This is a genomic window from Rubellimicrobium sp. CFH 75288, assembly GCF_009904055.1.
Classification (GTDB): domain Bacteria; phylum Pseudomonadota; class Alphaproteobacteria; order Rhodobacterales; family Rhodobacteraceae; genus Rubellimicrobium.
Genome location: NZ_WYDP01000006.1, coordinates 1 through 56102, shown reverse-complemented (window position 1 = coordinate 56102; position 56102 = coordinate 1). Strand labels below are relative to the sequence as shown.

The 56102-nt window shown below is 73.0% G+C and carries 52 protein-coding genes and 1 tRNA gene (1 of these 53 running past the window's edge); 23 read left to right on the top strand and 30 right to left on the bottom strand.

Going from position 1 to position 56102, the window contains the following annotated elements; genetic code table 11:
- On the bottom strand, window positions 1-552 hold the 5' end (the start) of the coding sequence (locus GT358_RS08040; protein ID WP_166582094.1) for an aspartate kinase. It extends 684 nt beyond the left edge of the window; 552 of the gene's 1236 nt are visible here — the first part of the coding sequence; its start codon is at window positions 550-552; its stop codon lies off the left edge, out of view.
- A 63-nt stretch (window positions 553-615) separates the two neighbouring features.
- The gene (locus GT358_RS16825) at window positions 616-897 is read right to left on the bottom strand and encodes an ester cyclase (protein WP_256371808.1); all 282 of its coding nucleotides are present in this window, start codon (window positions 895-897) and stop codon (window positions 616-618) included.
- A gap of 186 nt (window positions 898-1083) precedes the next feature.
- On the opposite strand from GT358_RS16825, the gene polA reads away from it, so the two are divergent.
- Entirely contained in the window at window positions 1084-3891 is a 2808-nt protein-coding gene (polA, locus tag GT358_RS08030; RefSeq protein ID WP_166582092.1) for a DNA polymerase I, read from the top strand.
- Between the two features lie 78 nt (window positions 3892-3969).
- Here polA and GT358_RS08025 read toward each other — a convergent pair whose 3' ends face one another.
- From GT358_RS08025 to GT358_RS08005, 5 genes are all read right to left on the bottom strand, one after another.
- On the bottom strand, window positions 3970-4437 hold the full coding sequence (locus tag GT358_RS08025) for an Hsp20 family protein (protein WP_166582091.1): 468 nt from the start codon (window positions 4435-4437) through the stop codon (window positions 3970-3972).
- A gap of 281 nt (window positions 4438-4718) precedes the next feature.
- The gene (locus GT358_RS08020; RefSeq protein ID WP_166582090.1) at window positions 4719-5552 is read right to left on the bottom strand and encodes a serine protease; all 834 of its coding nucleotides are present in this window, start codon (window positions 5550-5552) and stop codon (window positions 4719-4721) included.
- 33 nt (window positions 5553-5585) lie between these two features.
- Entirely contained in the window at window positions 5586-6938 is a 1353-nt protein-coding gene (gene glcF, locus GT358_RS08015; protein ID WP_166582089.1) for a glycolate oxidase subunit GlcF, read from the bottom strand.
- A gap of 18 nt (window positions 6939-6956) precedes the next feature.
- On the bottom strand, window positions 6957-8063 hold the full coding sequence (locus tag GT358_RS08010; protein ID WP_166582088.1) for an FAD-binding protein: 1107 nt from the start codon (window positions 8061-8063) through the stop codon (window positions 6957-6959).
- Window positions 8060-9493, bottom strand: a complete 1434-nt coding sequence (locus tag GT358_RS08005; protein ID WP_166582087.1) for an FAD-linked oxidase C-terminal domain-containing protein — start codon at window positions 9491-9493, stop codon at window positions 8060-8062. The genes GT358_RS08010 and GT358_RS08005 overlap by 4 nt, the downstream gene beginning before the upstream one ends.
- A 133-nt stretch (window positions 9494-9626) precedes the next feature.
- Between GT358_RS08005 and GT358_RS08000 the strand changes: the two genes are divergently transcribed.
- On the top strand, window positions 9627-10346 hold the full coding sequence (locus GT358_RS08000) for a DUF599 domain-containing protein (RefSeq protein WP_166582086.1): 720 nt from the start codon (window positions 9627-9629) through the stop codon (window positions 10344-10346).
- Window positions 10347-10351: 5 nt separating this feature from the next.
- Here GT358_RS08000 and GT358_RS07995 read toward each other — a convergent pair whose 3' ends face one another.
- The 4 genes from GT358_RS07995 to GT358_RS07980 form a co-directional block, all read right to left on the bottom strand.
- Complete coding sequence (locus GT358_RS07995; protein ID WP_166582085.1) at window positions 10352-12433, bottom strand: hypothetical protein; 2082 nt, start codon at window positions 12431-12433, stop codon at window positions 10352-10354.
- An 85-nt stretch (window positions 12434-12518) separates the two neighbouring features.
- On the bottom strand, window positions 12519-15317 hold the full coding sequence (locus GT358_RS07990) for a DUF4159 domain-containing protein (RefSeq protein ID WP_166582084.1): 2799 nt from the start codon (window positions 15315-15317) through the stop codon (window positions 12519-12521).
- On the bottom strand, window positions 15314-16222 hold the full coding sequence (locus GT358_RS07985) for a DUF58 domain-containing protein (protein ID WP_166582083.1): 909 nt from the start codon (window positions 16220-16222) through the stop codon (window positions 15314-15316). The genes GT358_RS07990 and GT358_RS07985 overlap by 4 nt, the downstream gene beginning before the upstream one ends.
- Window positions 16219-17223, bottom strand: a complete 1005-nt coding sequence (locus tag GT358_RS07980) for a MoxR family ATPase (RefSeq protein ID WP_166582082.1) — start codon at window positions 17221-17223, stop codon at window positions 16219-16221. The genes GT358_RS07985 and GT358_RS07980 overlap by 4 nt, the downstream gene beginning before the upstream one ends.
- 59 nt (window positions 17224-17282) lie before the next feature.
- Between GT358_RS07980 and GT358_RS07975 the strand changes: the two genes are divergently transcribed.
- Entirely contained in the window at window positions 17283-17945 is a 663-nt protein-coding gene (locus tag GT358_RS07975) for a DUF1285 domain-containing protein (protein WP_166582081.1), read from the top strand.
- Between the two features lie 4 nt (window positions 17946-17949).
- On the opposite strand, the gene GT358_RS07970 is transcribed toward GT358_RS07975, so the two are convergent.
- Entirely contained in the window at window positions 17950-18864 is a 915-nt protein-coding gene (locus tag GT358_RS07970) for a DMT family transporter (protein ID WP_166582080.1), read from the bottom strand.
- Window positions 18865-18978: 114 nt separating this feature from the next.
- A complete protein-coding gene (locus GT358_RS07965; RefSeq protein WP_166582079.1) occupies window positions 18979-20256 on the bottom strand; it encodes a hemolysin family protein in 1278 nt (425 codons plus the stop codon).
- Window positions 20257-20588: 332 nt separating this feature from the next.
- Here GT358_RS07965 and recO point away from each other — a divergent pair, with 332 nt between their 5' ends.
- Both recO and GT358_RS07955 read left to right on the top strand, forming a co-directional pair.
- Window positions 20589-21314, top strand: a complete 726-nt coding sequence (gene recO / locus GT358_RS07960; protein WP_166582106.1) for a DNA repair protein RecO — start codon at window positions 20589-20591, stop codon at window positions 21312-21314.
- A 118-nt stretch (window positions 21315-21432) separates the two neighbouring features.
- Window positions 21433-22653: an MFS transporter gene (locus GT358_RS07955; protein WP_166582078.1), complete on the top strand. Its 1221-nt coding sequence runs from the start codon at window positions 21433-21435 to the stop codon at window positions 22651-22653.
- Between the two features lie 4 nt (window positions 22654-22657).
- On the opposite strand, the gene GT358_RS07950 is transcribed toward GT358_RS07955, so the two are convergent.
- The 5 genes from GT358_RS07950 to GT358_RS07930 all read right to left on the bottom strand — a co-directional run bounded on the left by GT358_RS07950 (window position 22658) and on the right by GT358_RS07930 (window position 26218).
- Window positions 22658-23665: an aldehyde reductase gene (locus GT358_RS07950; protein WP_166582077.1), complete on the bottom strand. Its 1008-nt coding sequence runs from the start codon at window positions 23663-23665 to the stop codon at window positions 22658-22660.
- 11 nt (window positions 23666-23676) lie between these two features.
- Window positions 23677-24231: a cob(I)yrinic acid a,c-diamide adenosyltransferase gene (locus GT358_RS07945; protein ID WP_166582076.1), complete on the bottom strand. Its 555-nt coding sequence runs from the start codon at window positions 24229-24231 to the stop codon at window positions 23677-23679.
- A gap of 25 nt (window positions 24232-24256) precedes the next feature.
- Window positions 24257-24469 carry a twin transmembrane helix small protein gene (locus GT358_RS07940; protein ID WP_166582075.1) on the bottom strand — a complete coding sequence of 71 codons (213 nt, stop codon included), beginning with the start codon at window positions 24467-24469 and terminating at the stop codon, window positions 24257-24259.
- A gap of 84 nt (window positions 24470-24553) precedes the next feature.
- Window positions 24554-25483, bottom strand: a complete 930-nt coding sequence (locus GT358_RS07935; RefSeq protein WP_166582074.1) for a tyrosine recombinase XerC — start codon at window positions 25481-25483, stop codon at window positions 24554-24556.
- Between the two features lie 9 nt (window positions 25484-25492).
- Entirely contained in the window at window positions 25493-26218 is a 726-nt protein-coding gene (locus tag GT358_RS07930) for a DUF484 family protein (RefSeq protein WP_166582073.1), read from the bottom strand.
- Window positions 26219-26564: 346 nt separating this feature from the next.
- Between GT358_RS07930 and GT358_RS07925 the strand changes: the two genes are divergently transcribed.
- The 4 genes from GT358_RS07925 to GT358_RS07910 all read left to right on the top strand — a co-directional run bounded on the left by GT358_RS07925 (window position 26565) and on the right by GT358_RS07910 (window position 30848).
- Window positions 26565-28775: a primosomal protein N' gene (locus GT358_RS07925; RefSeq protein ID WP_166582105.1), complete on the top strand. Its 2211-nt coding sequence runs from the start codon at window positions 26565-26567 to the stop codon at window positions 28773-28775.
- 63 nt (window positions 28776-28838) lie between these two features.
- Window positions 28839-29501 (top strand): peptide-methionine (S)-S-oxide reductase MsrA, encoded by a 663-nt coding sequence (gene msrA / locus GT358_RS07920; RefSeq protein WP_166582072.1) that lies wholly within the window; start codon window positions 28839-28841, stop codon window positions 29499-29501.
- 32 nt (window positions 29502-29533) lie between these two features.
- Complete coding sequence (locus GT358_RS07915) at window positions 29534-30424, top strand: 50S ribosomal protein L11 methyltransferase (RefSeq protein ID WP_166582071.1); 891 nt, start codon at window positions 29534-29536, stop codon at window positions 30422-30424.
- 70 nt (window positions 30425-30494) lie between these two features.
- On the top strand, window positions 30495-30848 hold the full coding sequence (locus GT358_RS07910) for a hypothetical protein (protein ID WP_166582070.1): 354 nt from the start codon (window positions 30495-30497) through the stop codon (window positions 30846-30848).
- 64 nt (window positions 30849-30912) lie between these two features.
- Here GT358_RS07910 and GT358_RS07905 read toward each other — a convergent pair whose 3' ends face one another.
- Window positions 30913-31098 carry a DUF1127 domain-containing protein gene (locus GT358_RS07905; RefSeq protein ID WP_166582069.1) on the bottom strand — a complete coding sequence of 62 codons (186 nt, stop codon included), beginning with the start codon at window positions 31096-31098 and terminating at the stop codon, window positions 30913-30915.
- 185 nt (window positions 31099-31283) lie between these two features.
- Between GT358_RS07905 and ruvC the strand changes: the two genes are divergently transcribed.
- From ruvC to ruvB, 3 genes are all read left to right on the top strand, one after another.
- Complete coding sequence (ruvC, locus tag GT358_RS07900) at window positions 31284-31859, top strand: crossover junction endodeoxyribonuclease RuvC (RefSeq protein ID WP_166582068.1); 576 nt, start codon at window positions 31284-31286, stop codon at window positions 31857-31859.
- A complete protein-coding gene (ruvA, locus tag GT358_RS07895) occupies window positions 31856-32548 on the top strand; it encodes a Holliday junction branch migration protein RuvA (protein WP_166582067.1) in 693 nt (230 codons plus the stop codon). The genes ruvC and ruvA overlap by 4 nt, the downstream gene beginning before the upstream one ends.
- Before the next feature lie 116 nt (window positions 32549-32664).
- Window positions 32665-33681 (top strand): Holliday junction branch migration DNA helicase RuvB, encoded by a 1017-nt coding sequence (gene ruvB / locus GT358_RS07890; protein ID WP_166582066.1) that lies wholly within the window; start codon window positions 32665-32667, stop codon window positions 33679-33681.
- Window positions 33682-33719: 38 nt separating this feature from the next.
- Here ruvB and rlmH read toward each other — a convergent pair whose 3' ends face one another.
- Complete coding sequence (rlmH, locus tag GT358_RS07885) at window positions 33720-34190, bottom strand: 23S rRNA (pseudouridine(1915)-N(3))-methyltransferase RlmH (RefSeq protein WP_166582104.1); 471 nt, start codon at window positions 34188-34190, stop codon at window positions 33720-33722.
- 25 nt (window positions 34191-34215) lie between these two features.
- Window positions 34216-34635 carry a ribosome silencing factor gene (gene rsfS / locus GT358_RS07880; RefSeq protein ID WP_166582103.1) on the bottom strand — a complete coding sequence of 140 codons (420 nt, stop codon included), beginning with the start codon at window positions 34633-34635 and terminating at the stop codon, window positions 34216-34218.
- Window positions 34636-35012: 377 nt separating this feature from the next.
- Here rsfS and leuC point away from each other — a divergent pair, with 377 nt between their 5' ends.
- The 7 genes from leuC (at window position 35013) to GT358_RS07850 (ending at window position 41667) form a co-directional block, all read left to right on the top strand.
- Window positions 35013-36452, top strand: coding sequence for a 3-isopropylmalate dehydratase large subunit (gene leuC, locus GT358_RS07875; protein WP_166582065.1), 1440 nt, complete (start codon window positions 35013-35015; stop codon window positions 36450-36452).
- A gap of 9 nt (window positions 36453-36461) precedes the next feature.
- A complete protein-coding gene (gene leuD / locus GT358_RS07870) occupies window positions 36462-37067 on the top strand; it encodes a 3-isopropylmalate dehydratase small subunit (RefSeq protein WP_166582064.1) in 606 nt (201 codons plus the stop codon).
- A gap of 247 nt (window positions 37068-37314) precedes the next feature.
- The gene (locus GT358_RS16655; protein WP_243730779.1) at window positions 37315-38148 is read left to right on the top strand and encodes a hypothetical protein; all 834 of its coding nucleotides are present in this window, start codon (window positions 37315-37317) and stop codon (window positions 38146-38148) included.
- The gene (locus GT358_RS07865; RefSeq protein WP_371416248.1) at window positions 38145-39275 is read left to right on the top strand and encodes an endonuclease/exonuclease/phosphatase family protein; all 1131 of its coding nucleotides are present in this window, start codon (window positions 38145-38147) and stop codon (window positions 39273-39275) included. The genes GT358_RS16655 and GT358_RS07865 overlap by 4 nt, the downstream gene beginning before the upstream one ends.
- Before the next feature lie 72 nt (window positions 39276-39347).
- Window positions 39348-40454, top strand: coding sequence for a 3-isopropylmalate dehydrogenase (gene leuB, locus GT358_RS07860; protein WP_166582062.1), 1107 nt, complete (start codon window positions 39348-39350; stop codon window positions 40452-40454).
- 108 nt (window positions 40455-40562) lie between these two features.
- Complete coding sequence (locus GT358_RS07855; RefSeq protein WP_166582061.1) at window positions 40563-41537, top strand: DMT family transporter; 975 nt, start codon at window positions 40563-40565, stop codon at window positions 41535-41537.
- A 53-nt stretch (window positions 41538-41590) separates the two neighbouring features.
- Window positions 41591-41667 (top strand) — tRNA-Pro (locus tag GT358_RS07850).
- A 43-nt stretch (window positions 41668-41710) separates the two neighbouring features.
- Here GT358_RS07850 and ccoS read toward each other — a convergent pair.
- The 8 genes from ccoS to ccoN form a co-directional block, all read right to left on the bottom strand.
- Entirely contained in the window at window positions 41711-41887 is a 177-nt protein-coding gene (ccoS, locus tag GT358_RS07845) for a cbb3-type cytochrome oxidase assembly protein CcoS (protein ID WP_166582060.1), read from the bottom strand.
- Window positions 41888-41897: 10 nt separating this feature from the next.
- Window positions 41898-44081, bottom strand: a complete 2184-nt coding sequence (locus GT358_RS07840; protein ID WP_166582059.1) for a heavy metal translocating P-type ATPase — start codon at window positions 44079-44081, stop codon at window positions 41898-41900.
- A gap of 1 nt (window position 44082) precedes the next feature.
- Window positions 44083-44547: a FixH family protein gene (locus tag GT358_RS07835; protein WP_166582058.1), complete on the bottom strand. Its 465-nt coding sequence runs from the start codon at window positions 44545-44547 to the stop codon at window positions 44083-44085.
- A gap of 1 nt (window position 44548) precedes the next feature.
- Entirely contained in the window at window positions 44549-45976 is a 1428-nt protein-coding gene (gene ccoG, locus GT358_RS07830) for a cytochrome c oxidase accessory protein CcoG (protein ID WP_166582057.1), read from the bottom strand.
- A gap of 309 nt (window positions 45977-46285) precedes the next feature.
- Window positions 46286-47221 carry a cytochrome-c oxidase, cbb3-type subunit III gene (ccoP, locus tag GT358_RS07825; RefSeq protein ID WP_166582056.1) on the bottom strand — a complete coding sequence of 312 codons (936 nt, stop codon included), beginning with the start codon at window positions 47219-47221 and terminating at the stop codon, window positions 46286-46288.
- A complete protein-coding gene (locus tag GT358_RS07820; RefSeq protein ID WP_166582055.1) occupies window positions 47218-47439 on the bottom strand; it encodes a cbb3-type cytochrome c oxidase subunit 3 in 222 nt (73 codons plus the stop codon). Before GT358_RS07820 ends, ccoP begins: the two co-directional genes overlap by 4 nt.
- A gap of 10 nt (window positions 47440-47449) precedes the next feature.
- Window positions 47450-48175, bottom strand: a complete 726-nt coding sequence (ccoO, locus tag GT358_RS07815; RefSeq protein ID WP_166582054.1) for a cytochrome-c oxidase, cbb3-type subunit II — start codon at window positions 48173-48175, stop codon at window positions 47450-47452.
- Between the two features lie 9 nt (window positions 48176-48184).
- Window positions 48185-49780: a cytochrome-c oxidase, cbb3-type subunit I gene (gene ccoN, locus GT358_RS07810; protein WP_166582053.1), complete on the bottom strand. Its 1596-nt coding sequence runs from the start codon at window positions 49778-49780 to the stop codon at window positions 48185-48187.
- A gap of 210 nt (window positions 49781-49990) precedes the next feature.
- Here ccoN and GT358_RS07805 point away from each other — a divergent pair, with 210 nt between their 5' ends.
- Window positions 49991-50830, top strand: coding sequence for a universal stress protein (locus tag GT358_RS07805; RefSeq protein ID WP_166582052.1), 840 nt, complete (start codon window positions 49991-49993; stop codon window positions 50828-50830).
- 47 nt (window positions 50831-50877) lie between these two features.
- On the opposite strand, the gene fnrL is transcribed toward GT358_RS07805, so the two are convergent.
- The gene (gene fnrL / locus GT358_RS07800) at window positions 50878-51669 is read right to left on the bottom strand and encodes a transcriptional regulator FnrL (RefSeq protein ID WP_166582051.1); all 792 of its coding nucleotides are present in this window, start codon (window positions 51667-51669) and stop codon (window positions 50878-50880) included.
- Window positions 51670-51770: 101 nt separating this feature from the next.
- Here fnrL and hemN point away from each other — a divergent pair, with 101 nt between their 5' ends.
- From hemN to GT358_RS07785, 3 genes are all read left to right on the top strand, one after another.
- Window positions 51771-53126 (top strand): oxygen-independent coproporphyrinogen III oxidase, encoded by a 1356-nt coding sequence (gene hemN, locus GT358_RS07795; RefSeq protein WP_166582050.1) that lies wholly within the window; start codon window positions 51771-51773, stop codon window positions 53124-53126.
- Window positions 53127-53195: 69 nt separating this feature from the next.
- Window positions 53196-54368 carry an MFS transporter gene (locus tag GT358_RS07790; RefSeq protein WP_166582049.1) on the top strand — a complete coding sequence of 391 codons (1173 nt, stop codon included), beginning with the start codon at window positions 53196-53198 and terminating at the stop codon, window positions 54366-54368.
- A gap of 133 nt (window positions 54369-54501) precedes the next feature.
- Window positions 54502-56102, top strand: a 1601-nt coding sequence (locus tag GT358_RS07785) for an ELWxxDGT repeat protein (protein ID WP_371416246.1), incomplete at its 3' end; no start/stop codon positions are given.

Sequence of the window (56102 nt, the reverse complement as noted above, 5' to 3'; positions counted from 1 at the left end):
CGGATCGGCCGTATAGACGCCGTCCACATCGGTGTAGATGTCGCAGCGCACGGCCCCGAAAGCGGCGGCAAAGGCCACGGCGGTCGTGTCCGAGCCGCCCCGGCCCAGGGTGGTAATGCGCCCTTCGGGCGAGACGCCCTGGAAGCCGGCGACGACGGCCACCTTCATGCCCTCGGCGAACTTGCGCCGGATGTTGTCCGTCGGGATCGCTTCGATCCGCGCGTGACCGTGAGCGGATGTGGTCTGGACCGGCACCTGCCAGCCCTGCCAGGAGCGGGCCGGGATGCCCATCTCCTGCAGCCGCAGCGCCATCAGCCCTGCGGTGACGTTCTCGCCCGAGGCGGTCACGGCGTCGTATTCCCGCGCATCGTAGAGAGGGGCCGTCTCCTGCACCCAGCCCACGAGCTTGTTCGTCTCGCCCGCCATGGCCGAGACGATGACGATGACATCATGTCCCCGGCCGACTTCGAGCGCGACGCGCTTGGCTGCCCGCGCGATGCGGTCGAGATTGGCGACGGACGTGCCGCCGAACTTCATCACCAGGATGGACATGGAGAGCCCCCTTCCGGGGCGCCCTCTTAGCCGGGCCCGCAAGGGGGAGCAATGGCGGGACGATCAGCCGTCCCCGCCCTGCGACTGGCCCCGGCCGGCCAGGAGGGCGCGCAGCCGCCCGAACACGTCCACGCACATCTGGCGCAGCAGATCGACAAGGTCGATCGGCAACCAGTTCCCCCGGATCAGCCCCTCGTGGTGGAGATAGAAATCCATCACCCGCATGGTGACAAAGCGCCCGGTCGGCGGCAGGCCAAGAAAGCCGCCGTCGGGGATGGACAGCGCTGATGGCGGCCTCTCGAGAGATGCCTGACCACGGCACGCTGCTCCGGACGCGTGGACCATCATGGTCTTTGGCGACAAGCTGATCGGTACCGACCACGTGCCGCCCAGGCGACACGCCGGGCTTCGACATGGCCCGGCTGGAGGAGGCCTGGGCCGCCTTCGAGCGGGCGCGCACCTGAGAGGGGCCTTGGCCCCGCGCCCGTCCTCTGCCACGAAGCGTCACCGCCCCCGCGAAAGGAGCGCCGCATGACCTTCGGCAAGGGCCACCACCTGCACCTGATCGACGGCTCGGCCTTCATCTTCCGGGCCTATCACGCGCTGCCCCCCCTCACGCGCAAGTCCGACGGGCTGCCGGTGGGCGCGGTGGCGGGGTTCTGCAACATGCTCCTGCGCTACATCGAGAACAACACGGGCGCGGACGCGGCGACCCATGCGGCGGTGATCTTCGACCATTCGTCGCATTCGTTCCGCAACGACCTTTATCCCGACTACAAGGCCCATCGTCCGCCCCCGCCCGAGGATCTCGCCCCGCAATTCCCGCTCACGCGCGAGGCCACACGCGCCTTCGGTCTGGCCTGCCACGAGATCGAGGGGTTCGAGGCCGACGACATCATCGCCACGCTGTCGTGCCGCGCGCGCAAGGCGGGGGGACGGGTGACGATCGTGTCCTCGGACAAGGACCTGATGCAGCTCGTGGGCGGGGGGATCGAGATGCTCGACCCCATGAAGAACAGGCGCATCGACCGCGACGGCGTGCGCGAGAAGTTCGGCGTGGACCCCGAGCGCGTGGTGGACGTGCAGGCGCTCGCGGGCGATTCGGTGGACAACGTGCCGGGCGCGCCGGGCATCGGCCTCAAGACGGCGGCGCAGCTGATCGCGGAGTTCGGCGACCTCGACACGCTCCTGGCGCAGGCCCACACCATTCCCCAGAAGAAGCGGCGCGAGACGCTGATCGAGCATGCCGACCGCATCCGCCTGTCGCGCGACCTGGTCCGGCTGCGCTGCGACATGCCGCTGGAGGTGACGCTCGAGAGCCTCGAGCTGCGCGAGCCCGACCCCGACGCGCTGCTGGACTTCCTCGCCCGGATGGAGTTCCGCACCCTGTCGCGCAAGGTGGCCGAGCGGCTGGGCCGCGCGGCGCCGGCCATCGCCGACGACCCGCCACCCGCCACCGGAGAGGCGCCCGCACCCGAAGCGCCCGTCGATCCGCCGATCGACCGCGCCCTCTACGAGACTGTTCGCACGACCGAGGCGCTGCGCGCCTGGATCGACCGCATCCGCGAGGCGGGCCGCGTCGCCGTGGACACGGAGACGACGGGTCTGGACGAGATGCGCGCGGAGCTTGTCGGGGTGTCGCTCTGCACGGCGCCGGGGGTGGCGTGCTACCTGCCGCTGGCGCACCGCGCGGCCGCCTCGGGCGACCTGTTCGGCTCGGACGCGCTGGCCGAGGGGCAGGTGCCGATGGAGGAGGCGCTGGTGCTGCTGCGTGAGGTGCTGGAGGACGAGGGCATCCTCAAGATCGGCCAGAACATCAAGTACGACTGGAAGATCCTGGCCCGCCACGGCATCCGCGTGCGCCCCTTCGACGACACGATGCTGATGAGCTATGCGCTCCATGGCGGCCTGCACGGGCACGGCATGGACGAGCTGTCCGAGCGTCTGCTGGGCCACATCCCCATTCCCATCAAGGAGGTGATCGGCACGGGCAAGGCGCAGGTCACGTTCGACCGCGTCCCCATCGACCGCGCCACCGCCTATGCTGCCGAGGATGCGGAGATCACGCTGCGCCTGTGGCGGGTGCTGCGTCCCCGCCTGCCGGCCGCGCGCGTCGCGACCGTCTACGAGACGCTCGAGCGGCCGCTGGTCCCCGTGCTCGCGCGGATGGAGATGGCGGGGGTGCTGGTGGACCGCGAGACGCTGTCGCGCATGTCGGCGGCCTTTGCCCAGACGCTCGCGCGGCTGGAGGCCGAGATCCAGGAAATGGCGGGGCGGCCCTTCAACGTCGGCTCGACCAAGCAGCTGGGCGAGCTGCTCTTTGACGAGATGAAGCTGCCCGGCGCGCAGCGCAGCGCCTCGGGCATCTACGTCACCGACGTCAAGGTGCTCGAGGACCTCGCGACCGAGCACCCGCTGCCGGGCAAGGTCCTCGACTGGCGTCAGGTGTCCAAGCTCAAGAGCACCTATACCGACAAGCTCCAGGACGCGATCAACCCCGAAACGGGGCGGGTCCACACCTCCTATTCCATTGCGGGGGCGAATACGGGGCGCCTCGCCTCCTCGGACCCGAACCTCCAGAACATCCCCGTGCGCACGGAGGAGGGACGCCGCATCCGCGAGGCCTTCGTCGCTCCCAAGGGGCGCGTGCTCGTCTCGCTCGACTACAGCCAGATCGAGTTGCGGCTGCTGGCGCACATGGCCGACCTGCCCGAGCTGAAAGCCGCCTTCCGCGAGGGGCAGGACATCCATGCCATCACGGCATCCGAGATGTTCGGCGTGCCTTTGGCCGAAATGACGCCCGAGCTGCGCCGCCGCGCCAAGGCGATCAATTTCGGGATCATCTACGGCATCTCGGGCTTCGGCCTCGCGCGGAACCTGCGCATCCCCAAGGAGGAGGCCACGCGCTTCATCGAGCGCTATTTCGAGAAGTTCCCGGGTATCAAGACCTACATGGATGACGTGGTTCGCCGCGCGCGCGAGGAGGGCTGCGTGCGAACCCTGTTCGGTCGCGTGATCCACACGCCCGGCATCGCAACAAAGGGGCCCGGCGGCGCCTTTGCCCGGCGCGCCGCGATCAACGCGCCGATTCAGGGCACCGCGGCCGACATCATTCGCCGCGCGATGATCCGCATGGAGGCGGCGCTCGTCGGCCTGCCTGCGCGGATGCTGTTGCAGGTCCACGACGAGCTGCTGTTCGAAGTCGACGAGGGAGCCGAGGACGAGGTGATCGCCCGCGCAAGGGTCGTCATGGAGCGTGCACCCGAACCGGTCTTGCGCCTGTCCGTGCCCCTGGTGGTCGAGGCGGGGATCGGACGGAACTGGGCCGAGGCGCACTAGAAACGCGAAGGGCGCGACCGCGAAGCCGCGCCCGGGCAAGCGGAGGGCCGGGCAAAGGCCGCCCGGCCTGCCATCCCCTCAGTTGATGGCCTTGGCCTCCACCAGATTGGCATCCTGCGGCGCCTGGCGGACGATCTCGATCCGGCGGGGCTTGAGCGCCTCGGGCACTTCCTTGACAAGGTCGATGTGCAGCATGCCGTCGGCATGGCTCGCTCCGGTCACACGCACATGGTCGGCGAGGTGGAAGCGGCGCTCGAAAGCCCGGGTGGCGATCCCGCGATGCAGGAAGCGACGCTCGCTCTCATCCTCGGACTTGCGCGCGGTCACGACAAGCGCGTTCTCCCGCACCTCCACGGCCAGATCATCGGCAGAGAACCCGGCCACGGCGATGGAGATGCGCCAGGAGAGCTCGCCGGTCTTCTCGATGTTGTAGGGCGGGTAGTTGGTATTGCCAGGATCGCTGGCCAGCACGCGATCGATGAGGTCGGCCAGGCCATCAAAGCCGACGGTGGCCCGATAAAGGGGTGCAAGATCGAAGGTTCGCATGGTCATCCTCACAAGAGCGACAACGGATCGGACCGTCCCGGCAGGACCGGCCCCTGGGATGCCGGAGCCCGGCTGGCGCCCCGGCGCGGGGGACATGGGAAGGGACGGCGGCTCTTTCAAGCCCTCGCGGGCTCTGCGGGGACTGGCCGCGGCCGGACGCCGGCCGGACCCGGCGCGTTGCGGGCGGAGCGGGTTGGCTGCCGATACCGGACAGGCCCGCCACGCGGTTCCGACCATTGTCGAATCGGGAGGATGCCCTTTGCGCGCGTCAAGCCACTCGCTCAATGCCGGGGCGCGCTGACCCAGCGGGCTCCGGTATCCGTCCGCTCGCCTGCGCTGATGTGCCGGATGCCGGGCAGGGCTCCAACCCTCCCGGCCAAGGCCGGTTCCTGGTTCACGAGCGTCGCCTGCAGCTCCGCAAGCGGGCCCCCAACCGTCGTGCCGAGCGAGACCTGTCGGGGCCCCAGTTCTCCCTTGGCCGAGACGACCGAGACGATTCGTGCCACGTCGCCCTCGATCTGGAAGACGGGCGAACCGGAAGCCCCGAAATCCACGTCGCAGGTCATCACCAGCACCCCTGCCTCCTCGCCGAGGACGGCGCAGCGATCCTCCAGGGCGGGAGCGTCCGCCCGCCCCGCCGCATAGGAGATGACGCTGACCGGATCGCCAGGGCGCAAGGTCTCGGCCGTTTCGAAAGGGCGCACGTCACCGGGCGGGATCGGTCTGTCGAGTTCGAGCAGGGCGAGATCGAACCGGCTCTCGGCAGCCCCCGCCAGCGGGTTGTAGCGGTAGGCGGGATGCACCACCGCCCGGCGCACGGCCCGCTCGGCGGCCGAGCGACCGTGCCGGAAACCCGCCAGAAAGCGGATGCGCCCCGGCTCGACCGGTGCGCCGGTCGCGCGATCAAACAGGCAATGGGCGGCCGTCAGGACCCGATCCGGCGCGATCAGCGCGCCGGTGCAGAACCCCTTGCCGTCGATATCGAGCCGCCCGACCCCCGACCAGGCGGTGGCTTCGGCCCCGGTCGAGAGGGCGTGGAGCGGTCCGGCTCCCGCTGCACCGCACCCGGCGAGCCAGGCGGCCAGAACGCATCCAATGACCGCCGCACGCCGCATCCGCTGTCCCCCCCTGGCCGACCTGTCTCCGGTCTAGCTCTCCCCCGCGGCAGCGATAGGGCGGGGGAGCGGCGGGGCGACGGCAGGATCGGGACCGCTGCGAGCGCGTCCGATGCGGCCCGGCGCCGGGCCGCCATAGGCCCAATCCAGGAGTTGAACGGTGTGGACCACGGGCAGCGCCGTGCGCGTTCCGATCTGGACCAGGCAGCCGAGATTGCCCGCCGCGATCACGTCCGCGCCCAGCGACTCGAGCGCTGCCGCCTTGCGCCGGCCGAGCTCGCCCGCGATGGCGGGCTGGAGGAGGTTGTAGGTCCCGGCCGACCCGCAGCACAGATGGGCGTCGCGCGGCTCGGCCACCTCGAAGCCCGCGCGGCGCAGCAGCATCTTGGGCTCCTCGCGCACGCGCTGGCCGTGCTGGAGAGAGCAGGCGGGGTGATAGGCCACCCGCACCCCCATCGGGCCCTGCTCGGGCGGGGAGAGCGCGGCGAGCACCTCGGTCACGTCGCGCCCGAGCGCGCCCATGGCCTGCGCCGCCTCCTCGTCCGGGGTCCGGGCGAGGAGGTGGCCCCAGTCCTTGACAGTGGTGCCGCAGCCCGAGGCCGTCACCACGATCGCGTCGAGGGTGGCGCGCGCGTGCTCGGCGGCAAAGGCGCGGACCGTGCGCGCGGCGGTGGCCTGCGCCTCGGCCTCGCGGCCCATGTGGTGGGTCAGGGCGCCGCAGCAGCCTTGCGGGGGGATCACCACCTCGGCGCCCAGACGCGTCAGCAGGCGAATCGCGGCCTCGTTGATCGAGGGATCGAGGGCACGCTGGGCGCAGCCCGTCAGCAGGCCCACCCGCATCCGCGCGGGGCCGTGGGGGCGGTGCGTCCCCGGCCGCTCGGCCGCGCCGGAGGGCGGCAGGCGGCGGGGCGCCAGCGCCAGCATCGCGCGCAGCCGCTCGTCCGGCATGAGCCGCGCGAAGGGTCGCCCCACCTGCGCGAGCCACAGCGCGAGGCGGAAGCGCCCCGGATGGGGCAGAAGCCAGGCAAGCAGCCGCCGCAGCGCCCGGTCCCGCCAGGGGCGGCGGTAGCGCGCCTCGATGTAGCTGCGGGCGTGATCGACGAGGTGGCGGTAATGCACGCCCGAAGGGCAGGTCGTCATGCAGGCAAGGCAGGACAGGCAGCGGTCGATGTGCCTGACGGTCGCCGGGTCCGGGTCGCGCCCCGATTCCAGCATCTCCTTGATGAGGTAGATGCGGCCGCGAGGGCTGTCGAGCTCGTCGCCAAGGACCTGATAGGTGGGGCAGGTCGCCGTGCAGAAGCCGCAATGGACGCAGGCGCGCAGGATGCGGTTCGACTCGGCCGTGGCCGGGTCGCGAAGCTGCTCGGGGGTGAAGCGGGTCTGCATGGGATGTCCCTGGGACAGTCAGGCGGCGGCCATCAGGCCCGGGTTGAGGAGGCCGCGCGGATCGAACCGCTCGCGCAGCGCGGCCGAGAGGTGCGCGACGGCCGGCGCCTCGGGTGGAAAGCGGCCCAGGGCGTGCAGGGTGTCGGGCGCGGCGCGCACCAGCACCGCGCGCGCGCCCGCCGCCCCCAGCCAGCCGCGCAGGTCCGTCCCCTCGGGCAGGAGCAGCCAGGCCCGCGCGCCCCCCCAGTCGAGCCGCTGCGCCCCCCCCGCCCGCGCGAGGATCGCCGGCGCCTCGGACGGGCGCAGCGACAGGCGCCACACGTCGCCCGGCCGGCCGGCGAAGTCGCGCACGTCGCGGATCGCGGCCCAGTCGGTGTCCGGGTCCTCCTCGGCCGCGCCCCAAGGGCGCAGCCGCTCGGCCAGGCGCGCCGCCCGCTCCTCGACCGAGGCGGCAAAGCCCTCGAGCCGCAGCCGCGCAATCCCCCCCTCGGCGTCGAAGGCGGCGCCCGACACCTCGAGGGGCGCGCTGAGGGCCGCGGCCAGGGCCGCGCAGGCGGCCGCGGTGTCGAGGCCTGACAGGCGTAGGGTGCGCGCCGTCTCGGGCGCGGGCAGGACCTTGAGCGCGATCTCCGTCAGCACGCCCAGCGTGCCGTGGCTGCCCGCCAGGAGGCGGGCCAGGTCGAGGCCGGTGACGTTCTTCATCACTCGCCCGCCCGAGCGCACGACCATGCCCGTCCCGTCCACGAAGCGCGCGCCGAGGACGAAATCGCGCGCGCCCCCCACCAGCACCCGGCGGGGTCCCGACGCGCCCGTGGCGATCGCGCCGCCCAGCGTCGGCTCTCCGGAGGTGCCGAGCAGCGCACGCAGGTCCAGCGGCTCGAAGGGCAGCCGCTGGCCGGCTTCGGCGAGGGTCCGCTCCACCTCGGCCATCGGGGTGCCCGCGCGGGCCACCAGCGTGAGCGCGCCCGGCTCGTGCAGGGCGATGCCCGACAGGCGCGCCAGGGACAGGCGTGCGCCCCCGTTGGCGAAGCCGCGGGTGAAGCCGCCGCCGATGCAGAGGGGGCCCCGCGCGGAGCGGATCGCCTCGGACAGGTCGGCCTCGTCGCGCGGCTCGGGGGTGGTCACGCGGCCCTCCGCCCGGCGCTGACCTCGAGCGGGAACACCTTGGCCGGGTTGAGCAGCCAGCGCGGGTCGAAGGCGTCCTTGACGCGCATCTGCGCCTCGAGATCGTCGCGCGTGAACTGCGCATCCATCAGGTCGCGCTTTTCCACGCCCACGCCGTGCTCGCCCGTCAGGCAGCCCCCGCGCTCGACGCAGAGGCGCAGGATGTCGGCCCCCAGCGCCTCGGCGCGCGACAGGCCGTCGGCCGAGTTGGCGTCGAACAGGATCAGCGGGTGCATGTTGCCGTCGCCCGCATGGAACACATTGGCCACGCGCAGCCCGTAGCCCTCGGCCAGCTCGGCGATGCGGGCCAGGACCGGCCCCAGTTCCGAGACGGGGATCGTCCCGTCGAGGCAGATGTAGTCGCCGATCTGCCCCATCGCCCCGAAGGCCGACTTGCGCCCCAGCCAGATGCGCGCGGCCTCGGCGGCATCCCTGGCTTCGCGGATCTCGAGGGGCTGGAACGTCTCGGCCACGGCGCGGATGCGCGCGAGCTGGTCGGCGATCTCGGCCTCCGAGCCCTCGGCCTCCACGATCAGCAGCGCCTCGCAGAGCGGATAGTCCGCGCGCGCGAAGGCTTCGCACGCCTCGATGCAGGGGCGGTCCATGAACTCGATGGCCACGGGCACGAGGCCCGCCCGGATGATGGCGGACACGCAGTCGCCGGCCGTCTCGCTGCGGTCAAAGGCGATGAGCACGGGCCGGGCCCCCTCGGGCCTGGGCACGAGGCGCAAGGTGGCTTCGGTCACGATGCCGAGCTGACCCTCGGCCCCGCACACGGCGGCGAGCAGGTCGAGGCCCAGCGCCTCGCCCGAGGGGTGGCCGATCTCGACCACGGTGCCGTCCATCAGCACCATCGTCACGCCGAGCAGGTTGTTGGTCGTCACCCCGTACTTGAGGCAATGCGCCCCGCCCGAATTCATGGCGATGTTGCCCCCGATTGCGCAGGCGAGCTGCGAGGAGGGGTCCGGCGCGTAGAACAGGCCCAGCGGCTCGACCTCCTGGGTGACGCTGAGGTTGGTGCGCCCCGCCTCGACGCGGATGAAGCGGTCCTCGGCCGAGATCTCGAGCGTCCGCGTCATCCGCGCAAGGCCGATGACGACCGAATCGGCCGTGGGCAGCGACCCCCCGGCCAGCGAGGTGCCCGCACCGCGGGGCACGACGGGGACGCATTCACCATGGCAGATGCGCAGCGCGGCCGCGACCTCGGCCGTGCTGCCGGGCAGGACGACGCAGAGCGGCGGGCAGGCATAGGCGGTTAGCGCGTCGCATTCGTAGGCGCGCGTCTCGGCCGGGTCGTCGATGACGGGCACGCCGGGCAGCGCAGCACGCAGCCGCGCGACGATCTCGGCCCGGCGTCCGAGAATGGCGGGATCTGGCGGGGGCATCTGCATGGCGGCGTCCTCCGGGGGCCGGAACGGCAGGTTACGGGCCGAAGGCACCCGGGCGCAAGCGCGACTGCGGGTCGCGCGGGCCTGCTTGCCCCACCTTTCGCGCGCCCGGGACGCGCATTAGGGTCGCGGCGCCATGCCGCCGCTGCCGGACTTCCTGCCGCCCGCCCTCGTTGCGACCCTGCGACCGGGGGATGCAGCCGCGCTGGCCCTCTTGGGTCTGCTCTGGCTCGGGCTTGGACGGCTGGCAGAGCATCCGCCGGTCGGACATCCGTCCGTGACGGTCCTGATGGCCGAGGTGCGCCGCGCCTGGCTGCGCGAGTTCCTGCGCCGCAGCAACCGCATCTTCGACGCCCAGATCGTGGCCTCGCTGCGGCAGGGCACGGCCTTTTTCGCCTCCACCGCGCTTCTGGCCGTGGGGGGCGTGCTCGCACTGATCGGCAACGTCGCGCCGCTCGCGGGATTGGCCGAGGAGATCGCGCGCGAGGAGGTGCCGCCGATCCTGTGGCAGATCCGGCTGGTGCCGGCGGCGTTGCTGCTCACCCATGCCTTTCTGAAGTTCGCCTGGGCCAACCGGGTGTTCGGGCATGCCTCGGTCATGATGGCGGCCGTGCCGGAGGATGCGGGCGACCCCGCCGCCCTTCCCCGTGCCGCGCGCGCGGCCGAGCTGATGAACCGCGCTGCGCTCAACTTCAGCCGGGGGCTGCGCTCGCTCTATTTCGCGCTCGCCTCGCTGGCTTGGGTGGGCGGGCCGCTTGCTCTCGCGCTCGGGGCAGGGCTCGTGACGCTCTTTCTGGCCCGCCGCGAATTCGCCTCGGTCCCGCGGGACGTGCTGGCCCGACGGGACCCGGACTGAGCGGCTCAGCGTCGCCCCTCGCGCAGCCAGGCCCCCACGACCAGAAGCGCCGACAGGAGCAGCCAAGCCCAGGCCGGCAGGAGCGCCGCGGTACGCATGTTGGTGACAGCATGGGCGTCGCGCGGGATCAGGCCGATCCAGCCGCGTCCGGCGGCGGGGCGGCCCTCGCGCACCTCGCGCAGGGCGGGCAGGCCGTCCTCGATGCGGGCGATGCCCCCGCGCGTCGTTTCCGCCAGCGGACGGAGCGCCTCGGCATCGGCGATCGTGTCCTCGAACTCGCGGGGGGCGGCAGGCCCCAGGGCGGCCACGGCCATCCGTTCGCCCTCCTGGAGCCGGTAGAGGCCGTCGCCTGCGCCGTCCGTCAGGGTCTCCCACAGGCCGGGTGCGGTCTGCTCCAGCTCGACAACCGTTTCCGTGCCGTCCGGTGCGGTCACGGTGACGGGGCCGGGACCGTCCGGCGAGAGGGTGCGGCGGCTGATGCGCAGCCGCCCTCCTTCCGCCGTGGCGCCCAGCGCCTCTTCCTCCAGTTCGGGCTCCTTCATGAGCCAGTGGGCCAAGCGGCGCAGCATCTCGAGCTGTGGCCCACCCCCTTCGAAACCCCGGTCCCACAGCCAGGGATGATCCGACGCGATCAGCGCCGCGCGCCCCTCGCCGACCCGCGACAGGAGCAGAAGCGCCCGGCCCTCGGGCCCTTCCATGACAACCTGTGCTTCGGGTGCCGGCTCGACCTCGACGAGGCGGAACCAGCGGCCCCAGCCGGGGGTGCCGTCCTCGGCCATCGGTCTGGGGGCAAAGGCCGGAAGGCCCTCCGTGACCGGATGGCGCTCACCCAGGGGGGACAGCCGGGGCAGGAAAGGCTCCTCCAGGACGCGGGCCGTGGGCATGCCGGGCAGGACCGCACCCAGCGGCGAGCGGTAGACCGATTCGGCGCCCCCGTATTCCGGTCCCGCCGACACCAGCACGGCCCCGCCGCGCGCCACATAATCGGCGACGTTCTGGAGGTATTCGTTGGGCAGGATGCCCCGCCGCCGGTACCGGTCGAAGATCACGAGATCGAAGTCCTCGAGCCGCTCCACGAACAGCTCGTGGGTGGGAAAGGCGATCAGCGACAGCTCCTCGACCGGGACGCCGTCCTGCTTCTCGGGCGGCCGCAGGATGGTGAAATGCACGAGGTCCACCGAGGCATCGGACTTGAGCAGGTTGCGCCAGGTCCGCTCGCCCGGATGGGGCTCGCCCGAAACGAGAAGGACGCGCAGCCGGTCGCGCACGCCGTTGATGGCGACAACGGCGGCGTTGTTGCGGGGCGTCAGTTCCCCCTCGACCTCTGGCGTCTCGAAGCGCAGCACGTTCATGCCCCCGTGCGGCAGCACCAGCGGCAGCTCCATGTCACGGCCCACGGGCACCTCGAAGACCATGGGCTCGCCCCCGTCCACCGCGATGGACAGCGGTGCCGTTTCGGCGCCCGGGGCGGCGCCCAGATCCTCGACCCGGACCGTCAGGCTGATCTCCTCGCCCAGGATCGCGAAGGCCGGAGCGTTGCGGATCACCACGCGCCGGTCCCAGTCTTCCTCGCGCCCCGTGAGCAGCACGTGGAGCGGAGCAGGCAGGCGCGAGGGCGCGGCGGCCAGGTCGTGCACCCGCCCGTCGGTGACAAGGACCACCGCCGCCACCCGGCCGGGCGGTTCCTGGGCCAGAGCCTCGGACAAGGCGCGCATGAGCAGCGTGCCCGCATCCCCCTCGCCGTCGCCCAGCCGCGCGACCCGCAGTTCGGTTCCCGGCCGCGCCTCCACCTCAGCGGCCAGGCGCGCCAGGGCTGCCTCGGTCTGCGCCGGCCGATCGCCCAGCCGCTGGGAGGCGGTCTCGTCCACCACGGCCAGCACGATGTCGCCCAGAGGCTCGCGTTCCTCGCGCTGCCAGGACGGATTGAGCAGCGCCAATCCCAGCGCCGACGCCGCAAGGCCGCGCAGCCACCAGCCGGGCAGCCCCCGCCAGAGCGCGAGCCCCGCGGCGAGAAGCGCAAGCCCCAGCAGCGCCGCGACGGCGGGCACGGGCAGCAGCGGATCGAAAAGGATGCGGTCAGCGGTCACGGGCGGGCCTTTCGGCGGCGGAGCAGGCGGCTGTCACCCCTTTCCCGGCGGATCTGCGGGACCGGACGGAGGAGCGCGCGCACCCTCACTGGCCCAGCCGCTCCAGCAGGGCGGGAACGTGAACCTGGTCGGACTTGTAGTTGCCGGTGAGCACGTGCATCACGAGGTTGACCCCGAAGCGGAAGGCCCATTCGCGCTGCCGCTCGCCGGCCAGGCCGCGACCCACCGGCAGAAGCGGTGTGCCCCATTCGTCGAGCGCCCAGGCCCCCGCCCAGTCGTTGCCGCCGATCACCACGGGCGTCACCCCGTCGTTGAGGGCGCGAAAGGGCATCCCCTCCTCGCGCTCGGCATCAGGCGGGGCCGCCTCGACCCAGACTTCGGGCGAGTTCCAGCGCCCCGGCATCTCGGCAATGAGGTAGAACGTCCGGGTCAGGACATGGTCCGCCGGGACCGGCTCGAGCGGCGGGATGTCGAGGCCGCGCGCGATCGCCTGCAGACGCCGCCCTTCCGGTGTGGCCGAGGACGGCCCGCCGATCCCGGCGATGTCGGCGTCGCGCGTGTCGAACAGGATCATGCCGCCCGTGGCGAGAAAGCGGTTGAGCTTCTCGTAGGCCGCGCGGGAGGGGATCGGGCTGTCCGGCGTGACGGGCCAGTAGAGGAGAGGGAAGAAGGCGATCTCGTCGCGCTCGATGTCCACGCCCATGGGCTCCGCCGGTTCGACGGCCGTGCGCGCCCAGAGGGTACGCGACAGGCCGCGCAGTCCAGCCGCCGCGATGCGATCCACCTCCGCATCACCCGTCAGGACATGGGCGAGCACCACCTCGGTCGTCGCCGCGAGTGCGAAGGCGTCGGCTGCCGGGTCCGCAGCAGGCGCTGCATCCTGTGCGACGGCGGGCGGCGGGGTGGCAGGCAGGAACGCGGCAAGGAGCAGCGCCGCGGCGGCCGCTCGGGGACCCGTCAGGCGCCCGCCCAGCGCCAGCGACGCCAGGGCATCGAGCGCCAGAAGCCCCAGGGCAAGGGCCAGCAGCGCCCCCTTGAGAGGGATCTCGCGCGCGACATCCAGTCCCTCGAGCGCCACGGAAGCAGGCCAGGCGGCTGGCGCAAGCCGCAGGTCCGCACCCGCCGCGTTGACCGCCAGCCGCCGATCCTCGCCCGCATAGAGGCCGGGGGGCAGGTCGGGGCCCACGCGGCCCTCTGCGATCCGCTCGCCGGGCACGCCGGCCTCCGTGTCCACCGGCGCCACGCGACCCCAGGCGTCGATCGCGGCCTCGGGGACCCAGACGGTTCCGGCCAGTTCCGCCGCGTCCGGCGGCGCCGTGCGGGTGGAGACGGCCAGCCGCTCCAGCATCGCCACGAACAGGCCCGAGAGCGGCAGGTTGGACCATTCCGCGTTGGCGGTGACGTGGAACAGCACCACCTGCCCCTCGCCCAGGTCCTTGCGTGTCACGAGGGGGGTTCCGTCGGCCAGTTGCGCCGCGACCCGCCCCGCCAGAAGGGGGTCAGGCTGGGCCACGACCTGCGCCGTCACCGCCACGTCCGCGGGCACGGGCAGGCCGAAGAAGGGGCTGCCCTCCGGGAACGGGGCCAGGCCCTTGGGCTCTCCCCAGGACATCGCGCCCCCCACGGCCCGTCCGCCCGCGCGCAGCCGCACCGGCAGGAGCGGGTCCTCCTGCGTCCGCGCCAGGTCCGAGGCGGCCAGCCGGGGGCCGGCAAAGCGCAGGAGCGTGCCCCCCGCCTCGGTCCACAGGCGCAGCGCCTCGGCCTCGCCCTCGGCCATGGCGGCCACGTCGGCCAGCACGATGACATCCGGGTTGGCCGCGATTACGTCGCCCAGCGCCCCCTCCACCAGGTCCGCGTGCGGCGCCAGCGCCTCGCGCAGGTAGTGGAGGGGCGACAGAAGTTCCACCGCCTCGCGCGCGGGGGGCGCGACCAGGCCCACCTCCCGCCGGCGCAAGCCGTCATCGGTCAGCGCCACTGCCCCGGCCGCGCGCATCCCTGCGATCTCGAATCGCGAGATGCGGTTGCGCAGCTCGGCCGGCAGCGCGAGCAGACCCTCCGCCTCGGCCGCGCCGGGCGCAAAGGACAGCGGCAGGGTGGCCAGCACGCGCTCCACCCCCGCGGGGTCGAGGCCCATGGCGGTCACGCTCACCTCGGCCGCGGGTCCCGTGGGCGTGCGCCGGGCGAGCAGGCGGATCGCGCCGTCCTCCCACACGGGCGGCAGGAGCGCGAAGACCGCGCGCGGCTCCTGCACCACCGTCACGGCACCGCGCGCCTGCAACGCACCGAGCAGTTCGTCGCGACCTTCATGCGCAAGGCCGTCCGACAGCCAGATCGTGTCGAAGCGCTCCTCCGGCAGGGCGGCGGCCCAAGCGGCATGGGCCTCCTCGTCGGGCAGCCAGGGCCGAGGGGCCAGAGCGGGCAGGCGGCGCGCGGCATCGGCCGCCTCGCGGAAGGTCACGGCGCCTTCCGGGGCCTCTGTCACCTGCAGGAGGGCGGCAGGGCGTCCGTCGCGGCCGGCCTCCTCCAGAAGGGCGCGCGCGCGGTCGGTCCGCGCCTCCCAGTCGCGCGCATCCGCCCAGCTGCCGTCGAGGACGACCAGAAGCGGTCCCGTCCCGCGGCCCTCGGCCCGCGGGTTGAGCACGGGGCCGGCAAAGGCCAGGATGGCCGCCGCCACCGCCGCGAGGCGCAGCAGCAGCAGCCACCAGGGCGTGCGGTCCGCCTGCCGGTCGCGATCCTCGAGGCCCAGGAGCAGCGCCACGCCGGGAAAGCGCCGCCGGACCGGCGCGGGCGGCACCGCGCGCAGCAGCAGCCACAGGATCGGCAGCGCCAGGAGCCCCAGCAGCAGCCAGGGCGCCGTGAAGCCCAGGGGGCCCAGCACCGTCATGTCCGACGCCCCCCAATCGCGCCCCAGATCCACAGGAGCGCGCCCGAAGCCGGGGTGTCCGTGTGGTGCAGCCCCACGCTCCAGCCCGTCTGCCGCCCCAAGGCGCGCAGGCGCTCCTTGCGCGCATGCAGCCGGTCGAGATAGCGCGGCCGCAGCTCGGCGGCCTTCAGGGTCTCGTGGCGGAGGCTCCCCCCGATGCTTTCGAAAATCGTGCGGCCGCCGAAGGGAAACGCCTCCTCCTGCGGGTCGAGCACCTGCAGCAGCGCGCCCCCCACGCCACGCGCGGCGGCCTCGGAGACGGCGCGTTCGAGCGGCTCGGGATCGCCCAGGAAGTCCGACACGAACAGCGCGCGGGAGCGCGGGGGCAGGTCATGCGCGTGGGGCGCCGCGTAATCGTCCGGGTTGTCCGTCGTCAGCCGCAGGGCCAGCCGCTCGAGCGCTCCGGGTCCCCGCCGGGCGGGCAGCCCTTCGGCCGGCAGACCGACCCGCTCGCCCCCGCGCACGAGCAGGACCGCCGCGGCCAGCGCCAGCAGGCGCGCGCGCGCGGCCTTGGTCGGCAGCCGGGGCGAGGAGGCGAAGTCCATCGAGCGCGCGCGGTCGGCCCAGACGGTGACGGTCTGGGCCACCTGCCATTCCTTGTCCTGCACGAACGACTCGTCTCCGCGCGCTGAGCGGCGCCAGTCGATCGCACGCGCGTCGTCGCCAGGCTGAGCGGGCCGGTACTGCCAGAAATCCGCCCCGTGACCGGGCCGCCGGCGTCCATGCTCGCCCAGGCTTACCGTCGCGGCGAGTCTCCCGGCCTCGGCCAGAAGGGCCGGAAAGGGCGCGGCCAGCGCCTCGGCCCCCGCGCGCAGCCGCGCCGGCGCGGCCGGATCAACCCCTCGGCCAGACGCCTGCGTCCTCACGCGGCCGCCTCGACCCGCGTGGCCCTTTCGGCCGCGCGCGCGATCAGTCCCTCGAGCGAGGCGCCCTCGGCGCGCGCGGCAAAGGTCAGCGCCATCCGATGCTTGAGCACCGGCTCGGCCAGGCGGCGCACGTCCTCGGGCGAGGGAGCGAGGCGGCCGCCGATCAGCGCCTCGGCCCGCACGGCGAGCATCAGCGCCTGCGCCGCGCGCGGCCCCGGACCCCAGGCGACCTGCGCGTTGACCTCGGCGGCGGCCTCTGGCCCGCCGGGGCGGCAGGCTCGCACGAGGTCCAGGATCATCTCCACCACGCCCTCGCCCACCGGCATCCGCCGCAGGAGGTGTTGCGCCTCGAGCAGCTCTCCGGCGGTCAGGACGGGGCGCGCCTCCTCCTCCTCGGCCCCGGTCGTGGCGAGCAGGATGTCGCGCTCGGTCGCGCGGGTCGGATAGGGGACGTCGATCTGGACCAGGAAGCGGTCGAGCTGCGCCTCGGGCAGGGGATAGGTGCCCTCCTGCTCGATCGGGTTCTGGGTCGCCAGCACGTGGAAGGGGCGACCCAGCGGCATGTGCCGGCCCGCCACCGTCACCTCGCGCTCCTGCATGGCCTGAAGCAGGGCGGACTGGGTGCGGGGGGAGGCGCGGTTGATCTCGTCGGCCATCAGCAGCTGGCAGAAGATCGGCCCCGGAATGAAGCGGAAGGCGCGGCTGCCGTCCGCCCCCGTCTCCAGCACCTCCGAGCCCAGGATATCGGCGGGCATCAGGTCCGGCGTGAACTGCACGCGTCCGGTCTCGAGACCCATCACGGTCCCCAGCGTCCCCACCAGCCGCGTCTTGCCCAAGCCCGGCAGGCCGACAAGGAGCGCGTGCCCCCCGCAGAGGAGCGCCGCCAGCGACAGGTCCACCACGCGTTCCTGCCCGATGAAGCGCCGTGCGATCTCGCCCCGCGCCTCGGCGAGCCGTGCTTCCAGCGCCTCGATGCGGGCCACGAGGTCCCCATCCGTCATGGTCAAGTCTCCCCAGGGCCCCTAGCTTCAGGGAATAGGGTGTAGAGGGGGGGCGCGTCATGGGGAAGACAAACGATGGTGAAACCCCGCGCGAGGCGGCCATCCGCCCGCCCGAGCCGCAGCCGGGATCGGCGCCGCCCGCGTCGCGGGCGGAAGGTCTGGCGGCGGCTGCGGCTGCGGCGGGGCGTCGCGGTCCGCCGCCGGTTCATCTGTGGAATCCGCCCCATTGTGGCGACATCGGTCTCAGGATCGCGCGCGACGGGACGTGGTTCTATGCGGGTACACCTATCGGCCGGCCGGCGATGGTCCGACTCTTCGCTTCCATCCTGCGCCGCGACCCGGAGGAATATGTCCTCGTCACGCCCGTCGAGAAGGTCTCGATCACGGTGGAGGACGCGCCCTTCATTGCCACCGACGCGGAGATGGGCCCGGATGGGCGGCTGCGCTTCGTCACCAATGTGGGCGATGTGGTCGAGGCGGGACCCGAGCATGGCATCCGTGTCGAGCAAGACCCCCTGACCGGTCAGCCGCGCCCCTACCTGCACGTCCGCCGTGGCCTCGAGGCGCGCATCGACCGAAAGACGTTCTACCGTCTGGTCGAGATGGGGACGATCGAGGTCCACGAGGGCACCGAATGGTTCGGCGTCCGCACGGCCGATGCGTTCTTTCCGCTCTGCCCTGCCGACCAGCTGCCGCCGGACGGTTCTGCGCCCGACGAGTAGGCGTTCAGCGTCGCTGCGCGACCGCCACACCCAACGCCACGATGGCAGCCCCGGCGGCCTGCGGCCAGGACCACGTCCCGCCCAGGGCCAGCATCACCAGCATCACGTAGAAGGGCGCACCATTGATGTGCAGGCTCGCCAGGGCCACTCCGATCCGCCGGATTGCCAGGATGAACAGAAGCTGCGAGGCCGCCAGCCCGCCCAGCCCGTAGATGGCAAGCAGCGCAAGGTCGCGACCCTCCATTCCGCCCGCCGGCCACGGGGTGGCCCAGCCGCCCGCTGCCGCGAACCCCCAGGCCATCACGGCTGCAAGCAATCCCCCCAGCATGGTCGCCACGCCTTGCGCCAGCGCCGATTGCCCCGGCAGCGAGCGAACCGTGTGGTAGCTGCCCCAGGAGAACACAAGGCAAGAGCCCGCAGCCAGCAGACCGCCCAGGATCAGGTCGCCTCCGGTCGCAGGCGATCCTGCCGCTGCAACCACCCCCCCTGTCACGCTTGCACCGAGCCCGAGCAGGAAGAAGCCCGACAGGCGCCGACGCTCCTCGGCCCATTCCACGAGGGCGGCCGCGACCGGCGCGATCGAGGCGATGACGGCGACCGTCACGGGATCTGTCGCCCGCTGCGCGAGGATGAGCAGGACCGATCCCCCCGCTAGCCCGACCGCACCGAACAGCGCCGCCCGCCCCCAGGGCATCGCGCGCGGCACGCCCTCGAGCAGGAGCAGAAGGGGCCCGAGCAGCAGCAGCGCCATCACGAAGCGTCCGGCCACGAGCGCAAGCGGGTCCCACCGGTCGAGCAGCGCCTCCACGGCCGGAAACCCCACTGCCCAGACCAGCATGGAGCCCACCGCAAGAAGGTTGCCCGACAGAACCGCATCGCCGGCCTGCCTGCCCGGTCGCAGTTGCGCCCCGGTCACCATCGCGTCCTCCGCCGACCCCTGCGTGCCGATGCTGCGGCGATCTGCTCCCGCCCGCGCGTTCGGGGGCGACAGGGAGAGGTCCGCCCACGCCCCCGCAGCGCGCGGTCCGCGCGCTCAGGCCGCGCGCGCCACCAGCACCTTGTCGATGCGCCGCCCGTCGAGGTCCACCACCTCGAACCGCCAGCCTTCCGCCTCCACCCGGTCGCCAAGCTGGGGCAGGCGGTGGAGCTGGTTCAGGACCAGACCCGCCACCGTCTCGTAATCGCCCGCGATCTCGCGCGGCAGGCCCAGCCGCTCGCAGAACTCGTCGGCGGGCATCCAGCCCGAGACGAGGAGGCTTCCGTCCTCGCGTTCGTGGATGGCGGGCTCCTCGGCGGCCGCCTCGCGGAAGGCGCCGGTGATCGCCTCCAGGATGTCGCCCGTGGTGACGATCCCCTCGAACGAGCCGTATTCGTCATAGACGAGACCCATGTGGTTCTGCGCCTGCCGCAGGATGGCAATCACGTCGAGCGCGTTGGCCGACTCGAAGATCACCGGCACCTCGCGCATCAACGCGCGCAGGTCGAGCGGCTCGCCCCGGCTGAGTGCCGCGAAAGCATCGGTGACGTAGAGCACGCCCAGCACTTCGCCGGTGGCAGGGTCCTGCACCGGCAGGCGTGGCCGGCCCGAGCGGCGGATCGCCTCCAGCGTCTCGGCCTCGGGTGCATCCACGTTGAGAAGGACCACATCGCGCCGCGGCGTCATCAGGCCGCGCGCGGTCCGGTCCGCCAGACGCATGACGCCCGACAGCATCTCGCGCTCGCCCTTCTCGATGACGCCCTCCGACTGGGCCTCCGACAGGATGACGCGAACCTCCTCCTCCGTCACGCCGGATCGCTCCTCGCTGCGCAGGCCCATCAGGCGCAGCACGCCCCGCCCCGTGCGGTCCAGCACCCACACGACCGGTGCAGCCACGCGCGACAACCCGTGCATGACGGGGGCCACCACGCTGGCCACCCGCTCGGGGTCGCGCAGGGCGATGCGCTTGGGCACGAGCTCGCCCAGGATCAGCGACAGGAAGGTGATGGTGACGACCACGCCCCCCACCCCCAGCGTGCCCGCCAGCGCCGGCTCGAGCCCCTGCAGCGAGAGCCAGGCGGCCAGACGCGCCCCCAGCGTCGCCCCCGAGAACGCCCCCGACAGGATGCCCACAAGCGTGATGCCGATCTGGACGGTGGACAGGAAGCGTCCCGGATCGGCCGCCAGGTCCAGTGCCGTCGCGGCCCCCCGCTGCCCGGCTTCGGCCAGGGACTTGAGCCGGGCCGTGCGCGAGGAGACCACCGCAAGCTCCGACATGGCCAGGGTGCCGTTGAGCAGGATCAGCGCCAAGACGATGACGATCTCCGTCAGCACGGCGTGCCGTCCGGCGATGGGGAGGGAGACAGGGTCGGCCTCGACAGGTGGCGCCCGGCGCCGTGCCGGGCAGCGGCCAGAATAGGGCCGAGCCGCGCCGAGGGCAAGCCGCGGAGCCGCCTCGCGAGCAGGCGGCCCGGATGTTGCGATCCTGCTGCCAATCCCGTTTTCCGCATCTCGGTCCGGTGCTTCCGCATGGGGCCCGATCGGGACCGGAATGCCCGCGGCCGCTGCGCCTCGCGCCGTCCGTTCCGTCGGGCTCCACGGCCGGGCCGAGCGCTTGACCGGCCGGACTTGTCGTGCGGCCCGCCCCGATCACCTTTGCATTCATGATCGAGTGGTGCGACGAAGGCATCGTTCTGGACGTGCGGCCGCACGGAGAGACGGCCGTCGTCCTGGATGCCTTCACCGCCGAGCGGGGCCGCCATGCCGGTCTCGTTCCGGGCGGCATCTCGCGGCGGATGCGGCCCTTCCTCCAACCGGGGACGCTGGTCCAGCTTGTCTGGCGCGCCCGCCTCGACGAACAGCTCGGCCGCTTTGCCGCCGAGCCGGTCCGCAACCGCGCCGCGTCGCTTCTGGGCGATCCCCTGGCCCTCGCGGCGCTGTCCGCGGTCACCGCCCTTCTGGCGACTGTCCTGCCGGATCGTGCGCCGCATCCCGGGCTCTATGCGCGGACCGACGCGCTGCTCGACCTGCTCGCCTCGGCCGAGCGGACGCTCTGGCCGCTCGCCTATCTGCGGTGGGAACAGGCCTTGCTCGACGAGCTGGGCTTTGGCCTCGACCTGGGGACCTGCGCGGTGACGGGGCGATCGGATGACCTCGGCTTTGTTTCGCCCCGGACGGGCCGCGCCGTCTCGCGCGAGGCCGCAGTGCCCTGGGCAGCGCGGCTTCTGCCGCTGCCTCCGGTCCTGCGCGGCGAAGGCGAGGCCGACACCGCGGACCTTCTTGCGGCGCTTGCCGTCACCGGCCATTTCGTTGCCGCCCGCCTCGTGCCCGAAGGACGGAGCCTGCCGCCCGCCCGCTCGCGCTTGCTGGACCTTCTCGCCCGCGAAGGCTGATCCCCGCCGAGTCCGCCGCCGCGCACCGAAACCGCCCTGCCCATGTCGCGCGGGGGGCAGACGCCTCGCCTTGCGGGGCGCAGAGCAGGGGCCGGTTCCGTGTCGTTCCGGTGCTCCGATGGCCTCCCTTCCGACCCTGCCGCTTCCGGGCTTGACCGCCCGCGGCACCGTGCGTTCCGCACCCGGCACAAGAGACTTCGCGCTTCTCTTCGGTCTTGAATCCGCCGTCCGCGGCACGCTCCTTTCGGCGGTGCCCCTTCTGATGCTGCGGCTGTGGGAGACGGGAACGGCCGTATCGGCGATCTATCTGGGTGTCGGAATCCTGTCGCTGACGGCGGGGTTCCTGACGCCGGCACTGGCCGCCCGGATCGGGCGGCGCCGAGTCACGCTCGGTGCGGCCGGGGCCTACCTGCTGGGTATGGTCCTTCTGGTCGCGGGTCACCCCATGACCGCCGTGGCCGCATTGCTCGTCAACGCCTGCGCCACGGCGGCGCTCTGGGTCTGCCTCTCGGCCTACGTGCTCGACGGCGTCCCGCGCGAGGCGCTTGGCCGCGCCGAATCCCAGCGGCTGCTCTACTCGGCCGCGGCCTGGACGCTGGGCCCCGTCACGGGGGTGATGCTGCTGGACTGGTGGCAGCCGGCGCCGTTCCTTCTGGCCGGAGCATTCGCGGCCCTTCTTGTGGCGGCATTCCTCCGGCTCGATCCCGGCGAGGGGAGGGGACGTGCCCAGCCGGCCGGTTTCGCGCCCGACTATCTCCGCCGCTTCCTGCGACAGCCGCGGCTGGTGGCGGGATGGACCTTTGCCACCATCCGGTCGGCGGGCTGGTGGATCTACATCGTCTATTTGCCCCTCTTCTGCCGCGAGGCCGGACTGGACGAGCGCCTCGGAGGTGCGGCCGTGTCGCTCTCGAGCCTGCTTCTCTTTGCCACACCCCTGCTGCTGCGCCTCATGCGACGCCTGACCGTCCGGGGGGCGGTGCGGGGTGCCTTCGGCCTCTGCGCTGCGCTGTTCCTGGGCGCCTTCGTGCTTTCGCCCTGGCCGTGGGCCACGCTTCTTTGCCTGGTGCTGGCGTCGGGGGCGCTGGTGATGCTCGATGTCTGCGGCTCGCTGCCCTTCCTGATGGCCGTGCGTCCGGGCGAGCGGACGGAGATGGCCGCCGTCTATGCCAGCTTCCGTGACGTGTCGGGCATCGTCACGCCGGCCATCGGCGGGCTCGTCCTTCTGGCGCTGCCCGTCGCGGCGACGTTCGCGGCGGCCGGCCTCGCCATGGCCGGAGCCTGGGCGCTGGCCGCAACCGTCCATCCCCGGCTGGGCGAGCGGCGCTCCGCTCCGGCCTGAGCGCTCAGGCCAGTCCGCGGGCGATCAGGCTCTCGGCCGAGGCGAGCAGCGCCTCGCGCGGGGGGATCAGGTCGCGCCCCAGAAGGCGCCGGGCCCGCTCGGGCGACAGGTCCTGCGACCAGCCCAGCCGGGGCGCGACCGTCCGCAGGTCCGGCATGATCCGCCCGAGGAGGCGCACGGCCCAGTCGGGCGCCTCGCGCCGGGCGATGCGGCGGCCCGTCGCCTCGCGCAGCACGGCCGCCATCTCGGCAAAGCCGAGCGATCCCGCCACCGCCGGCACACGCTCGCCCCCCGCCTCGGTCAGCGCGCGCCGGTGCAGTGCCGCCACGTCGCGCACGTCCACCGTGTCGAAGCGGATGCGCGGCAGGGCCGGATCGCGCGCCGCCAGCAGCCTCTGAACCACGCCGAGCGAACTGCCCGGATCGTCCCCGAGGAGCGGGCCCAGCACGAAGCCGGGATTGATCGACACGAGATCCCCTCGCCGTCCTGCACGCTCCGCGATCGCCCATGCCTCCCGCTCGGCCAGCGTCTTGGAGCGGTCGTAGGGAGAGGCTGCGGGCGAATCCGGGTCCGTCCAGCTCTCGGGACCGAAGGGGCCGGGGGTGCCGGGCGTCCCCATCGCCACGACGGAGGAGGTCAGGACGACCCGCTCCACCCCGGCCGCGAAGGCCGCCTCCAGCGCGCGGCGCGTCCCCTCCACGGCCGGGCGGATCACCCGGTCGGGGTCGCGCGGCGGCGCGAGCGGAAAGGGCGAGGCGACGTGGATCAGCGCCCGCGCGCCCCGCATCGCCTCGGCCCAGCCCTCGTCGCGCAGCAGGTCGGCCTGGACGAAGTCCAAACGCCCCTCGGCCCCCAGCGGCCCCAGCGCGGCGCGCACCCTCCCCTCGCGCGCGGGGTCGCGCAGCGTGCCGCGCACGGCGTGGCCAGCCTCCAGAAGCTCGCGGATCACGTGCAGCGCGATGAACCCGCTCGCCCCTGTCACGACGATCGGGGAACCGGTCGAGCCCTCCATGGCAGCCTCCCTCAGCGATGGGCGCCTGGAACCCAGAGCACGTCGGCGCGCCCCTCGTCGTTCTCGAGCCGCGCTGCGACGAAGAGCCAGTCGGACAAGCGGTTGAGATACCGCAGCGCAGGACCCCCCACCGGCTCGCGCTCCGCCAGCGCGGCGGCCAGACGCTCGGCCCGTCGCACCACGGTCCGCGCGAGGTGCAGATGCGCCGCCGCCGCGCCGCCCCCCGGCAGCACGAAGCTGCGCAGGGGTTCCAGCCGCGCGGTGGCCGCGTCGATGGCGCGCTCGAGCCGCTCCACCTGCGCCTCGCTCACCCGCAGCGCCTCGCCCCCGGTGCCGGGACGGCACAGGTCCGCGCCGAGGTCGAACAGGTCGTTCTGGATGCGCCCCAGCTCCTCGGCCACCTCTCCTCGGGCGTGCAGGCGCGCGAGGCCGAGGCAGGCATTGGCCTCGTCCACGGTGCCGTAACACTCCACTCGCAGCGCGTGCTTGGCCACGCGCGTGCCGTCGCCCAGCGAGGTCTCGCCCCCGTCGCCGGTGCGGGTGTAGATGCGGCTCAGAACGACCATGCGCGAAGCTCCCCTGCCGGGGAGGTCAGGTGGCACCCCGGCTTCTCAGCCAGACATAGAGCACGATCAGCGCCACAGCGACCCCCTGGGCGTAGATGCGCCAGCGCATCAGGCGGTTCGCATGGCGCCGGTTGAACTCGCCACCCCGTCCGAACGAGCCGATCCCGACCAGCAGGATGGCGGCCACGACCAGCACCGCGAAGACCAGCAGCAGAAAGAAGGGGTCCCGGAAGTCCATGACGGCTCCTTGCATGTCGGCCACGGTGTAGCGGACCGACCCGAAAAGGAAAGGGGTCCTTGCCGCCGCAGCCGCTGTCGCGCCTCAGGCGCGCGGATGGGCGCGGGCGTGAACCTCGACCAGCCGGGCGGCATCCACCGCCGTGTAGCCTTGGGTGGTCGAGAGCGAGGCATGCCCGAGAAGGTCCTGGATCGCCCGGAGATCACCCCCCGCGGCGAGCAGATGGGTCGCGAAGGAGTGACGCAACGCATGGGGTGTCGCCGTCGCCGGCAGGCCGAGACGCGCCCGAACCCGCTCCATGGCGCGCTGGACAATGCGCGCCGACAGGGGACCGCCGCGCGCGCCTCGGAAGAGCGGCGCGTTCCGGTCCAGCGGAAAGGGACAGAGCCGTGCATAGAGGGCCACCGCTGCCCGCGCGGCCGGCAGGACCGGAACCAGCCGCTCCTTGCCGCCCTTGCCCGTGATGCGCAGCGTCTCGGGCAGATCCGCCTCGCGTCCGGTGAGGCTCAGGGCCTCGCCGATCCGCAATCCCAGACCGTAGAGCAGCGTCGCGACCGCCGCATCGCGCGCGGCGATCCAGGGCTCTGCGGCCTGCTCGGCCATCGCGTCGATCGTGCCGCGCGCAGCCTCGGTGTCGAGCGGCCGGGGCAGGCGCGGCTTCGGGCGGGGTCCGCGCGCCGACAAAGCTGCCGTGGCCTCGAACCCCTCGCGTTCGCCCAGCCATCGGCAGAAGCCGCGAACCGCCGAGAGCCGGCGCGACAGCGACCGGGCGCCCAGACCCCGCGCCCGCTCGGCGGCCATGAAGGCGCGCAGGTCCGACATCTCGAGCGCCGCAACCTGCGCGATCCCTCCTGCGCCGCCGCGATGACCCGCCAGAAAGCCCAGAAAGGCGCTCACATCCGCCGCATAGGCCGATCGGGTCCGCACCGACAGGCCGCGCCGGGCCCCTCCCTGCGCCAGCCACTCGGCCAGCGCCTCCTGCAGGGCGGCCGAGGGAAGGGTCCGATCGGTCATCGGCGCGCCTCAGCCGAGCCAGCGGCGAAGCGTCCGCTCGAAGACCCCGGCAAAGAAACCCAGAAGGTCCGTCCCCTGCTGCGGCGAGAAGTGGTGCGGATCCTCGGACCCGAGCACCAGCATCGCGGGCCGGACGCCCTCGCCGAGATCGAGCCGCAGGCAAGCCTCCGAGCGGATGTCCGCCGCACGCTCCCCGTGGACGCGGCCGTCCTCCGGGCGGATCTGGCGCAGCGTCACGGACCTGATCGGGCCGGTCCGACCCATGCGCAGATAGGCCTCGACAAAGCCGGGCTCCTCCACCGCGAGCACCCCCCCCGTGCGTTCGGGCGGGGGCGCTTCCGCCGCCTGCGCGGATTCGAGCACGAGGCGCAGCGACTCCACGCGCAGGATCGCGGCCACGTCGCCGCCCAGATCCTGCAGGAACTCCCCGAAGGTGGCGGGCTCGAGCAGGCGCAGGACCGCGCGATGGATCTGGTTGGTACCCGCCAGGTTTTCGTAGGCGGCTGCGATCACCGAGCGATGGGTGTCCTCCAGCCGGTCGAGCCGCGCCTCGAGGCGCGACATCGCCAGACCCCGCAGATCCACCACGTTGGGGCCCATCGCACGGTCGTTGGCCGCCACCAGCGCCCGCATCAGCTCGGAATCGTCGAGCAGAAGGGCGGGATCGCGCAGGATCGCCTGTCGAAGCGCCTCCCGGAAGGCTTCGTCGTCATCGGGCCGGGGGCGTGAAGACATGGCGTCTCTCCGGTCTGGCATCGGTCCGGGCCACACCCTAGCAGGCCCGCACCACGCTGACAGGGGGCGCAAGGGTGGACCCCGCAGGGAACCGCAGGCTCGTGGCGTCTCCGCCGCGCCCGGGGGGCTTGCATCGCGTCCGGCCTTGGAACATAACGCGAACCACAGGAGCCTGCCGATGCCCAGATCCCGCAAGGCCCGACGTGCGTCCGGTCCGCTCCCCGAAGCGGATGCGGAGGGCGATCCGTTCGGCCTCGATCTGCCTGGCGAGGTCGAGCCGGAGCGGGGAGGGCAGGCTGCGTCGGCCGAGGGCGGATCTCGGGCTTCCGCGCCCCCGGCCTGGCGCATGGTGCCGCCGCCGGAGGAAGGACGCTTCGCGCCGGGGGAGCGGGTGGGGGTGCTGCCCCTGGGCGCGCTCGACCGCCTGCTGGACTATGCCGCACCCGAAGGCGGCGTGTCCCCCGGCGCCTTCGTGGAGGTGCCGCTGGGCCCGCGCCGGATCGTGGGCGTGGTCTGGGGGCGCGGCACCGGAGAGGTTCCGGCCCACCGTCTGCGCGCGATCGGCCGCGTTCTCGACGCCCCGCCCCTGCGTGCGCCGTTCCGCGAGTTCCTGGGCCGGGCAGCCGACTACACGCTGACGCCGCTGCCGGCGATGGTACGCCTCGCCACCCGCGCGCCCGGCCTGACGGAGGGGCCCGCGACCCGGCACGTCTATCGCCTGGGTCCCGCCGAGCCGCCGCGCATGACCGAGGCGCGGGCCCGCGTCCTGCGGGTGCTGCGCGCGCATCCGGGCCTCGCCTTCACCCTCTCGGAACTGGCCCAGGCGGCCGGGGTCGGCACGTCCGTCGTGCGCGGCCTCGTGGAGGCGGGCGCCGTCGAGGAGGCCGAGGCCCCGCGCGACCAGCCCTATCCCCCGCTCGACCTGTCCGGCTCCGGCGTCGCGCTCACCCCGGACCAGATGCTCGCCGCGGCGTCGCTGCGCATCGCGGTGGAGGGGCGCGCCTATGGCACCACGCTGCTGCGCGGCGTCACGGGATCGGGCAAGACGGAGGTCTATCTCGAGGCGGTGGCCGAGACGCTTCGCCAGGGCCGCCAGGCGCTGGTCCTGCTGCCCGAGATCGCGCTGACGGGGGCCTTTCTCCAGCGTGTGGAGGCCCGGTTCGGGGCGCCCGCGGCGGAGTGGCATTCCGGCATCACCCAGAGCGAGCGCCGACGCCTCTGGCGCCAGGCGGCCGAGGGGGGCGCGAGCCTCGTGGTCGGCGCGCGCTCGGCGCTGTTCCTGCCCTTCCGCGACCTCGGCCTGATCGTCGTGGACGAGGAGCATGACGGCTCCTACAAGCAGGAAGACGGGGTCCTCTACAATGCCCGCGACATGGCGGTGCTGCGCGCCGCCACGGAGGGGGCGCAGGTCATCCTCGCCTCCGCCACCCCCTGCCTCGAGACCTGGTGGAACGCCGAGACGGGCAAGTACGCGCGCCTGATGCTGCCCGCGCGCGTGGGCCTTGCCGTCCTGCCCAGGGTGACGGCGATCGACATGCGCCTCGAGGAGCTCGCGCGCGGCAACTGGGTCTCGCCCACCCTCGCCGCGGCCGTGGCCCGGAGGCTCGAGCGCGGGGAGCAGTCGCTTCTGTTCCTCAACCGGCGCGGCTACGCCCCCGTGACGCTCTGCCGCGCCTGCGGCCACCAGATCGGCTGCCCCCATTGCGACGCCCGCCTCGTCGAGCACCGCTTCCAGCGCCGCCTCCAGTGCCACCAGTGCGGCGAGACCCAGCCCATCCCGCTCGCCTGTCCCGAATGCGGCGCCGAGGGGCGGCTGTCGCCCGTGGGCCCCGGCGTGGAACGTCTGGCCGAGGAGGTGGCCTCGCTCTTTCCGGCCGCGCGCACGGCGGTGCTGAGCTCTGATCTCTACGGCTCGGCGCGTTCGCTCAAGGAGGCCATCGAGCAGATCGCCGAAGGGGCGGCCGACATCGTGATCGGAACCCAGCTCGTGGCCAAGGGACACAACTTCCCCAGGCTGACGCTGGCCGGCGTGGTGGACGCCGATCTCGGCCTCTATGGCTCCGACCTGCGGGCGGCCGAGCGGACCTTTGCCCTCCTGCGCCAGGTCTCGGGGCGGGCAGGCCGCGCGGACAGTCCCGGCGAGGCGCTGCTCCAGACCTACCAGCCCCACCACCCCGTCATCGAGGCCATCCTGCGGGGCGACGACGAAGGCTTCTGGCGGGCCGAGGCCGAGGGGCGGCGCATGGCCGGCATGCCCCCTTTCTCGCGGCTCGTGGCGCTGATCCTGTCCTCGGAGAGTGCCCAGGCCGCGATGGATGCGGCGACGCGTCTGGCGCGCGAGGCCGAGCCCCTGCGCCGTATCGGCGCCGAGGTCTGGGGCCCCGCGCCTGCCCCGATCGCCCGCATCCGCGGCCGCCACCGCGTCCGCCTGCTGGTGCGCGCCCCCCGCGCCGCGCCCGTCCAGGCCGCCGTGGCCGAGTGGATCGCCCCCGTCCGCACCGGCGGGCGCGACGACCTGCGCCTGACCGTGGACGTGGACCCGCAAAGCTTTCTGTGAGCGCCTCCCAAGCCGGAAGCGGGACGCCTATATCCGCCCCATCCCCCCGACAGGAGACGACGCATGTTCTCGCTCTTTGCCGACAAGTCCCGCATGGTCACCCCCGAGGAGGCGCTGCCCGGCCGCGACCGGCCCATCCCCACCGCCACGACCCATGCCGTCCTCGGCACCCCCCTCTCCCTCGACGTGCCGGAGGGGCTGGAGGAGGCGGTGTTCGGCATGGGCTGCTTCTGGGGGGTGGAGCGGATGTTCTGGCGCCTGCCGGGGGTTCGGGCCACCATGGCGGGTTATGCCGGCGGCTTCACCCCCAACCCCACCTACGAGGAGGTCTGTACCGGCCGGACGGGTCATGCGGAGGTCGTCCGGGTGCTGTTCGACCCGCGCGCGATCACCTACGAGGAACTCTTGCGCGTCTTCTGGGAAGGCCACGACCCGACCCAAGGGATGCGCCAGGGCAACGACCGCGGCACCCAGTACCGCTCGGCCATCTTCTACGCCTCGGAAGCGCAGCGCGAGGCGGCAGAGCGGACGCGCGACGCCTACGAGCCGCGGCTTCGCGCAGCCGGCTACGGGCCCATCACCACCGAGATCGCCCCGCTTGGTCCCTTCTACATGGCCGAAGACTATCACCAGCAGTATCTGCACAAGAATCCGGGCGGGTATTGCGGCGTCGGCGGCACGGGGGTCGCCTGCCCGGTGGGTGTCGGGATCGCGGCCGCCCGTTGACGCGGCCCAGCGGCACGCCTAGGCGGCAGGGCATGATGTTCTCCGCCCTCACCACGCTGCCGGGCCAGGCGGCCGCCGAGCGCCTTGCCGCCGCCCTCGAGGCGCTCGGACCCTTCGCGATCGGTCATTTCGAGATCGAGGACGGCTCGGGCCGGTTCGAGGTCGGCGCCCATTTCGTCGATCGTCCCGACGAGGTCGCGCTGGCGCTGCTGGCCGCCGCGCATGGGGCGAGGCCCTTTGCCGTCTCGGAGGTGCCGGACGTCGACTGGGTCGCCCATGTCCGGCGCGAACTGCCCCCCGTCGAGGCGGGGCGGTTCTTTCTCTACGGCTCGCACGATGCCCATCGCGTCCCCGAGGACCGGATCGCTCTGCTGATCGAGGCGTCGGTCGCCTTCGGCACGGGGCATCACGGCACCACGCTGGGCTGTCTGCGGGCGCTCGACCAGTTCGCGGAGCAGAGCAGTGCCCCCCGCGCGATTGCGGACGTCGGGACGGGCACGGCCGTGCTGGCCATGGCTGCCGCGCGCCTCTGGCCCGAGGCCCGGATCGTCGCCTCCGACATCGACCCGGTGGCGATCGAGACGGCGCGGGCGAACCTGCAGGCCAACGGGCTCGAAGATCGGGTGGAGACGGTGACGGCCGCGGGCTTCGACCATCCGTCGCTGGCAGGTCCGTTCGATCTGGTGCTCGCCAACATCCTCAAGGGGCCGCTGATCGATCTCGCCCCCGCCGTGGCGGCGGCCTGTGCCCCCGGTGGACACGTGATTCTCTCGGGTCTGCTGCGCGAACAGGCCCCTGCCGTCCTGGCCGCCTATGCGCGAATGGGGATCAATCATCTCGCCGCAGAGGAGATTGGCGACTGGGCGACGCTGGTTCTGGGCAGAAACGGCGAAAACGGGGCGTTTTCGGGTCTGGCGCCTTGATCTTGCCCGATTTCGGCTTCACCTTGGCCACGAAAGCAGGGTGGGGGCTCTGCTTGGAAGGACCGCACCCATGGCCGAAGCCAGCTTCGACCGCCGCATCCAGTCCCTTGTGCGCAAGCATGCGCGCATGACGGACGGCATCCGCTACCGGATCGACCAGACGGGCCTGATCACGGCCCATCCACGCCGGCGCCTGGCCCCGCCCTTCCCGTGGCGCAGCCTCGCTGCCCTGGTTTTCCTGGCATGGGGCTTCAAGGTCGCGCTGTTCGCCCTTCTGGGCGCAGAGACCTACGCGGCGCGGCTGGCCGTGCTCGAGGGCGGCAGCCTGCTCGAGCGCGCGGGTGCCTGGGTCATGACCGCCGACGCGGCCACCCGGCTGGCAGCGACGGTGGCGGCCGATCTCGCCCGGATGGCCGGCTTCTGAGCCGTTAACGCCAAGGGCCGCCCGGAGGCGGCCCGCATCGTGTCTTCCAGGCGGAAGCCGGTTGTCAGCGCCGCCAGGTCATGGCTTCCACATCGGCGCGGGTCAGGCCGATGTCGTCGAGTTCGCGCGCCGTCAGATGGCGCAGCATCTCGCGCGTGGCGCGGGCATCGCGCCAGTCGCGCCATGCCCCGAGCAGCGCGGACAGGGGATTGCGGGGCTTGCGCACAATGGTGGTATCGAACGTCGTCATGGCCGTCGGTCCCGGATGAATCGCATGTCGGTGGATGCCCGCCAGATAAGGGGCCCTGTCCCGGACTGGCAGGGGGACGCGCCGCAACCCCGTCATGCACGCCCTGCAACGCAGGCCGGACGACCTCGGCCCTTCCTGCTGTTCCCCTTTCGTGCTAGTCCGCAGGGGGCGCTGGGAGGGGCGGGTTGCGTATCATCGGGATCGATCCGGGCCTGACCGCCACCGGCTGGGGCGTCATCGAGGTCGAAGGGCCGCGCCTGCGCCATGTCGCGCACGGCACGCTCCGGTCGGGCGAGGGGGCGCTCGCGGCGCGGCTTCTCGTTCTCTTCGAGGGGCTTCAGGCCGTGGTCGCGGCGCAGCGCCCGGACCACGCCGCGGTGGAGCAGACCTTTGTCAACAAGGATGCGGCCGGCACCCTCAAGCTGGGTCAGGCGCGGGCCGTCGCCCTCCTGGTTCCCGCGCTCGCAGGTATCCCCGTGGGCGAATATGCGGCAACGGCGGTCAAGAAGGCGGTCGTCGGCGTGGGCCACGCCCACAAGGAGCAGATCGGCCACATGGTCCGGCTCCATCTGCCCGGCGCCCTTCCCGAAGGTGCGGATGCCGCCGATGCGCTGGCCGTCGCCATCTGCCATGCCCACCATCTCCAGTCCCGCCGCCATCTGGCGGAGGCCATCGAGAGGGCCGAGGACCGGCAGATCGCGGAGCGTGCTCGCCTCGCGCAGTCCGATCTCGCCCGCATGCTGAAGGAGCGGGAGCGATGATCGGTCGCGTGGCCGGGCGGCTTCTCTTCCGGGGTGCGGATCACGTCATCGTGGAAGCAGGCGGCGTGGGTTACATCGTCCACGTCTCCGAGCGTGTTCTCGCGGCCCTGCCGCGACCGGGAGAGACGGTCGCCCTCTGGACCGACCTCCAGGTGGCCGAGGACCGCTGGACCCTCTACGGATTTCCCACCCTGGCCGAGAAGGAATGGCACCGCCTGCTGCTGACGGTGCAGGGCGTGGGGGCCAAGGTGTCCCTCTCGCTTCTGGGCGCGCTGGGGCCCGAGGCTCTGGGCCGTGCGATCGCCCTGGGCGACTGGACCGTGCTGGCCCGCGCGCGGGGAGTGGGTCCCAAGATGGCCCAGCGCATTGCCAACGAACTGCGCGATCGCGCCCCGGCCGTCATGGCCATGGCAGGGCTGGCCGGTCGCGTGGCGGACGACCTACCCTCTCCCGAGCCCGCTGGACCTGATGACACGCCTCCCCGGCAGCCGTCCGCGCCCGTGTTCCCGCGTGGCGGCGCGGACCCGGCTGCCCTGGCCCAGGCCGAGGCCCTGTCGGCCCTGGGCCATCTCGGCTATGCGCCGGCCGAGGCGATGCAGGCCGTGGCGCGGGCCGCAGAGGCGGGCCGGGACCTCGACACGCCCGGCCTGATCCGGGGGGCGCTGCGGCTTCTGGCCCCGCGGGAGTGAGATCCGGGGTGGCGAGGCATCCGGGTCGCCCCCCGCGCCCGCCCTCGCGACAGACGTTGCCGGCGCGGAACCGGGCGCCTCTGGCGGAACGGAGCGGGAACCGCTAGATCCCCTTCATGGCCGATCCCCTTCTTTCCGCCGCCACGCAGCCCGACGATGCGCCCGACAAGGCCCTGCGTCCGCAGCGCCTGGAGGAGTTCGTCGGGCAGGCCGAGGCCCGGGCCAACCTCCGCGTGTTCATCGAATCGGCCCGGATGCGCGGCGAGGCGATGGACCACACGCTGTTTCACGGCCCGCCCGGCCTCGGCAAGACGACGCTGGCGCAGATCATGGCGCGCGAGCTGGGGGTGGGCTTTCGGATGACCTCGGGGCCCGTGCTGGCCAAGGCTGGCGATCTGGCCGCGATCCTGAGCAATCTCGAGGCGCGCGACGTCCTCTTCATCGACGAGATCCATCGCCTGAGCCCCGTGGTCGAGGAGGTGCTCTATCCCGCTCTGGAGGACTTCCAGCTCGATCTCGTGATCGGCGAGGGGCCGGCGGCCCGCACCGTGCGGATCGAACTGCAGCCCTTCACCCTTGTGGGCGCGACCACCCGGCTGGGTCTTCTGACGACGCCGCTCCGCGACCGCTTCGGCATTCCTGTCCGGCTCGAGTTCTACACCGTGGAGGAACTGCAGGAGATCGTCACGCGCGCGGCGCGGCTTCTGGGTGTGGTGGCCGAGCCGGACGGCACGCGCGAGATCGCCCGTCGCGCCCGGGGCACGCCGCGGATTGCGGGGCGCCTCCTGCGCCGCGTGGCGGACTTCGCCCTTGTGGAGGGCGACGGTCGCCTGACGCGGGAGATCGCGGACCGTGCCCTGACGCGTCTCGGGGTGGACGGATCGGGTCTCGATGCCGGCGACCGGCGGTATCTCCGGCTGATCGCCGAAAGCTACATGGGCGGGCCGGTCGGCGTGGACACGCTTGCGGCCGCCCTGTCCGAGGCGCGGGATGCCATCGAGGAAGTGATCGAGCCGTTCCTGCTCCAGCAGGGCCTGATCCAGCGCACCCCCCGGGGTCGGATGCTGACGGCTTCCGCCTTCCGGCATCTGGGACTCGAGGCGCCCCGCGGTCAGACCGACCTGTTCGGGTGAGCACCCCCCCGCCGGGGCCCCTTGCCCGGTCGGGCGGATCAGGTGCGATGGTAGGGCAGGCCGGCCAGGAGGGTTGCGGCCCGGTAGATCTGCTCGGCCAGCATGGCGCGGGCCAGCATGTGCGGCCACACCATCGGCCCGAAGGACAGGACAAGGTCCGCGCGGTCGCGCAGATCGGCCCGCAGGCCGTCCGCCCCGCCGATCAGGAAGGCCGCGTCCGTCCGGCCTTCGTCGCGCCAGGCGGCCAAGCGTGCCGCAAAGTCCGGGGACGACAGGACACGCCCCCGCTCGTCCAGAGCGACGGTCAGCGCATCCGGGGGAATGGCCCGGCCCAGGGCCTCGGCTTCGGCCGCGGCGCCGGCCGCTTTCGGCTCCACCTCCCTCTCGATCAGCGGGCCGAGGCCCACGGAACGACCCGTCCGGTCGAACCGGGCCTGCCAGTCGTCGAACAGACGCCGCTCGGGCGCTCCCGCCCGCAGCCGGCCCACGGCCAGGACGTGAAGACGCAGCACGGGGCAGACGGCCCGGGCGGAATCAGGCCCGCGGCGCGCTGCCGGCCGTGCGCGCCGCCCCCGGCGGCAGCCACATCTTCTCGAGCTGGTAGAAGTCGCGCACCTCCGGCCGGAAGACGTGCACGATCACGTCGCCCGTGTCGATCAGGACCCAGTCGGCCGCCTCCTTGCCTTCCATGCGCGCCTGGATGCCCAGCGACGCCTTCAGGCTCTCGGCGAGATGCTCGGCGATGGCGGAAACCTGTCGGGTCGATCGCCCCGAAGCGATCACCATGAAGTCCCCCATCTCCGAGCGGCCGCGCAGGTCGATGGTGACGATGTCCTCGGCCTTGTCGTCCTCCAGCGAGGCCAGGACGGCAGCCAGGAGGACCTCGCTCGCGGGCTGGGCCGCTTGGGTCGGCGGGACGGCGGCCGGAGAGGCCGCGGCAGGGTCGGGTGTCAGGAGAAGATCCCTCCGATCGGGCGCCGGCAGCCCCGGCGCGGGCCGGCGTCCGTCCCGGCAGAGGCGGCCGCCTGAGCCTTAGATAGCATCGCACCCCCCTCGTCTCAAGGAAAGCCGGTGCGGCCTTGCGGGCTGGCGCTCAGACCGGCCCGGCATCGCGCATCGCCCCGCCCCGAACGGAGCAGGCGCGCTTGAACGGCCGGTCCGTGCGGTGTATGGGTCGCCTCCATGCGGCGCATCTTCGACATCGGCGACCGGGACCGGCTGCCCTGGCGGTTCGTCGGGGCGTTCCGCGGCGTGCGCGCGCATCTCTGAGCGGCCGCCCGCTTCTGCCTGACCGACCATCCCGATCTGCCGATCTTCACCGGAGCGGACCCATGTCCAGCCAGACCCCCTCCCGCCCGCGCACCCTTTACGACAAGATCTGGGACGCGCATCTCGTGGACGAGCAGCCCGACGGCACCGCGCTCCTCTACATCGACCGCCACCTCGTTCACGAGGTGACCAGCCCGCAGGCCTTCGAGGGGCTGCGGATGAGCGGCCGCACCGTGCGCGCCCCCGGCAAGACCATCGCCGTGCCCGACCACAACGTGCCCACCACCGAGGGCCGCGAGGCGCGCATCGACAACGAGGAAAGCCGCATCCAGGTCGAGGCGCTCGACCGCAACGCGCGCGAGTTCGGCATCCACTACTATCCCGTCACCGACATCCGGCAGGGGATCGTCCACATCGTCGGCCCCGAACAGGGCTGGACGCTGCCCGGCATGACGGTGGTCTGCGGCGACAGTCACACGGCCACGCACGGCGCCTTCGGCGCGCTCGCGCACGGGATCGGCACCTCCGAGGTCGAGCACGTGCTTGCCACCCAGACGCTGATCCAGAAGAAGTCCAAGAACATGAAGGTGGAGATCACCGGAAGCCTCGGCCCTGGCGTCACCGCCAAGGACGTCACGCTCTCGGTGATCGGCCATACGGGGACGGCCGGCGGCACGGGTCATGTCATCGAGTACATGGGCGAGGTCATCCGGTCGCTCTCGATGGAAGGGCGCATGACCGTCTGCAACATGGCCATCGAAGGCGGCGCGCGCGCCGGCCTGATCGCGCCCGACGACAAGACCTTCGATTATGTCCGCGGCCGTCCCCACGCCCCCAAGGGCGCGCTGTGGGAGGCCGCGCTCGCCTGGTGGCGCACGCTGCGCTCGGACGAGGGGGCGCATTGGGACAAGGTCGTGACCCTTCGCGGCGAGGACATCGCCCCCGTGGTGACCTGGGGCACCAGCCCGGAGGACGTGGTCCCGATCACCGGCCGCGTGCCCCATCCCGAGGAGTTCGAGGGCGGCAAGGTCGAGGCCGCGCGCCGCTCGCTCGAGTACATGGGACTCGAGCCCGGCACGCGGATGGAGGACATCCGCATCGACGCGGTGTTCATCGGCTCGTGCACCAACGGGCGCATCGAGGACCTGCGCGCGGCCGCGGCCGTGCTGCGCGGCCGCCGCATCGCCGAGGGGGTGCGGGGCATGGTCGTGCCCGGATCGGGCCTCGTGCGGGCGCAGGCCGAGGAGGAGGGTCTCGACCGCATCTTCAAGGAGGCGGGCTTCGAGTGGCGCCTCGCAGGCTGCTCCATGTGCCTGGCCATGAACCCCGACCAGCTCCGCCCCGGCGAGCGCTGCGCCTCGACCTCCAACCGCAACTTCGAGGGCCGGCAGGGCCGCGGCGGCCGCACCCACCTCATGAGCCCGGCCATGGCCGCGGCGGCGGCGGTTACGGGCCGGCTTGCCGATGTCCGCCACGTGGCACGCGACGCGGTTCCGGCCTGAGGGAGAGCCATGCAGAAGTTCGTCCGCCATTCCGGCATCGCCGCGCCCATGCCGCTCGTCAACATCGACACGGACATGATCATCCCCAAGCAGTTCCTGAAGACCATCAAGCGGTCGGGGCTGGGGAAGAACCTGTTCGACGAGATGCGCTACCATCCCGACGGCACGGAGAACCCCGACTTCGTGCTCAACAAGCCGGCATGGCGCGAGGCCTCGATCCTCGTGACGGGGGACAATTTCGGCTGCGGCTCCTCGCGCGAACACGCCCCTTGGGCGCTTGCTGATTTCGGCATCCGCTGCGTGATCTCCACCTCGTTTGCGGACATCTTCTTCAACAACTGCTTCAAGAACGGCATCCTGCCCGTGGTCCTGCCCGAGGCCGAGCGCGACCGCTGCCTGCGCGACGCCGAGAAGGGGTCCAACGCGCGCATGGAGGTGGACCTCGAGGAGCAGACGATCACCCTGTCGGACGGTGAGGTGATCCGCTTCGAGGTGGACCCGTTCCGCAAGCACTGCCTGCTCAACGGGCTCGACGACATCGGGCTCACGCTGGAGAAGGCTCCCGCCATCGCCGCCTTCGAACGCCGCGTCGCCGCCGAACGTCCCTGGGTCTGACGGGATCGCCGCCCGGACGCCGGGCCGCCCACGGGTGGCCGGGCGGCCGGATGGTGGCGCCGATGCCACGAGGGGCCGGAAATCGGCCCGCCCGCCGCCGCTCACGAGACTGCGAGGTTGAAGCGAAGGCGCTGCCGCGGCACGATTGGGGCGAGATTGAGGCAGGCCGTCCGATTCCCGGACGGCGCAGGGCTCCGGACGAGGGTCGGACCAACCGCCCCGGCCGAGCACATCGGGTGGTGATCGCATGGGCGTGCACGGGGGAGTGTCGCGGGCGGCAGGGGCGTGGCTTCGGGCTGCCGTCATGGCGCTGCTGGTGGCCCTGCCGCAAGGCGTTCTGGGGACGGCCACGGCGGAAGGGGCGCAGCTGGCGGCGCTGGCCGTGCTCGTGGTCGCGCTGTTCACCCTGAGCGAATATGGCGGGCGCGCCCCCTCGCTGGTCGAGTTCCGCGACGCCCCGCCCTTCAACCGCCTCCGCGCCGCCACGGCCTTTGCGTCCCTTCTGCTGATCTGCGTCATGCTGCGTCCCATGCCGCCCGACGCGACATCCGGCCTGCTGTTGCAGGTGCTGGGCGAGCGCCTGGGCCTCTGGCTCGGCTGGCCGGGCTCTCCGGTGCATCTGGCGCTGATCGCGCTCGGGTCCGAGACGGCGTCCGTGCCGGGATTGCGCGCGGCCCTCGCGGTCAGCTATGCCCTGTCGCTCGGCATGGTCGCGGTGTTCGGTCTGGTGCTGATCATGGGCGGATGGCCCCGCCCTGCGCCCTTCAACATCTGGATCAACCTGCCGCGCTTCGATCCGGCTGCAGGCGGGGATGTTCGCGGGCGCCTGATGCGCGAGGCTCATGTTAACCTCGTGTTAGGATTTCTTCTGCCATTCCTGCTGCCGGTAACGGTGATCCTCGGCGATGTCGGCAGCAGGCTGCCCTCGTCCCCGGCGGCTCTGGCCTGGATGGTGGCAGCATGGTCGCTTCTTCCGGCAAGCTTTGCGATGCGCGGGCTCGCGTTTCTCCGGCTGGCGCACATCCTGGCCGCCCAGCGCGCACGCGGCGACGGAACGCCCGGCCGTCTCCAGCCGGCCTGATCCGGGCCGCGCTCGCCCTGATCGCCCTTCTGGCCGGACTGGTCGGCGGTCCGGCCCGGGCCGAGGGCATCCGGGTCGCGACCTGGGGTGCATCCTTCACCCGCGACGGGCCCGGGCTCCTGCTGCGCGCCATCCTGCGCGGCGACGATTCGCAGGCGAACGCGGCCATCGCGGGCCTTCTCGCGCTGCGGGCGGATCTTCTTGTCCTGACGCGCGTCGACTGGGACGGCGACGGCGCCGCGCTCGCCGCCCTCGCGGACAGGCTGGAGGAGGCGGGCCTGTCCTATCCGCACCGCTTTGCGGCCCGACCCAATGCGGGGCTGACCACGGGGCTCGACCTCGACGGCGACGGCCGATCGGGTCCGCGCGATGCGCAGGGCTACGGCCGGTTTCCCGGCAGCGGCGGCCTCGCGATCCTGTCGCGCTGGCCCCTGCGCAGCATCGCCGACCTGACGCCGCTGCTCTGGCGCGATCTGCCCGGGGCCCGTCTGCCCCGGCACCCGGATGGCAGCCCCTTCCCGTCCGAGGCTGCGTGGGCAGTCCAGCGTCTCTCCAGCACCGGTCACTGGCTGGTCGAGGTGGAGGCGCCGGGCGGCTCCTTCACGATCGGGGCCTGGGCCGCCACACCCCCCGTCTTCGACGGGCCCGAGGACCGCAACGGCCTGCGCGCCGCCGACGAGGCGGCGGTCTGGCTGCGCCTCCTGGACGGCGCGCTCTCCGTTCCCCCGCCACGGGGACCCTTCGTGCTCCTGGGACTGGCCAACCTCGACCCTGCGGACGGCGAGGGGCCCGAGGGGGCGATCGCGGCGTTGCTGGGGGACGGGCGCCTGCAGGACCCGCGCCCCGCCTCGGACGGGGGGCGGCTGGCGGCCGATCCGGGGCAGGGGGGGGACCCCGCGCTCGACACCGCCGACTGGCCGGGGCCCGATGAGGGGGGGCCGGGCAACCTGCGCGTCTCCTACGTCCTCCCCTCGGCCGGATGGGCCGTGCTGGACTCGGGGGTGCTCTGGCCGCCGCCGGACGATCCCCTGGCCGAAACCGTCGCCGCCGCGGGCCCGCACCGGGCGGTCTGGGTGGACCTGGCGCCCCCCGGCCCGTCGCTTGACCCCGGCGGAGGCGGGGGCTAGCCCCGGCGCGGGCCGCCCGGCGAGCGGGGAGGGGCGGCCGCAACCCCGTCCCCGCCAGACCGGAGCGCGTGCATGGCCCCCACCCTTCTGCTTCTTCCCGGCGACGGCATCGGCCCCGAGGTCATGGCCGAGATGCGCAAGGTCGCAAGGTGGTTCGACCGTCACGGCCTGTCCTTCGAGATCGAGGAGGACCTGGTGGGCGGTTGCGCCTTCGACGCCCACGGGCAGGCCATCTCGGACGCCACGATGGAACGGGCGCTGCGCGCGGACGCGGTGCTCTTGGGCGCCGTGGGGGGGCCGAAATGGGACGGCGTGCCCTACGAGGTGCGCCCCGAGGCGGGCCTTCTGCGGCTGCGCAAGGATCTGGGCCTGTTCGCCAACCTGCGCCCCGCCAAGTGCTTCGATGCGCTGGCCGACTTCTCCTCGCTCAAGCGCGAGCTGGTCGAGGGGCTCGACATCCTGATCGTCCGCGAGCTGACGGGCGGCGTCTATTTCGGCGAGCCCAAGGAGATCCGCGACCTGCCGAACGGCGAGAAGCGCGCGATCGACACGCAGGTCTACGACACCCACGAGATCGAGCGCATCGCCGCCGTGGCCTTCGAGCTCGCGCGCGTGCGGCAGGGCCGCGTCTGCTCGATGGAAAAGCGCAACGTGATGAAGTCGGGCGTCCTGTGGCACGAGGTCGTCACCCGCACCCATCGCGAGCGCTTCGCCGACGTGGAGCTGAGCCACATGCTCGCCGATGCGGGGGGCATGCAGCTCGTGCGCAATCCGCGGCAGTTCGACGTGATCGTGACCGACAACCTGTTCGGCGACATCCTGTCGGACGTGGCGGCGATGCTGACGGGATCGCTCGGGATGCTGCCCTCGGCCTCGCTCGGGGCGCCCGACCCGGAGACGGGGCGCCGCCGCGCCCTCTACGAGCCTGTCCACGGCTCGGCCCCGGACATTGCGGGGCAGGGGCGCGCCAATCCCCTCGCCGCCATCCTGAGCTTCGCCATGGCCCTGCGCTATTCCTTCGACGCGGGCGAGGCGGCCGACCGGCTCGAGCGCGCGGTGGAGCTCGTGCTGGCGGACGGTCTGCGCACGGCCGACCTGACGGGTCCCGGCGGGGGAGCCGCCATCTCGACGGCCGAGATGGGCGATGCGGTCGTGGCGGCGCTGGACCGCGCGGGCTGAGCGGCGACGTGCAAGGGCGGGCTCGCACGGGCCGGGGGCTGGGCGCGGTTGACCCGCCCGGCCCCGCCCGCTAGGCCGCGCCCGCACGACCCCCTCGGAGAGGACATCATGGGCCCCAATGCCCGCGGGGCGCTTCTGGCGCTGCTCGCCTTCGGCATCTATGCGAGCCACGACGCGGTGGTGAAGCTCCTGGGCGAGGGCTACCACGCCGTCCAGCTCCTGTTCTTCTCGGTCCTGTTCTCGTTCCCGCTCGCCACGCTGATGATGATGCGCGACCGCGAGCCCGGCACGCTGCGCCCCGTCCACCCGTGGTGGATGGCGCTGCGCACGGGGGCGGCGGTGCTGACGGGGCTGTTCGGCTTCTACGCCTTTTCCGTCCTGCCGCTGGCGCAGGTCTATGCGATCGTCTTTGCCCAGCCGCTCTTCATCACGCTTCTGGCCATTCCCGTCCTGGGCGAGACGGTACGGCTGCGCCGCGGCCTGGCGGTGGCGGTGGGGCTGCTCGGCGTGCTCGTGGTGCTCAGGCCGGGGGCGACGTCGCTGGGGCTGGGCCATCTCGCCGCTCTCGGCGCGGCGGCGATGGGGGCGCTCGCCTCCATCGTGGTGCGCCGGATCGGCGCGGACGAGCGTCCCGTGGTGCTGCTCCTCTACCCGATGCTCGGCAACGCCGTGCTGATGGGCGCGGCGCTGCCCTTCGTCTACCGGCCCATGGAGGGGGCCGATCTGGGACTCGTGGCGCTCATGTCGGCGCTGGGCTGGATGGGCGGCGTGGTCATCATCGCCGCCTACCGCGCGGGCGAGGCGATGGTGGTGGCGCCGATGCAGTATTCCCAGATCGTCTGGGCGGCGCTCTTCGGCGCCCTGCTCTTCGGCGAGCGGATCGACGCCCCCACCGCGATCGGGGCGGGAATCGTGATCGCCTCGGGCCTCTATATCGTGCTGCGCGAGGGGCGCGCCGGCGCCTCGGCCAACCGGCCGGTCCTCAACACGCGCCTGCGCCCCGAAACCGCGACCGCGCCCCGACCCTCCACGCTGCTGCGGCTCGCCGGCCTCGCACCCCGCGGGGGCGGCCGCGGGCGCTGAGCCCGGAGCGGGGGGCTTGCCTTTCCCCGGCCGGGGCGCTAGGCCGCGCGCGTCGGAGTGTAGCGCAGCCTGGTAGCGCACCTGCTTCGGGAGCAGGGGGCCGGAGGTTCGAATCCTCTCACTCCGACCATCCACAGGCCGGGCGGGATCGGGACGGACAGGCGGGGGCGCGCTCATGGCCGGGTGCCTTCGCCCGGCGGGGGGCGGTCGTCCCAGCGGTCCGACAGGATGCGGGCCGCGTCGCCCTTGGGGTCGTCGTACTGGCGGTGGCGCAGCGTCCAGACAAAGGCCGCGAGCCCCAGAAGCCCCAGCCCCAGCGAGACCGGCACGAGCAGGATCAGGACGTCCATCGCTTTCCCCTCACCTCAGCCGCAGCGCGTTCAGGGTGACGGTCACGCTCGAGACCGACATGGCGAGCGCGGCCAGAAGCGGCGTGGCCAGACCCAGAAGCGCGACCGGCACGGCCACCACGTTGTAGGCGGCCGAGACCCACAGGTTCTCGCGCATGCGGCGCACGGCTTGGGACGACAGGCGCAGCGCGTCCGCCACGGGGCCCAGATCGCGCCCCATCAGCACCACGTCCGAGGCCGCGCGCGCGGCATCGAGGGCGCTGGCGGGCGAGATGGAGACATGCGCCTGCGCCAGCGCGGCCGTGTCGTTGAGCCCGTCGCCCACCATCAGCACCCGTCGCCCCGCCGCCGCGAGCGCGGCGACATGCGCGGCCTTGTCCTCGGGACGGGCGGCGGCGACGGCATGGGAGATGCCCAGATCCTCCGCAAGGCGCCGGACGGCCGGGGCCACGTCGCCGGAGACGAGATGGACCTCCATGCCGCGAGCCCGGAGACCCTCGACCAGCGCGCGGGCGCCGGGGCGCAGGCGGTCGGTGAAGGGAAAGACCACGGGGGCGCGCCCCTCGATGCCGAGCGTGGTCGCCGTGACCGCGCCGGGCGCGGCGCCGGCCCATTCGGCCCGGCCCAGACGGACGCGGCGGCCCTGCCAGATCCCTTCGATCCCGTGGCCGGGGATCTCGCGCAGCGCCTCGATCCGGACGGGGCGGATGCCCTGCGCCTCGAGGCCGCGGGCGAGGGCGGCGGCAAGCGGATGCGCCGAGCCGCGGGCCAGCGCCAGGGCGATGCGCCGCGCCTCCTCGGGCCGGGAGGCGAGGTCCACGGGCTCGGGCGTCCCCAGCGTCAGGGTGCCGGTCTTGTCGAACACCACCGTGTCCACCTCGGCCAGCCGTTCGAGCGCGGTGGGCGACTTCACGAGAAGGCCGCGCCGGAACAGGCGGCCGGAGGCGGCGGTCACGACCGCCGGCACGGCCAGACCCAGCGCGCAGGGGCAGGTGATGATGAGCGTCGCCGCCGCGATGTTGACCGCAAGCCGCCAGTCGCCCCCCGACAGCCACAGCCAGACGGCAAAGGCGCCGAAGGCGAGCGAGTGGACCATCGGCGAGTAGGCGCGCGCGGCGCGGTCGGCGAGGGAGGTGTAGCGCGAGCGCGCCTCCTCGGCGACGGCCACGAGGGCGGCCATGCGGGCGAGCGAGGAGTCGCGCCCGGCCGCGGTGACGCGCAGGACGAGCGGGCCGGTCAGGTTGACCTCGCCCGCGCCGAGCGCGGTGCCGGGACGGGCGGGAGCGGGCAGCGTCTCGCCCGTCAGCAGCGAACGGTCGGTCTCGCTCTCGCCCTCCTCCACCACGCCGTCGGCGGGAACGCGCGCGCCGGGCGGCAGGCGCAGGCGGTCGCCGGGGCGCAGGTCGGCCACGGCGACCGTCCGGGCCGTGCCGTCCGCCTCGAGCCGCAGCGCCCGGGGCACCTCGAGCGCGGCCAGCTCCTGCGCGGCGGAGCGGGCGGCGGCGCGGGTGACATGGTCGAGATAGCGTCCCCCCAGCAGGAAGAAGCAGAGCATCACCGCCGCGTCGAAATAGGCGTGATGCCCGCCATGGACGCTCTCGTAGAGCGAGATGGCCGAGGCGAGCACGAGGGCGAGCGAGATGGGAAAGTCCATCCCCAGCCGTCCCGCCCGCAGGCCGCGCCAGGCCGAGCGGAAGAAGGGCTGGCCGGAGAACAGGATCGTGGGGATCGCGATCGCCCCCGACAGGAGGTGGAAGAGGTCGCGCGTCGCCCCCGAGGCGCCGGACCAGACGGCGACCGACAGGAGCATGACGTTCATCATCGCGAAGAAGGCCACGCCGAGCCGCATGACGAGGTCGCGCCGCACCCGGTCCCCCTCGGTCCCCGACAGGGCGACGAGGTCGAGCGGAAGGGCCTCGTAGCCGAGCCGGCCCGCGGCCTCGACCACCGTCTCGGTCTCCAGCGAGCCGTCGTGGCGCACGCGCAGCCGGCGCAGCGACAGGTTGACGCGGGCCTCCAGCACGCCCGGCAGGCGGCCGATCCCGTCCTCGAGCGTCGCAAGGCACTCGGCGCAATGGGCGGCCGGAACGGCGAGCACGATCTCGTCGCAGGCGGCCGGGGCGGCGGTCCAGGCCAGCGGCGCGGCGGCCGGGCAGGCCGGGCAGGCCAGCGGAGAGGCGGGGGCGGCGGTCATCTCAGCGCACCCCGAGCGTCAGGCGCTGGCGGAAGGCGGTGCCGTCGGGGGCGAGCGCGGCGACGGAGAGATGCCAGCGTCCGGGGGCCACCCGGACGGGGGCGACCCATTCCGTGCCCGTCCAGACGAGCGCGAGCGTCTGGTCGTCGCCCCGCGTGGTGGCGCGGCCCAGCACGGCCTGCGGCGCGAGACCGGCGACGGGGGCGCCGTCCGGCCCCTCGATGCGCAGCGCGAGGCGGTCCCCCGCGATGTCGGCCCGGACGGTCCAGCCCAGCCGGATCTGCGCCGCGCGGTCCGCGTCGAAGCCCTGCGAGGCGATCACGGCGTTGCGCACCTCGAGCCCGGGGAAGGTCCGCACCGCCTGGACCGCGAGGACGAGGTTCACCGCGATGATGACGGCGAAGAAGGACAGGATGATCGCGAGCGCCTTGGGGCCGGTCACGGGTCCGCGCAGAAGCCGGGTCATGTCAGGGAGCCTTTCCGGTGAAGTGGGTGTCGGCGCTGGCGCCGAGATCGGCGGCCGGGTCGGCGAGCACGAGGCGCAGCGGGGTGCGCCCGCCCGTGGCGGCGGGGCTGCCGGGGGGGGCGTCGAGATAGAGACGCACGCTGGCGGTCGCGTCGGCCGGAACGGTCACGATCCCGTCGGGATGGCCTTCGACCGACAGGGCGAGGGACGCGTCGCCCTGGACCGACAGCGCCAGGTCCCGCGTCTCGCCGCTCTTGTTGCGCAGGCGCAGGTCGTAGGCGTTGCGGATGGTGCCGTCCGAGAGCGTGATGAAGACGGGGTTGCGGACCGGGCTCACGTCGAGATCGAGCGGCGCGCGCAGCGCGAGCGCGGCGAGCAGGAGCGCCCCGGCGAGCGACCAGAGCGTGGCGTAGAGGATCGTGCGCGGGCGCAGGACGTGCTGGCGGACGGGCCGGGGCGGACGGCCCGCGCGCTCGGCCCGCTCGTCGGTCAGGGTGAAGTAGCCGATCAGGCCGCGCGGCCGGCCGAGCCGCGTCATGACGTCGTCGCAGGCATCGATGCAGAGCGCGCAGGTGATGCAGGCGAGCTGCTGGCCGTCGCGGATGTCGATGCCCATGGGGCAGACGGCCGCGCAGGCCCGGCAATCCACGCAGTCGCCCGGCGGCGGCGCGTCCGCCCCGCGCGCGGAGGCCTTGCCCCGCGGCTCGCCGCGCCAGGCGCGGTAGCCGATGGTGAGCGTCTCCTCGTCGGTCAGGGCGGACTGGATGCGCGGCCAGGGGCAGGCATAGATGCAGATCTGCTCGCGCGCGAAGCCGCCGAAGGCGACGGTGGTGGCGGTCAGCACGGCCACGGTCGTGTAGGCCACGGGCGGGGCGGTCCCGGTCACGAGGCCGGCCAGAAGCGTCGGCGCGTCGGCGAAGTAGAACACCCACGCCCCGCCCGTGGCGAGCGCGATGACGAGCCAGATCGCCCATTTGGCAAGCCGCAGCCGCGCCTTGGCAAGCGACCAGGGCGCATGCCAGAGCCGCAGACGGGCATTGCGGTCGCCCTCCACCCAGCGCTCGGTCAGCAGGAACAGGTCGGTCCAGACGGTCTGGGGACAGGCATAGCCGCACCAGACGCGCCCGAGGACGGAGGTGAACAGGAACAGGCCCAGCCCCGCCATGACGAGAAGGCCCGCGACCACATGGAAGTCCTGGGGCCAGATCTCGACGAAGAAGAAGAAGAAGCGACGGCCGGCCAGGTCCACGAGCACCGCCTGGTCGGGGCGCCCCTCGCCGCGGTCCCAGCGCAGCCAGGGCAGGACGTAGTAGAGGCCCAGCGTGGCGGCCATGACCCACCACTTGAGCCGGCGGAAGCGGCCCCGCACGCGGCGGGGAAAGACCGGCTCGCGCGCGGCATAGAGGGAGGGGGCGGGGGCGTGGCTCATGGGGGCACCGCGGGGCGCAGGAGGGCGGACGATCCCCTCGCACGGGGCGGGTCGGGGTGCCTTGACCTGGATCAAGGCTGGGCCGGGTCCGGCCAAAGGCCGGAGGGGCGGGGAGGCGGCGGGCGGGAGGGGCATGGGGCGAGGTCCGGAATGGCGCGGCGATCGGCCCCCAGACTGGCAGCGAAAGGTTAACGAAACCTTGGCCCACCGCGCGGTGGCGTTGCGCGCGGCGGGCGCCGGAAAACCGAGGTCCGGCAAACCCCTGGCCTGCCGGACCCCCCGAAGTCCTAACGAACGGTTAACGCGTTGCTACTCGCCGCCGCCCAGGGCGTGCACATAGGCCGCGACGGCCGCGATCTCGGCCGGGCCGAGGCCCGAGCCCTGCCGGAACTCGCGGCTCCAGGCCGGCATGACGCCGAAGCGCGCCTGCCGGATGCTGTCGCGGATCGCCTCGGGCGTGCCGCCGTAGAGCCAGACCGCATCCGCGAGGTCCGGCGCCCCGATGGTGCGGTCGCCGCGCCCGGCCTCGCCGTGGCAGGAGGCGCAATGGTCCGCGAAGAGAGGGGCGCCCTCGGCCGCCAGTGCCGCGTCATGCGCCTGCCCCGAAAGGGCGAGGACGTGGTGGACGACCGCTTCCGTCTGGGGGCGCGACAGGATGTCGGCAAAGGCCGGCATCTCGGACCAGCGCGCCTCGGGCGAGGCGTCGGTGCGGATGCCGTGGGCGACCGTGTGGGCGATGTCCTCGAGCGTGCCGCCCCAGAGCCAGGCGTCGTCGAGCAGCGAGGGAAAGCCCTGCGCCTCGACCCCGCCCGCGCCTGCGCCGTGGCATTGCGAGCAATGCGCGCGGAACACCGCCGCGCCCATGTTGAGCGCATAGCCGTGCAGCCCCGGCTCCTCGGGCAGGCGCCCGAGCTCGCCCCGGTCGAGCAGGCGGGCCAGAGCGGCGTTGAGGTCGGCGTTGCGCGCCTCCTGGGCGGCGATCTCGGCCGCGACGGCGGTGCGGGCATTGCCGCCCAGCAGGCCCTGGGTCGCGCGGTCCAGAAGCGGCCAGGCCGGATAGGCGATCGTGTAGCCGATCCCCCAGACGATGGTGGCGTAGAACACCCAGAGCCACCAGCGCGGCAGCGGGTTGTTCCATTCGCGGATGCCGTCCCATTCGTGGCCGGTGGTGCCCACGCCCGGATCGTCCGGGTCGGGCCGCGGGGCCGGAGGGCGGGAGCGGGTCTCGAGCGGGCGCGAGGTCATGGGCGCGTCTCCGATGGCGGGGCGGGATCGCGGGGTCGAGCGGGGGCAGGGCCGGAGGGGGGGTGGTCCTCGTGGCGGAAGGGGATGCCCCCCGCCTCGTCATGGAGCCGCCGGGAGCCGGGCCTCCAGACCCAGGCGATGCTTGCCGCAAAGAACAGGACCAGGGCGAGCAGCGCCCAGGAATCGGCGAAGTGACGCAGGAGGGTGTAGGTCTCCATCGCGGGGCCCTCAGCGCGTCTCGTCCGGGATGAAGGTGGAGAAGTCCACCATCGTGCCCAGCACCTGCAGATAGGCCACGAGCGCGTCCATCTCCGAGATGCCGGGCAGGCCGTCCGGGTCGGCCACATGGGCGCCCGGATAGCGTTCGAGAAGCCCCGTCGTGTCGCCCCAGGGGTCCGTCTGGGCGACGAAATCGGCCCGGGCCGAGGCGATCATCTCGTCCGTGTAGGGCGTTCCGAGCAGGCGGTGCGTCTCCATCAGCGCCGCAAGCCCCGCCCCGTCGAGCGGCCGGTCGAGCAGGAAGGCGTAGGGAGGCATGATCGTCTCGGGCACGACCGAGCGGGGGTCGGCGAGGTGCTGGACATGCCAGGCGTCCGAATAGCGCCCCCCCACCCGGGCGAGGTCCGGGCCCGTGCGCTTGGAGCCCCACAGGAAGGGCCGGTCGTACATCGACTCGGCGGCCAGGCTGTAATGGCCGTAGCGCTCCACCTCGTCGCGCATGGGCCGGATCATCTGGCTGTGGCAGGTATAGCAGCCCTCGCGCAGGTAGATCTCGCGCCCTGCGAGTTCGAGGGGCGAGAAGGGGCGCACGCCCTCCACCGCCTCGATGGTGTTCTGGAGGTAGAACAGGGGCACGATCTCCACGATGCCGCCGATCAGGACGACGCAGAGCGAGGTGCCGAGAAGCAGCGTCGCATGACGCTCGATCCGCTTGTGGTGGTCGAGAAGGGCCATGGGATCACCTCATTCGGCAGGCGTGGCGGCGGCGGGCGCCGTGCGGACGCGCCCGTAGGCGGTCATCCACAGGTTCCAGGCCATCAGGACGGCCCCGGCGAGATAGAGCACCCCCCCCAGCGCGCGGACCACGTACATGGGGAACTTGGCGGAGACCGTGTCGGCGAAGCTGTTGACGAGAAAGCCGTGCGCATCCACCTCGCGCCACATCAGCCCTTCCATGATCCCCGTCACCCACATGGAGGCCGCGTAGAGGACGATGCCGAGCGTCGCGAGCCAGAAGTGCCAGTTGACCGCGGCCATCGAGTGGAGGCCGTCGCGCCCCCACAGCCGCGGCACGAGGAAGTAGAGCGCCGCGAAGGTGATCATGCCGTTCCAGCCCAGCGCGCCGGAATGGACATGGCCGATGGTCCAGTCGGTGTAGTGGCTGAGGCTGTTGACGGTCTTGATGGACATCATCGGCCCCTCGAAGGTGCTCATCCCGTAGAAGCCGAGCGAGATCACCATCATGCGGATGATCGGGTCCGTGCGGATCTTGTCCCAGGCGCCCGAGAGGGTCATGAGCCCGTTGATCATGCCGCCCCAGGACGGCATCCACAGGACGACGGAGAACACCATCCCGAGCGTCGCCGCCCATTCGGGCAGGGCCGTGTAGTGCAGGTGGTGCGGGCCTGCCCAGATGTAGAGGAAGATCAGCGCCCAGAAGTGGATGATCGACAGCTTGTAGCTGTAGATCGGCCGGCCGGCCTGCTTGGGCACGAAGTAGTACATCATGCCCAGGAAGCCCGCCGTCAGGAAGAAGCCCACGGCGTTGTGGCCGTACCACCACTGCACCATCGCGTCCTGCACGCCCGCGAAGACCTGCACCGACTTGGAGCCCCAGATCGAGACGGGCACGGACAGGTTGTTGACGATGTGCAGCAGCGCGACCGTGATGATGAAGGCGAGCAGGAACCAGTTGGCCACGTAGATGTGCGGCTCGCGCCGGCGCATGATCGTGCCCAGCGTCACGGCGAGAAAGGCGACCCAGACCACCGTGAGCCAGAGGTCCACGTACCATTCGGGCTCGGCATATTCCTTGGACTGGGTGGCGCCCATCAGGTAGCCGGTCGCGGCCAGCACGATGAAGAGCTGATAGCCCCAGAACACGAACCAGGCGAGGTTGCCGCCCCAGAGCCGCGCCGCGCAGGTGCGCTGGACGATGTAGAACGTGCTCATGATGAGCGCGTTGCCCCCGAAGGCGAAGATCACCGCCGAGGTGTGCAGCGGGCGCAGGCGGCCGAAATGGCCCCAGCCCTGGAGCGCCGCGAGGTTGAGCTGCGGCCAGGCGAGCTGGAGCGCGATGACCACGCCCACGAGAAAGCCCGCCAGACCCCAGACCACCGTGGCGATGGCGCCCGCGCGGATGGGGCCGTCCATGTAGGTGTCTGCGGGCGCGGGGGCGGCCTCGCCCGTGCGGCGCACGCTCCAGACGAACAGGCCCGCCGCGATGGCCATGACGAGGAGCATGTGGACCTGATAGGCGAGGTCCTGCGCCCAGTTGGCGGCGATGGCGGCCAGAAGGGCGATGCCCCCGAAGCCGGCGATCTTGATCCAGTCCCACATCGTGTCTGTCCCTTCCTGCCCGGTCGCCGGGGCGGGCGGCCGGGGGTCGGGGATGCTGATGGCGCAGGAGGCGGGCGGCTGCCTTGATCCAGGTCAAGGGGCGGGCGGCGGCGGTCTGACAAGGATCAAGCCGAAAGGCCCCGCGATCGGCTAGGATGACGCCATCCCGCCCGGGGGAGGAGCCGGGCCAGACGCGAAAGGACGACCGCCATGGCTATCCGTACCGTCACCACCATCGTCACCGACGAGAGCGCGGACGCGCCGGTGCTCGCCGCCGCCGCGGCGCTCGCGCGGTCGCACGATGCCCATCTGGACCTGTTCTGCGTTGCGGTCGATCTGGTCCCCATGGAGGCCGTGGCCGTGGGGGCCGTGCCCGTGGTCTCGCAGCGCAGCTTCGGCGAGGCGCGCGCGCGGGCCGAGGCCATGGCCCGGTCCGTCGAGCGCCGCCTGCCCGGCGACCTGCGCAGGGCGGTCGAGCCCGTGGCGCTGCCGAGCCTCGGGCTGGCCGAGCGGCTCGCGCGGCTGGCGCGGTTCTCGGACCTGGCGGTGACGGGCCGGGCGCACGGGCCCGGCCGCAGCACGCTGGCGCAGGCGATCACCGAGTCGCTTCTGTTCGGCACCGCGACGCCGGTCCTGGTCGTGCCCGATGCGGGCGGCGTGTTCGACCGCCCCTGGGAGCGCGTGGCGCTCGCCTGGAACGACGGGGACGAGGCGCTGCGCGCCGCGCGGGCCGCCCTACCGCTGCTGACGGGCGCGCGGATGGTGGATATCGTGATCGTGGACCCGCCCGCAGAGGCCCCCGACCGGGGCGAGCCGGGCGGAGCCCTGTCGCTGTGGCTGTCGCGGCACGGGGTGCGCGCCGAGGTCTCGGTCCTCGCGCGCACCGCGCCGCGCACGAGCGAGATCCTGACGCGCTTTGCCCGCGAGAAGGGGGCCGAGGCGCTGGTGATGGGGGCCTATGGCCATTCGCGCCTGCGCGAGGCCTTTCTGGGCGGAGCCACGCGCGAGATGCTGACCGAGGTGCCCCTGCCGCTGGTGATGGCGCGATGAGCGGCCGCGGCGGCCCGCAGCCGGACCCCCGCCGGGCGGCTGGGACGTCAGGCCACGAGGCCGCCGTCCATGTCGTCGCCCGTCTCGGCCAGAAGCGCGCGGATGTCGGGGACGCGGATGCGCCGCGTCCCCTCGAGAACGATGATCCCGTCGCGGCGCAGGGCGCTGATCTGGCGGCTCACCGTCTCGAGCGTGAGGCCGAGATAGTCCGCCATCGCCTCGCGCGTGAGCGGCAGGTCGATCGCGAGGCCCCCCCGCAGGGCCGCGAGGCTCAACGTCGCCTCGCGGCGCGCGACGATGGCGAGAAGCGAGGCGATCTTCTCGCGCGCCGTCTTGCGCCCGAGCACGAGCATCCATTCGCGCGCCGCGTCGAGCTCGTCGAGGCTCATGTCCAGAAGCCGCTCGGCCAGATGCGGCGTCTGGGCCATCAGCGCCTCGAAGGGCTTGCGGCGGAAGCAGCAGAGCGTGACGTCGCTCACGGCGGTCACGTCGTAGGGCGTGGCGGCGCGCCCCGGCCGGCCGACGAAATCGGACGGCAGAAGAAGGCCCACCATCTGCTTGCGCCCGTCGGCCATGGTCTGGCTGATCGTGGCCACGCCGCGCACGACCGAGGCGACAAAGCCCATCTCGTCGCCCGCAAAGGCGATGGGGCGGCCCGCCTCGTAGGAGCGGTAGTACTTGATCTCCTCCAGCCGGGCGAGTTCGGCCGCGTCGCAGCGTGCGCAGACGGCCCGGTGGCGGATCGGGCAGTCCACGCAATCCACCTCCACGTTGCGCAGGACGCGCCCCTCGGGGGCAGGCCGGGACAGCTTCGGCGGAGCGATGGCGGGGCGGGGCATGGGGCCTCTCCGGACCGGGGACGGGCCGGGCCGGCGGAGGGCCGGCCGGGGGGGATCGCGGGCACTCTGCCCCCAAAAGCCGCGCTTGGAAAGGATCAGCCATGACAACGCAGGAGGATCTGCGCGATCTGGGGCTCCTCGACGCCCGCGCGCCGCGCTACACGAGCTATCCGCCCGCCAACCATTTCGGCCCCGCCGTGGGTCCCGACAGCGTGGCGGAGTGGCTGCGCGCCGTGCCGAGGGGCACGCGCGTCTCGCTCTATGTCCATGTCCCCTATTGCCGGCGGCTGTGCTGGTTCTGCGCCTGCCGGACGCAGGGGACGGCGACCGATCGCCCGCTCGGCCAGTATCTGGACCGGCTCCTGCGGGAACTGGACCTGGTGGGACGGCATCTGCCGCCGGAGGTGGAGGTGACGGCCATCCATCTGGGCGGCGGGACGCCGACGATCCTGCCGCCAGACCTGCTCGGCCGGCTCTGCGCGGCGCTGCGGGCCTTCCGGCCCGTCGCGCGGGACCTGTCGCTGTCGGTCGAGATCGATCCGACGGAGGTGGACCCCGCCCGGCTGGATGCGCTGGCCGAGGCGGGGATGACGCGCGCCTCGATCGGGGTGCAGGATTTCGACCCCCTCGTGCAGGAGGCGATCGGCCGCATCCAGCCCTTCGACCTGACGCGCGAGGTGGTCGGCCTGATCCGCGGGGCAGGCGTGCGGAGCCTCAACATGGACCTGCTGTTCGGCCTGCCCCACCAGACGCGCGCGCGGCTGGCCGACAGCGTGGCCAAGGTCCTGGCGCTGGGGCCGGACCGGGTGGCGCTCTACGGCTATGCGCATGTGCCCTGGATGGCCAAGCGGCAGGCGATGATCCCGGCCGATGCCCTGCCGGGCGCGGAGGAGCGGCTGGCGCTGTTCGAGGCGGCCGCGCGCCTGTTCGTCTGGGACGGCTACGAGGAGATCGGGATCGACCATTTCGCCCGGCCCGGCGACGCGCTGGCGCAGGCCGCGCGCGAGGGGCGGATGCGGCGCAACTTCCAGGGCTACACGGAGGACGGGGCAGAGGTGCTGATCGGGCTCGGGGCCTCGGCCATCTCGCGCTATCCGCAGGGCTATGCCCAGAACGCGCCCACCTCCTCGCTCTGGGCGGCGGCGGTGGAGGCGGGGCGGCTGCCCACCGAGCGCGGCCATCGCCTCTCGGCCGAGGACCGGCTGCGCGCCGACCTGATCGAGCAGATCATGTGCCGCTTCGCCATCGACCTGCCCGCCACGGCTGCCCGGCACGGGCTGGAGCGCGACGGGCTGCGCCTGCGGCTCGGCCCGGTCCTGGAGCGGCTGCGGGGCTGGGCGGTGCTGGAGGACGACCGGCTGAGGCTGGTCCGCTCGCCGCGGCTCGTTGCGCGGCTCGCCGCGCAGGCGCTCGATACCTATGCCATGCCGGAGGGGCGCCACAGCCGCGCGCTCTGATCGCCCCCCGGCCTTGCCCCGGCCGCCGGGCGGACGCATGGTCGCGCCCGTTCGCGGGGGAGGGGTGCGATGGCGGCAGGAATCGCGGCGCTGGTTCTGGCCTATGTCCTGTCGCAGTTCTTTCGCGCCTTTCTCGCCGTTCTGGCCCCCGTCCTCGAGGCGGAGCTGGGCGCGGGGCCGGGGGACCTGGCGCTGGCCTCGGGGATCTGGTTTCTCGTCTTCGCGCTCATGCAGGTGCCAGTGGGCGAGGCGCTCGACCGCTGGGGGCCGCGGCGCAGCGCGGCGTGGCTTCTCGCGCTGGGAGGGGGCGGGGGCGCGGCCGCCTTTGCGCTGGCTTCCGCGCCCTGGCATGTCACGGCGGCCATGGCCCTGATCGGGGCGGGCTGCTCGCCGGTGCTGATGGCGGCCTATCTGATCTTCGCCCGCGGCTTCGCCCCGGCCCGCTTCGCGGGGCTCGCCGGAATGGTGGTGGGGCTGGGCTCGCTCGGCAACCTGCTGTCGGCGGCGCCGCTCGCGCTCGCGGTCGAGGCGATGGGCTGGCGGGCCGCGCTCTGGGCGCTGTCGGCCGCAAGCCTCGCCGTCGCCGCGCTGCTCGGGGCCGTGGTGCGCGATCCGCCGCCCCCGCCCGCGCCCGAGGGGCCGCGCGGCTCCGTGCTCGATCTCGTGCGCGTGGGGGCGCTCTGGCCGGTCCTGCTGATGATGCTGGCCGGCTACGGGCCGGCCGCGGGGCTGCGCGGCCTCTGGGCGGGACCCTGGGCCGCCGAGATGCACGGGGCGGATGCGGCCGCGATCGGATGGGTCACGCTGGCCATGGGCCTGGCGATGGTCGCGGGCTCCTTCGCCTATGGCGGGGCCGAGCGGCTCTTCGGCTCGCGCAAGGCACCGGTCCTGGGGGGCAACGCCCTCGTCCTCGCGGCGCTTCTCGCGCTGGCGGCCCGGCCGGACATGCCGCTCGTCTGGGGCACGGCCTGCCTCGCCATGGCCGGGTTCTTCGGCGCGGCCTTTCCGCTCATCATGGCGCATGGGCGGGCCTTCGTTCCCCCCCATCTGACGGGACGGGGCGTCACCCTCGTCAACCTGTTCGGGATCGGGGGGGCCGGGCTCCTGCAGGTCCTGTCGCGGCCCGTCCATGCCTGGGGCGCGGACCCCGCGGCAGCCTATCGCGGGCTGTTCGCCTTCTTCGCCCTGGTCGTGGCGGGGGGCCTCGGAGCCTATCTGTTCGCCCGCGACCGCACGGACTGATCCCCTCCGCCGAGGTTTCCCCTAGGGAAGCGGGGCGGGATGTGATAGCCGAGGGGCGGGGATGCAGCCGGCCGGACGGGGCGGCGGGCGCCTTGTCCGAGCCGGTCCGCCATCCTCGGGGGAGGATGGTGTCATGCCCAAGCTTGTGATCCTGGTCGCCGACAACGGCCTGACCGGTCCCGAACTCTTTGTGGCCGATCCCTTCGGGACGGGGGTCGCCCTGCTGCGCGACATCCGCCCCGGCCCCGCAGGCGGCTCCGTCAGGCCGGGTGCCGAAAACGGCGGCCTTCTGCTCTTTGCCGCGGATGACGGGGCAACGGGGCGCGAGCTGTGGCGGACCGACGGGACGGCGGAGGGCACGCGTCCGGTCGCGGACATCGTGCCCGGAGCGGACGGGTCATACCCGCTCGGCCTCGTGACGGTGGGGAGCATCACCTACTTTGCGGCCGTGACGGCCACCCATGGCGACGAGCTGTGGCGGACGGACGGCACCGCGGAGGGCACGCGGCTGGTGCGGGACATCCGCCCCGGCCCGGCCGACTCGGCGCCAGGCCACCTCGTCGCCTGGAACGGGCAACTTCTGTTCACCGCCAATGACGGCACCGGGGGCACCGAATTGTGGATCTCGGACGGCACCGATGCCGGCACGCGGCTGTTGCGCGACATCGCTCCGGGCCTCACGCCCTCCCTGCCCGACCTGACCGGGGGCGCTGCGCTGGGGGGCCAGTTCCTGTTTTCGGCCACCAACGGCTCCTCGGGGCGCGAATTGTGGCGGACGGACGGCACCGCCGCGGGCACGGTCCTGGTCCGCGACATCCTGCCCGGCGCGGCCGGCTCATCCCCCGAGGACCTCGTCCGCTTCGGCAACGTCGTCTTTTTCTCGGCCATCGGGTCGGGAACGGGGCGCGAGCTGTGGCGCAGCGACGGCACGAGCGGGGGCACGAGCCTCGTGCGCGAGATCCAGCCGGGGCTGGGCGGGTCGGAGCCGCGGGACTTCCTGCCCCTGGGCAGCCGGATGATCTTCTCGGCCTTCGAGGAAGGGCTGGGGCGAGAGCTGTGGGTGACGGACGGCACCGGGCCGGGAACCCGTCTGCTCGCCGACATCCGGCCGGGCGGGAGCAGCTCGAACGCCAGCGGCTTTGTCGCGCTGGGCCACGGCGGCGCCGCGGTGTTCGCGGCCGACAACGGCGTGCACGGGACCGAGCTGTGGATCACCGACGGGACGGCCGCCGGCACGCGGCTGCTCAGGGACATCAATCCGGGCGGGGCGGGCTCGCTCCCGGAGGGCTTTCTGGTGGTGGACGACCTCGTGTTCTTCCGCGCCACCACCGCCGCGCAGGGCGCGGAGCTCTGGGTCACGGACGGCACGAGCGCGGGCACGCGACAGGTGGCCGACCTGTGGCCGGGCGCGCCGGGCTCCCTGCCCCAGCTTCTCGGCGTCGTGGAGGTCGCCGCACCTCCGCCGCCCGGCCCGACGCCGGGCGACGACACGCTGATCGGATCGCCCGGGGCGGACACGATCGACGGTCTGGCCGGCAACGACGTGATCTCGGGCCTCGGGGGCGACGACCTGCTGATCGGCGGGCCCGGGGCGGACACGCTGCTGGGCGGCACGGGGCGCGACCGGCTCTTGGGAGGCCGCGGGACCGACGACCTGCTGGGGGGAGCCGGCGCGGACCTGCTGTGGGGCGGGCGCGGCGCGGACCTGCTGCTGGGCGGCAAGGGCGGCGACCT

Excerpts from the sequence above, each read along its gene's own strand:
- GT358_RS07925 (WP_166582105.1), top strand. The coding sequence starts at position 26,565 with ATGGTGCCGCCGCCGGAGGAAGGACGCTTCGCGCCGGGGGAGCGGGTG.
- leuD (WP_166582064.1), top strand. The coding sequence starts at position 36,462 with ATGCAGAAGTTCGTCCGCCATTCCGGCATCGCCGCGCCCATGCCGCTC.
- ccoS (WP_166582060.1), bottom strand. The coding sequence starts at position 41,887 with ATGGACGTCCTGATCCTGCTCGTGCCGGTCTCGCTGGGGCTGGGGCTT.
- GT358_RS07805 (WP_166582052.1), top strand. The coding sequence starts at position 49,991 with ATGGCTATCCGTACCGTCACCACCATCGTCACCGACGAGAGCGCGGAC.
- GT358_RS08000 (WP_166582086.1), top strand. The coding sequence starts at position 9,627 with ATGCCGCCGCTGCCGGACTTCCTGCCGCCCGCCCTCGTTGCGACCCTG.
- glcF (WP_166582089.1), bottom strand. The coding sequence starts at position 6,938 with ATGCAGACCCGCTTCACCCCCGAGCAGCTTCGCGACCCGGCCACGGCC.
- ruvA (WP_166582067.1), top strand. The coding sequence starts at position 31,856 with ATGATCGGTCGCGTGGCCGGGCGGCTTCTCTTCCGGGGTGCGGATCAC.
- GT358_RS07980 (WP_166582082.1), bottom strand. The coding sequence starts at position 17,223 with ATGACGGATGGGGACCTCGTGGCCCGCATCGAGGCGCTGGAAGCACGG.
- msrA (WP_166582072.1), top strand. The coding sequence starts at position 28,839 with ATGTTCTCGCTCTTTGCCGACAAGTCCCGCATGGTCACCCCCGAGGAG.
- GT358_RS07945 (WP_166582076.1), bottom strand. The coding sequence starts at position 24,231 with ATGGTCGTTCTGAGCCGCATCTACACCCGCACCGGCGACGGGGGCGAG.
- GT358_RS07820 (WP_166582055.1), bottom strand. The coding sequence starts at position 47,439 with ATGGAGACCTACACCCTCCTGCGTCACTTCGCCGATTCCTGGGCGCTG.
- GT358_RS07970 (WP_166582080.1), bottom strand. The coding sequence starts at position 18,864 with ATGGTGACCGGGGCGCAACTGCGACCGGGCAGGCAGGCCGGCGATGCG.
- polA (WP_166582092.1), top strand. The coding sequence starts at position 1,084 with ATGACCTTCGGCAAGGGCCACCACCTGCACCTGATCGACGGCTCGGCC.
- GT358_RS07905 (WP_166582069.1), bottom strand. The coding sequence starts at position 31,098 with ATGACGACGTTCGATACCACCATTGTGCGCAAGCCCCGCAATCCCCTG.
- GT358_RS07935 (WP_166582074.1), bottom strand. The coding sequence starts at position 25,483 with ATGACCGATCGGACCCTTCCCTCGGCCGCCCTGCAGGAGGCGCTGGCC.
- GT358_RS07790 (WP_166582049.1), top strand. The coding sequence starts at position 53,196 with ATGGCGGCAGGAATCGCGGCGCTGGTTCTGGCCTATGTCCTGTCGCAG.
- ccoP (WP_166582056.1), bottom strand. The coding sequence starts at position 47,221 with ATGACCTCGCGCCCGCTCGAGACCCGCTCCCGCCCTCCGGCCCCGCGG.
- GT358_RS07940 (WP_166582075.1), bottom strand. The coding sequence starts at position 24,469 with ATGGACTTCCGGGACCCCTTCTTTCTGCTGCTGGTCTTCGCGGTGCTG.
- ccoN (WP_166582053.1), bottom strand. The coding sequence starts at position 49,780 with ATGTGGGACTGGATCAAGATCGCCGGCTTCGGGGGCATCGCCCTTCTG.
- GT358_RS07835 (WP_166582058.1), bottom strand. The coding sequence starts at position 44,547 with ATGACCCGGCTTCTGCGCGGACCCGTGACCGGCCCCAAGGCGCTCGCG.
- GT358_RS07950 (WP_166582077.1), bottom strand. The coding sequence starts at position 23,665 with ATGGAGGGCTCGACCGGTTCCCCGATCGTCGTGACAGGGGCGAGCGGG.
- hemN (WP_166582050.1), top strand. The coding sequence starts at position 51,771 with ATGACAACGCAGGAGGATCTGCGCGATCTGGGGCTCCTCGACGCCCGC.
- GT358_RS08020 (WP_166582090.1), bottom strand. The coding sequence starts at position 5,552 with ATGCGGCGTGCGGCGGTCATTGGATGCGTTCTGGCCGCCTGGCTCGCC.
- GT358_RS16825 (WP_256371808.1), bottom strand. The coding sequence starts at position 897 with ATGGTCCACGCGTCCGGAGCAGCGTGCCGTGGTCAGGCATCTCTCGAG.
- GT358_RS07955 (WP_166582078.1), top strand. The coding sequence starts at position 21,433 with ATGGCCTCCCTTCCGACCCTGCCGCTTCCGGGCTTGACCGCCCGCGGC.
- leuC (WP_166582065.1), top strand. The coding sequence starts at position 35,013 with ATGTCCAGCCAGACCCCCTCCCGCCCGCGCACCCTTTACGACAAGATC.
- GT358_RS07840 (WP_166582059.1), bottom strand. The coding sequence starts at position 44,081 with ATGACCGCCGCCCCCGCCTCTCCGCTGGCCTGCCCGGCCTGCCCGGCC.
- GT358_RS07975 (WP_166582081.1), top strand. The coding sequence starts at position 17,283 with ATGGGGAAGACAAACGATGGTGAAACCCCGCGCGAGGCGGCCATCCGC.
- GT358_RS07915 (WP_166582071.1), top strand. The coding sequence starts at position 29,534 with ATGATGTTCTCCGCCCTCACCACGCTGCCGGGCCAGGCGGCCGCCGAG.
- ruvB (WP_166582066.1), top strand. The coding sequence starts at position 32,665 with ATGGCCGATCCCCTTCTTTCCGCCGCCACGCAGCCCGACGATGCGCCC.
- GT358_RS16655 (WP_243730779.1), top strand. The coding sequence starts at position 37,315 with ATGGGCGTGCACGGGGGAGTGTCGCGGGCGGCAGGGGCGTGGCTTCGG.
- GT358_RS07930 (WP_166582073.1), bottom strand. The coding sequence starts at position 26,218 with ATGTCTTCACGCCCCCGGCCCGATGACGACGAAGCCTTCCGGGAGGCG.
- GT358_RS08005 (WP_166582087.1), bottom strand. The coding sequence starts at position 9,493 with ATGCAGATGCCCCCGCCAGATCCCGCCATTCTCGGACGCCGGGCCGAG.
- GT358_RS07990 (WP_166582084.1), bottom strand. The coding sequence starts at position 15,317 with ATGACGGTGCTGGGCCCCCTGGGCTTCACGGCGCCCTGGCTGCTGCTG.
- GT358_RS07855 (WP_166582061.1), top strand. The coding sequence starts at position 40,563 with ATGGGCCCCAATGCCCGCGGGGCGCTTCTGGCGCTGCTCGCCTTCGGC.
- fnrL (WP_166582051.1), bottom strand. The coding sequence starts at position 51,669 with ATGCCCCGCCCCGCCATCGCTCCGCCGAAGCTGTCCCGGCCTGCCCCC.
- leuB (WP_166582062.1), top strand. The coding sequence starts at position 39,348 with ATGGCCCCCACCCTTCTGCTTCTTCCCGGCGACGGCATCGGCCCCGAG.
- GT358_RS08025 (WP_166582091.1), bottom strand. The coding sequence starts at position 4,437 with ATGCGAACCTTCGATCTTGCACCCCTTTATCGGGCCACCGTCGGCTTT.
- ccoG (WP_166582057.1), bottom strand. The coding sequence starts at position 45,976 with ATGAGCCACGCCCCCGCCCCCTCCCTCTATGCCGCGCGCGAGCCGGTC.
- GT358_RS07910 (WP_166582070.1), top strand. The coding sequence starts at position 30,495 with ATGGCCGAAGCCAGCTTCGACCGCCGCATCCAGTCCCTTGTGCGCAAG.
- ccoO (WP_166582054.1), bottom strand. The coding sequence starts at position 48,175 with ATGGCCCTTCTCGACCACCACAAGCGGATCGAGCGTCATGCGACGCTG.